The organism is Simplicispira sp. GW247-4R2A, from assembly GCF_059424465.1.
Window position 1 is genome coordinate 56,600 of record NZ_JBWKZM010000009.1, and the last position, 54,741, is coordinate 111,340.

Annotated in this window: 52 protein-coding genes and 1 tRNA gene (2 of these 53 only partly in view); 27 read left to right on the forward strand and 26 right to left on the reverse strand. The window is 63.7% G+C overall.

What is annotated here, in order from left to right; all coding sequences use genetic code 11:
• From AC07ZH_RS08245 to AC07ZH_RS08260, 4 genes are all read right to left on the reverse strand, one after another.
• A protein-coding gene (locus tag AC07ZH_RS08245; RefSeq protein ID WP_495199325.1) for a hypothetical protein crosses the window boundary here: on the reverse strand, window positions 1-294 show its 5' portion. It extends 198 nt beyond the left edge of the window; the window shows 294 of its 492 coding nt (coding positions 1-294); its start codon is at window positions 292-294; its stop codon lies beyond the left edge, outside the window.
• A 144-nt stretch (window positions 295-438) separates the two neighbouring features.
• Window positions 439-942 carry a signal peptidase II gene (lspA, locus tag AC07ZH_RS08250; protein WP_495199326.1) on the reverse strand — a complete coding sequence of 168 codons (504 nt, stop codon included), beginning with the start codon at window positions 940-942 and terminating at the stop codon, window positions 439-441.
• Complete coding sequence (ileS, locus tag AC07ZH_RS08255; protein ID WP_495199327.1) at window positions 942-3,824, reverse strand: isoleucine--tRNA ligase; 2,883 nt, start codon at window positions 3,822-3,824, stop codon at window positions 942-944. Before ileS ends, lspA begins: the two co-directional genes overlap by 1 nt.
• Window positions 3,825-3,929: 105 nt before the next feature.
• Window positions 3,930-4,994, reverse strand: a complete 1,065-nt coding sequence (locus tag AC07ZH_RS08260; RefSeq protein WP_495199328.1) for a bifunctional riboflavin kinase/FAD synthetase — start codon at window positions 4,992-4,994, stop codon at window positions 3,930-3,932.
• Between the two features lie 163 nt (window positions 4,995-5,157).
• On the opposite strand from AC07ZH_RS08260, the gene AC07ZH_RS08265 reads away from it, so the two are divergent.
• The gene (locus AC07ZH_RS08265; RefSeq protein WP_119108416.1) at window positions 5,158-5,715 is read left to right on the forward strand and encodes an HNH endonuclease; all 558 of its coding nucleotides are present in this window, start codon (window positions 5,158-5,160) and stop codon (window positions 5,713-5,715) included.
• A 165-nt stretch (window positions 5,716-5,880) separates the two neighbouring features.
• Here AC07ZH_RS08265 and AC07ZH_RS08270 read toward each other — a convergent pair whose 3' ends face one another.
• The 3 genes from AC07ZH_RS08270 to AC07ZH_RS08280 form a co-directional block, all read right to left on the reverse strand.
• Window positions 5,881-6,996, reverse strand: coding sequence for an acyl-CoA dehydrogenase family protein (locus AC07ZH_RS08270; protein ID WP_495199329.1), 1,116 nt, complete (start codon window positions 6,994-6,996; stop codon window positions 5,881-5,883).
• A 134-nt stretch (window positions 6,997-7,130) separates the two neighbouring features.
• A complete protein-coding gene (locus AC07ZH_RS08275) occupies window positions 7,131-8,312 on the reverse strand; it encodes an acyl-CoA dehydrogenase family protein (RefSeq protein WP_495199330.1) in 1,182 nt (393 codons plus the stop codon).
• A gap of 46 nt (window positions 8,313-8,358) precedes the next feature.
• Window positions 8,359-9,027: a YceH family protein gene (locus tag AC07ZH_RS08280; protein ID WP_495199331.1), complete on the reverse strand. Its 669-nt coding sequence runs from the start codon at window positions 9,025-9,027 to the stop codon at window positions 8,359-8,361.
• Between the two features lie 18 nt (window positions 9,028-9,045).
• Between AC07ZH_RS08280 and purN the strand changes: the two genes are divergently transcribed.
• Window positions 9,046-9,621 carry a phosphoribosylglycinamide formyltransferase gene (purN, locus tag AC07ZH_RS08285; RefSeq protein ID WP_495199332.1) on the forward strand — a complete coding sequence of 192 codons (576 nt, stop codon included), beginning with the start codon at window positions 9,046-9,048 and terminating at the stop codon, window positions 9,619-9,621.
• 25 nt (window positions 9,622-9,646) lie between these two features.
• Window positions 9,647-10,966 carry an RsmB/NOP family class I SAM-dependent RNA methyltransferase gene (locus AC07ZH_RS08290; RefSeq protein WP_495199333.1) on the forward strand — a complete coding sequence of 440 codons (1,320 nt, stop codon included), beginning with the start codon at window positions 9,647-9,649 and terminating at the stop codon, window positions 10,964-10,966.
• 66 nt (window positions 10,967-11,032) lie between these two features.
• On the opposite strand, the gene rpmG is transcribed toward AC07ZH_RS08290, so the two are convergent.
• From rpmG to trxB, 3 genes are all read right to left on the reverse strand, one after another.
• Window positions 11,033-11,203 carry a 50S ribosomal protein L33 gene (rpmG, locus tag AC07ZH_RS08295; protein WP_119108409.1) on the reverse strand — a complete coding sequence of 57 codons (171 nt, stop codon included), beginning with the start codon at window positions 11,201-11,203 and terminating at the stop codon, window positions 11,033-11,035.
• Window positions 11,204-11,214: 11 nt separating this feature from the next.
• Window positions 11,215-11,448 (reverse strand): 50S ribosomal protein L28, encoded by a 234-nt coding sequence (gene rpmB, locus AC07ZH_RS08300; protein WP_119108408.1) that lies wholly within the window; start codon window positions 11,446-11,448, stop codon window positions 11,215-11,217.
• A 185-nt stretch (window positions 11,449-11,633) separates the two neighbouring features.
• Window positions 11,634-12,593 carry a thioredoxin-disulfide reductase gene (gene trxB / locus AC07ZH_RS08305; RefSeq protein ID WP_495199334.1) on the reverse strand — a complete coding sequence of 320 codons (960 nt, stop codon included), beginning with the start codon at window positions 12,591-12,593 and terminating at the stop codon, window positions 11,634-11,636.
• Between the two features lie 169 nt (window positions 12,594-12,762).
• On the opposite strand from trxB, the gene AC07ZH_RS08310 reads away from it, so the two are divergent.
• The 3 genes from AC07ZH_RS08310 to lolA all read left to right on the forward strand — a co-directional run bounded on the left by AC07ZH_RS08310 (window position 12,763) and on the right by lolA (window position 16,794).
• Window positions 12,763-13,437: a Crp/Fnr family transcriptional regulator gene (locus tag AC07ZH_RS08310; RefSeq protein ID WP_495199335.1), complete on the forward strand. Its 675-nt coding sequence runs from the start codon at window positions 12,763-12,765 to the stop codon at window positions 13,435-13,437.
• A 197-nt stretch (window positions 13,438-13,634) separates the two neighbouring features.
• The gene (locus tag AC07ZH_RS08315) at window positions 13,635-15,971 is read left to right on the forward strand and encodes a DNA translocase FtsK (protein WP_119108405.1); all 2,337 of its coding nucleotides are present in this window, start codon (window positions 13,635-13,637) and stop codon (window positions 15,969-15,971) included.
• Window positions 15,972-16,161: 190 nt separating this feature from the next.
• On the forward strand, window positions 16,162-16,794 hold the full coding sequence (gene lolA / locus AC07ZH_RS08320) for an outer membrane lipoprotein periplasmic chaperone LolA (protein WP_495199336.1): 633 nt from the start codon (window positions 16,162-16,164) through the stop codon (window positions 16,792-16,794).
• 12 nt (window positions 16,795-16,806) lie between these two features.
• On the opposite strand, the gene AC07ZH_RS08325 is transcribed toward lolA, so the two are convergent.
• On the reverse strand, window positions 16,807-17,163 hold the full coding sequence (locus AC07ZH_RS08325; RefSeq protein WP_495199337.1) for a DUF1304 domain-containing protein: 357 nt from the start codon (window positions 17,161-17,163) through the stop codon (window positions 16,807-16,809).
• Window positions 17,164-17,274: 111 nt separating this feature from the next.
• Between AC07ZH_RS08325 and AC07ZH_RS08330 the strand changes: the two genes are divergently transcribed.
• The 8 genes from AC07ZH_RS08330 (at window position 17,275) to AC07ZH_RS08365 (ending at window position 24,751) form a co-directional block, all read left to right on the forward strand.
• A complete protein-coding gene (locus tag AC07ZH_RS08330) occupies window positions 17,275-18,609 on the forward strand; it encodes a replication-associated recombination protein A (protein ID WP_495199338.1) in 1,335 nt (444 codons plus the stop codon).
• A gap of 254 nt (window positions 18,610-18,863) precedes the next feature.
• The gene (locus AC07ZH_RS08335) at window positions 18,864-19,793 is read left to right on the forward strand and encodes a branched-chain amino acid ABC transporter permease (protein WP_495199339.1); all 930 of its coding nucleotides are present in this window, start codon (window positions 18,864-18,866) and stop codon (window positions 19,791-19,793) included.
• Window positions 19,794-19,803: 10 nt separating this feature from the next.
• On the forward strand, window positions 19,804-20,883 hold the full coding sequence (locus AC07ZH_RS08340; protein WP_495199340.1) for an ABC transporter permease subunit: 1,080 nt from the start codon (window positions 19,804-19,806) through the stop codon (window positions 20,881-20,883).
• Between the two features lie 20 nt (window positions 20,884-20,903).
• Window positions 20,904-21,686, forward strand: a complete 783-nt coding sequence (locus AC07ZH_RS08345) for an ABC transporter ATP-binding protein (protein WP_495199341.1) — start codon at window positions 20,904-20,906, stop codon at window positions 21,684-21,686.
• 2 nt (window positions 21,687-21,688) lie between these two features.
• A complete protein-coding gene (locus AC07ZH_RS08350) occupies window positions 21,689-22,417 on the forward strand; it encodes an ABC transporter ATP-binding protein (protein WP_119108399.1) in 729 nt (242 codons plus the stop codon).
• 162 nt (window positions 22,418-22,579) lie between these two features.
• On the forward strand, window positions 22,580-22,942 hold the full coding sequence (locus tag AC07ZH_RS08355; protein WP_495199342.1) for a DMT family protein: 363 nt from the start codon (window positions 22,580-22,582) through the stop codon (window positions 22,940-22,942).
• 131 nt (window positions 22,943-23,073) lie between these two features.
• On the forward strand, window positions 23,074-23,721 hold the full coding sequence (locus tag AC07ZH_RS08360) for a DUF47 domain-containing protein (RefSeq protein WP_119108397.1): 648 nt from the start codon (window positions 23,074-23,076) through the stop codon (window positions 23,719-23,721).
• Window positions 23,722-23,740: 19 nt separating this feature from the next.
• Window positions 23,741-24,751 (forward strand): inorganic phosphate transporter, encoded by a 1,011-nt coding sequence (locus tag AC07ZH_RS08365; protein ID WP_495199343.1) that lies wholly within the window; start codon window positions 23,741-23,743, stop codon window positions 24,749-24,751.
• Between the two features lie 81 nt (window positions 24,752-24,832).
• Here the strand turns inward: AC07ZH_RS08365 and AC07ZH_RS08370 are convergent, their stop codons facing one another.
• Both AC07ZH_RS08370 and AC07ZH_RS08375 read right to left on the reverse strand, forming a co-directional pair.
• On the reverse strand, window positions 24,833-25,279 hold the full coding sequence (locus tag AC07ZH_RS08370) for a TM2 domain-containing protein (RefSeq protein ID WP_495199344.1): 447 nt from the start codon (window positions 25,277-25,279) through the stop codon (window positions 24,833-24,835).
• Between the two features lie 9 nt (window positions 25,280-25,288).
• Window positions 25,289-25,810 carry a GNAT family N-acetyltransferase gene (locus tag AC07ZH_RS08375; RefSeq protein WP_495199345.1) on the reverse strand — a complete coding sequence of 174 codons (522 nt, stop codon included), beginning with the start codon at window positions 25,808-25,810 and terminating at the stop codon, window positions 25,289-25,291.
• Between the two features lie 135 nt (window positions 25,811-25,945).
• Here AC07ZH_RS08375 and rpsP point away from each other — a divergent pair, with 135 nt between their 5' ends.
• From rpsP to AC07ZH_RS08405, 6 genes are all read left to right on the forward strand, one after another.
• On the forward strand, window positions 25,946-26,197 hold the full coding sequence (gene rpsP / locus AC07ZH_RS08380; protein ID WP_119108393.1) for a 30S ribosomal protein S16: 252 nt from the start codon (window positions 25,946-25,948) through the stop codon (window positions 26,195-26,197).
• A gap of 80 nt (window positions 26,198-26,277) precedes the next feature.
• Window positions 26,278-26,850 (forward strand): ribosome maturation factor RimM, encoded by a 573-nt coding sequence (rimM, locus tag AC07ZH_RS08385; RefSeq protein WP_495199346.1) that lies wholly within the window; start codon window positions 26,278-26,280, stop codon window positions 26,848-26,850.
• Between the two features lie 38 nt (window positions 26,851-26,888).
• Window positions 26,889-27,659, forward strand: a complete 771-nt coding sequence (gene trmD, locus AC07ZH_RS08390) for a tRNA (guanosine(37)-N1)-methyltransferase TrmD (RefSeq protein WP_495199347.1) — start codon at window positions 26,889-26,891, stop codon at window positions 27,657-27,659.
• Window positions 27,660-27,771: 112 nt separating this feature from the next.
• Window positions 27,772-28,155 carry a 50S ribosomal protein L19 gene (rplS, locus tag AC07ZH_RS08395; RefSeq protein WP_119108390.1) on the forward strand — a complete coding sequence of 128 codons (384 nt, stop codon included), beginning with the start codon at window positions 27,772-27,774 and terminating at the stop codon, window positions 28,153-28,155.
• Between the two features lie 63 nt (window positions 28,156-28,218).
• Window positions 28,219-28,923, forward strand: a complete 705-nt coding sequence (locus AC07ZH_RS08400; protein ID WP_495199348.1) for a CoA pyrophosphatase — start codon at window positions 28,219-28,221, stop codon at window positions 28,921-28,923.
• Window positions 28,924-28,971: 48 nt separating this feature from the next.
• Window positions 28,972-29,958, forward strand: coding sequence for a CobD/CbiB family protein (locus AC07ZH_RS08405; protein WP_119108388.1), 987 nt, complete (start codon window positions 28,972-28,974; stop codon window positions 29,956-29,958).
• A 12-nt stretch (window positions 29,959-29,970) separates the two neighbouring features.
• Here the strand turns inward: AC07ZH_RS08405 and rsgA are convergent, their stop codons facing one another.
• From rsgA to AC07ZH_RS08420, 3 genes are read right to left on the reverse strand one after another with little or no spacing between them, the layout of a single operon-like run.
• Window positions 29,971-30,915, reverse strand: coding sequence for a ribosome small subunit-dependent GTPase A (rsgA, locus tag AC07ZH_RS08410; RefSeq protein ID WP_495199349.1), 945 nt, complete (start codon window positions 30,913-30,915; stop codon window positions 29,971-29,973).
• Between the two features lie 15 nt (window positions 30,916-30,930).
• The gene (locus AC07ZH_RS08415; RefSeq protein WP_495199350.1) at window positions 30,931-31,266 is read right to left on the reverse strand and encodes a 4a-hydroxytetrahydrobiopterin dehydratase; all 336 of its coding nucleotides are present in this window, start codon (window positions 31,264-31,266) and stop codon (window positions 30,931-30,933) included.
• Window positions 31,263-32,579 (reverse strand): M48 family metallopeptidase, encoded by a 1,317-nt coding sequence (locus AC07ZH_RS08420; protein WP_495199351.1) that lies wholly within the window; start codon window positions 32,577-32,579, stop codon window positions 31,263-31,265. Before AC07ZH_RS08420 ends, AC07ZH_RS08415 begins: the two co-directional genes overlap by 4 nt.
• A gap of 230 nt (window positions 32,580-32,809) precedes the next feature.
• Here AC07ZH_RS08420 and orn point away from each other — a divergent pair, with 230 nt between their 5' ends.
• From orn to AC07ZH_RS08435, 3 genes are all read left to right on the forward strand, one after another.
• Complete coding sequence (gene orn, locus AC07ZH_RS08425; RefSeq protein WP_495199352.1) at window positions 32,810-33,430, forward strand: oligoribonuclease; 621 nt, start codon at window positions 32,810-32,812, stop codon at window positions 33,428-33,430.
• A 221-nt stretch (window positions 33,431-33,651) separates the two neighbouring features.
• Window positions 33,652-35,433, forward strand: a complete 1,782-nt coding sequence (locus tag AC07ZH_RS08430) for a DEAD/DEAH box helicase (RefSeq protein WP_119108383.1) — start codon at window positions 33,652-33,654, stop codon at window positions 35,431-35,433.
• A gap of 155 nt (window positions 35,434-35,588) precedes the next feature.
• Entirely contained in the window at window positions 35,589-37,013 is a 1,425-nt protein-coding gene (locus tag AC07ZH_RS08435) for a sensor domain-containing diguanylate cyclase (protein WP_495199378.1), read from the forward strand.
• Window positions 37,014-37,018: 5 nt separating this feature from the next.
• Here AC07ZH_RS08435 and AC07ZH_RS08440 read toward each other — a convergent pair whose 3' ends face one another.
• From AC07ZH_RS08440 to AC07ZH_RS08460, 5 genes are all read right to left on the reverse strand, one after another.
• Window positions 37,019-38,251, reverse strand: coding sequence for a multidrug effflux MFS transporter (locus tag AC07ZH_RS08440; RefSeq protein WP_495199353.1), 1,233 nt, complete (start codon window positions 38,249-38,251; stop codon window positions 37,019-37,021).
• 161 nt (window positions 38,252-38,412) lie between these two features.
• Window positions 38,413-38,488: transfer RNA gene (locus AC07ZH_RS08445), tRNA-Lys, on the reverse strand.
• Window positions 38,489-38,566: 78 nt separating this feature from the next.
• Complete coding sequence (locus tag AC07ZH_RS08450; RefSeq protein ID WP_495199354.1) at window positions 38,567-39,454, reverse strand: NAD(P)-dependent oxidoreductase; 888 nt, start codon at window positions 39,452-39,454, stop codon at window positions 38,567-38,569.
• Window positions 39,455-39,581: 127 nt separating this feature from the next.
• Window positions 39,582-40,559: a GMP reductase gene (locus AC07ZH_RS08455; RefSeq protein WP_119108380.1), complete on the reverse strand. Its 978-nt coding sequence runs from the start codon at window positions 40,557-40,559 to the stop codon at window positions 39,582-39,584.
• Window positions 40,560-40,761: 202 nt separating this feature from the next.
• The gene (locus AC07ZH_RS08460) at window positions 40,762-41,484 is read right to left on the reverse strand and encodes a hypothetical protein (protein WP_495199355.1); all 723 of its coding nucleotides are present in this window, start codon (window positions 41,482-41,484) and stop codon (window positions 40,762-40,764) included.
• Between the two features lie 26 nt (window positions 41,485-41,510).
• Here AC07ZH_RS08460 and AC07ZH_RS08465 point away from each other — a divergent pair, with 26 nt between their 5' ends.
• The 3 genes from AC07ZH_RS08465 to AC07ZH_RS08475 all read left to right on the forward strand — a co-directional run bounded on the left by AC07ZH_RS08465 (window position 41,511) and on the right by AC07ZH_RS08475 (window position 45,878).
• Entirely contained in the window at window positions 41,511-43,985 is a 2,475-nt protein-coding gene (locus AC07ZH_RS08465; RefSeq protein WP_495199356.1) for a UvrD-helicase domain-containing protein, read from the forward strand.
• 92 nt (window positions 43,986-44,077) lie between these two features.
• Window positions 44,078-45,355, forward strand: a complete 1,278-nt coding sequence (locus tag AC07ZH_RS08470; protein WP_119108377.1) for an HD-GYP domain-containing protein — start codon at window positions 44,078-44,080, stop codon at window positions 45,353-45,355.
• A gap of 55 nt (window positions 45,356-45,410) precedes the next feature.
• Window positions 45,411-45,878, forward strand: a complete 468-nt coding sequence (locus AC07ZH_RS08475) for a GNAT family N-acetyltransferase (protein WP_119108376.1) — start codon at window positions 45,411-45,413, stop codon at window positions 45,876-45,878.
• 215 nt (window positions 45,879-46,093) lie between these two features.
• On the opposite strand, the gene AC07ZH_RS08480 is transcribed toward AC07ZH_RS08475, so the two are convergent.
• The 5 genes from AC07ZH_RS08480 to AC07ZH_RS08500 all read right to left on the reverse strand — a co-directional run bounded on the left by AC07ZH_RS08480 (window position 46,094) and on the right by AC07ZH_RS08500 (window position 51,846).
• Window positions 46,094-48,070: a PhoX family protein gene (locus AC07ZH_RS08480; RefSeq protein ID WP_495199357.1), complete on the reverse strand. Its 1,977-nt coding sequence runs from the start codon at window positions 48,068-48,070 to the stop codon at window positions 46,094-46,096.
• Between the two features lie 189 nt (window positions 48,071-48,259).
• Window positions 48,260-49,096, reverse strand: a complete 837-nt coding sequence (locus AC07ZH_RS08485) for a BPSS1780 family membrane protein (RefSeq protein ID WP_495199358.1) — start codon at window positions 49,094-49,096, stop codon at window positions 48,260-48,262.
• Complete coding sequence (locus AC07ZH_RS08490) at window positions 49,093-50,073, reverse strand: homoserine kinase (protein WP_495199359.1); 981 nt, start codon at window positions 50,071-50,073, stop codon at window positions 49,093-49,095. The genes AC07ZH_RS08485 and AC07ZH_RS08490 overlap by 4 nt, the downstream gene beginning before the upstream one ends.
• Window positions 50,074-50,162: 89 nt before the next feature.
• Window positions 50,163-50,540 carry a hypothetical protein gene (locus AC07ZH_RS08495; protein WP_495199360.1) on the reverse strand — a complete coding sequence of 126 codons (378 nt, stop codon included), beginning with the start codon at window positions 50,538-50,540 and terminating at the stop codon, window positions 50,163-50,165.
• Between the two features lie 94 nt (window positions 50,541-50,634).
• Window positions 50,635-51,846 carry a serine hydrolase domain-containing protein gene (locus tag AC07ZH_RS08500; RefSeq protein ID WP_495199361.1) on the reverse strand — a complete coding sequence of 404 codons (1,212 nt, stop codon included), beginning with the start codon at window positions 51,844-51,846 and terminating at the stop codon, window positions 50,635-50,637.
• 146 nt (window positions 51,847-51,992) lie between these two features.
• On the opposite strand from AC07ZH_RS08500, the gene polA reads away from it, so the two are divergent.
• Window positions 51,993-54,741, forward strand: partial view of a DNA polymerase I gene (gene polA / locus AC07ZH_RS08505; protein ID WP_495199379.1) — the 5' portion only. The gene runs 44 nt beyond the window's last position; only the first 2,749 of its 2,793 coding nucleotides appear in the window; its start codon is at window positions 51,993-51,995; its stop codon lies off the right edge, out of view.

A 54,741-nucleotide genomic window follows, 5' to 3' on the forward strand; every position in this document is an offset into this window, starting at 1 on the left:
GCTCTGAACCGAGGCAATGGACTGCTCGCAGTTCAGTTTGGAGTTGACCGTGTAGTGCTGGCTGCCCAAGAGGGAGATACTGCAACCGTTGGCCAGCATGACCGTGGCCATGCCTTTGCTGGCGACCAGCACGGTGCTGCCTTCAGCCAGTGGCATGCCGTTCTTGGCGTGGGCCACGAAACCCTGGCCACCGACACTGACGGTGCCGACCACGTTGTCGAGCGTGCCGACGTTGGCTGCAGCTTGTGCCCCAAAGGCGCAGCAGGCAAGGGCAGCAATAGCAAGTTTTTTCATTTCTCTCTCTCCGGGTGACGGTTTGGTAAAGGTTATATCACATCGAAAAGGTGCGTGGCGAGAGGGTGCAGCGAAAAGTTTGCAGCCCGATGGCGTGCTAGCAACAGCGTTTGCCCCGCGTATGTTGACTTTGCCGCCGTCCGTTTACCGTGCCCGCCGCACTCTCAGCAGCTCATCCAGTACCAGGCAAATGGCGCCCAGCGTGATCGCCGAATCGGCAATGTTGAAGGCAGGAAAGTGCGAACCCGCCCAGTGGAAGTCCAAAAAATCGACCACGTAGCCGTGCAGCAACCGGTCCACCACGTTGCCAATGGCACCGCCGAGGATGCTGGAGAGCGCAAACGCAAACAGCCGCTGCCCTGGGTGGGCGCGCAGTTGCCAGACGATGAACAGCGCCGCCACCACGCCAAAGCCGGTAAACAGCCAGCGCTGCCAGCCACTCGCCTGCGCCAGAAACGAGAACGCCGCGCCGGTGTTGTGCGCCCGCACGATGCTGAAAAAGCTGGTGATGGGCGTGGCGTCGCCCAGGTGGTAGGCCCCGAGGATGAGCGTTTTGGTCAACTGGTCGATGATCAGGACGAACAGCGCCCAGCCGAGCCAGGGCCAGACGCTGCCGCCTGCGCGCGGGGCAAAGTTGCTGCGGGCCATCAGGCGTGCACCCGGGTTTCGCCGGTACCAAAGAGGTTGCTGGTGCAACGGCCGCACAGCGTGGGGTGCTCAGCGTCGTGGCCGATGTCGGCACGGTAATGCCAGCAGCGCTCGCATTTTTGGTCAGAACTGGCCTTAACGCTTATCTGTATTGCGCTACCAGCTACTAATTCAATAGCGGACGTGATGAACACGTACTTCAGATCGTCGCCCAGGCTGGCCAGCAGCGCGTGGTCTTCGGGGCCTACGGTGAGTTCCACCGTGGCCTGCAGCGATGCGCCCACGGTGCCGGCGGCGCGCAGTTGCTCGATCTCCTTGTTCACCAGGTCGCGGATCTCGCGAATGCGCGCCCATTTGGCCAGCAGCCCTTCGGCCGGTTCGCCCAAGGCGGTGTACTGCTGCATGAAGATCGATTCGCTGCCGCCGACGAATTTCCAGGCTTCCTCGGCGGTGAAGCTCAGGAACGGGGCCATCCAGCGCAGCATGGCCTGGGCGATTTGCCAGAGCGCCGTCTGCGCGCTGCGCCGCGCCAGGCTGGCGGGCGCGGTGGTGTAGAGCCGGTCTTTCAGGATGTCGAGGTAAAAGCCCCCCAGGTCTTCCGAGCAGTAGAGCTGCAGCTTGGCGACCACGGGGTGGAATTCGTAGACCTTGTAATGCGCCAGGATGTCGGCTTGCAACTGGGCGGCGCGGGACAGGGCGTAGCGGTCGATCTCCAGCAACTGCGCCTCGGGCACGGCATCGTGCACGGGGTCGAAGTCGCTGGTGTTGGCGAGCAGGAAGCGCAGCGTGTTGCGGATGCGGCGGTAGGCGTCCACCACGCGGGCGAGGATCTTCTCGTCGCCGGCGATGTCGCCCGAATAGTCGCTCGACGCCACCCAGAGGCGGATGATTTCGGCGCCGAGCTTCTTGTTGATGTCCTGCGGGTCGATGCCGTTGCCGAGCGACTTGCTCATCTTGCGGCCCTGTGCATCCACCGTGAAGCCATGCGTCAGCAGGCCCCGGTAGGGCGCGCGGCCCTCCAGCGCGCAGGCCAGCAGCAGCGAGCTGTGGAACCAGCCGCGGTGCTGGTCGTGGCCTTCCAGGTACAGGTCGGCCTCGGGGCCGCTGTCGTGGTGGGCGCCGGCGTGCGAGCCGCGCAGCACGTGCTGGAAGGTCGAGCCCGAGTCGAACCAGACTTCGAGGATGTCGGTGCTCTTGGTGTAGTGGGGCGCATCGTCGGCACCCAGTATGTCTTCGGCGGTGACGCGGCTCCAGGCTTCGATGCCGCCTTTTTGCACGATGTCAGCGGCCTGGTCCAGGATCTCCATGGTGCGCGGGTGCAGTTCGCCCGAATCCTTGTGCAGGAAGAAGGGAATGGGCACGCCCCAGCTGCGCTGGCGCGAGATGCACCAGTCGGGCCGGCCGGCAATCATGTCGTGCAGGCGCGCCTTGCCGTTCTCGGGGTAGAAGTGGGTTTGCTCGATGGCCTTGAGGGCCGTCTGGCGCAGGGTCTCCGGGGCTTTGTCCTTGGTGAAAACGCCTTCGCCCTCATCCATGCGGATGAACCACTGCGCCGCCGCGCGGTAGATCACCGGTGTTTTGTGGCGCCAGCAGTGCGGGTAGCTGTGGCTGATGGTTTCGGTCCCCAGCAGGCGGCCGGCGGCTTGCAGCGTGTCGATGACGACGGGGCAGGCCTTCCAGATGTTCTGGCCACCAAACAGCGCCAGCTCCGGCGCGTAGCTGCCGTTGCCCTGCACGGGGTTGAGGATGTCGTCCGTGGCCACGCCGTGCGCGACGCAGGAGTTGAAGTCTTCCACGCCGTAGGCGGGCGACGAATGCACGATGCCGGTGCCGTCGCTGGCGGTGGCGTAGTCGGCCAGGTACACGGGCGAGAGGCGCTGGTAGCCGTGGCTGCCGTCGTCGCTGGCCACGTCGTACAAGGGGTGCTCGAACTCCAGGCCGGCAAGCGCCTTGCCTGGTGCCAGGGCCAGCACCAGGCCTTCGAGGCCCCAGCGCGTCATGCAGCTTTCCACCAGCGATTCGGCGATGAGCAGCACACCGCGCGCCGTATCGACCAGCGCGTAGGTCAGTTCCGGGTTGAGGTTGAGCGCCTGGTTGGCCGGAATCGTCCAGGCGGTGGTGGTCCAGATGACGGCAAAAGCGTCTTTGCTGAGCGCGCTCAGGCCAAAGGCGGCGGCAAGCTGGGCCGGGTCGTGCGATTTGAAGGCGACGTCGAGCGTCTGGCTCTTTTTGTCCTGGTATTCGATCTCGAATTCGGCCAGCGATGAGCCGCAGTCAAAGCACCAGTACACGGGCTTGAGGCCCCGGTAGACGAAGCCGCGCTCGATCACGCGCTTGAAGGTGCGGATCTCTTCGGCCTCGTTTTCCGGGTCCATGGTCTTGTAGGGGTGGTCCCATTCGCCCAGCACGCCCAGACGCTGGAAGTCCGCCATCTGCTGCGCGATCTGCTCGGTGGCGTACGCCCGGCTTTTGGCCTGCATGTCGTCGCGCGAGAGCTTGCGGCCAAACTTCTTTTCGATGGCATTTTCGATCGGCAGGCCGTGGCAGTCCCAGCCGGGGACGTAAAGCGCATCAAAGCCTTCAAGCTGGCGCGCCTTGACGATCATGTCCTTGAGGATTTTGTTGACCGCGTGCCCCATGTGGATCTGCCCGTTGGCGTAGGGCGGGCCGTCGTGCAGGATGAATTTGGGCGCGCCGCAGCGGGCCGCGCGCAGGCGCTTGTACAGGCCCTCGTCGTTCCATTCCTTGACCCAGCCCGGCTCGCGCTTGGGCAGGTCGCCGCGCATCGGGAACGGCGTATCGGGCAGGTTCAGGGTTTTGCGGTAGTCCTGCGTGGGCGCAGGTGCAGGAGAGGTGGAAGCGCTGGGGGAGACGTCGGACATCGCGGATTCTCGTGAACGGTGGTGGCAGGCGGGGCGTGGTTGAGGGAGTGCCGGGGCGCCAGGAAAGAGGGGGCTTGGAGGCGCACAGCGCCGTGCGCGGGCGCCTCAAATTCGGTCGCGCGTGGTCTGGCGCCGGGTTTCTGCGTGGGCCGAAAACCAGGCCCGGGCGTCGGCGCAATCGTGGGCAATGCCGGCCGTCAGCGCACCCAGGCTGTCGTACCTGAGTTCGTCGTGCAGTTTGTGCATCAGTTCCACGCGGATGATTTTACCGTAGGCCCCCTCAGGCCCCAGGTGTGCTGGCCATTCGAGGCAGTGTGTCTCCAGCAGCACGCGCCCGCCGTTGGCGTCGCTCGGGTCCAGCGAGGGGCGGATGCCCAGGTTGGCCACGCCCGGCAGCGGCTGCGCGTCCAGGCCATGCACCCAGACGGCAAAAATACCGCTGGCGGCGGGCTTCCAATGGGCAAAGCGCAGGTTCAGCGTGCGAAAGCCATCCCCTGCGCCACGGCTGGCCTCGCCCAGCACCCGGCCCAGCTTGCGCCCGTGCACCACGTGGCCAGATATGGCGTAGGGGCGCCCCAGCAACTGCGCGGCGTCGTCCATGCGGCCAGCGGCCAGGGCGGCGCGCACTTCCGAGCTTGACACCCGCACCGGCTGGGCGCTGTCGCTGCTGGCCTGGGGGTAGGTGATTTCGTAGGAATTCATGCGCGCCACATCGAACCCCTGCGTCTGGCCGGCGCTGCTAAGCAGGGCGTAGTCGCCCGCGCGCTGGCGGCCGAAGCGGAAATCGTCGCCCACCAGCACATAGCGCACGCCCAGGCCGCGCACCAGCACGTCATTGATGAAGGTCGCAGGTGATTGCCCGGCCAGAGCAGCGTCAAAGCGCAGCACGATCGTTTGCTGCACACCAAAACGGGCCAGTTCAGAGAGCTTGTCGCGCAGCGTGCCGACGCGCGCCGGCGCGAGTTCAGGCTTGTGCAGCGCGGCGGCAAAGTAGTCGCGCGGGTGCGGCTCGAAGGTCAGCACGCAGCTGGGCACGCCGCGCTGCGTGGCTTCGGCATTGAGCAGCGCCAGCATGGCCTGGTGGCCGCGGTGCACGCCGTCGAAGTTGCCAATGGTGAGCGCGCAGGCCGGGGCGATGGCCGGGTGATGGAAGCCGCGAAGAACGAGCATGGGTCGATATGAATTTAATAGCGTTTAACGCACATGGGGCAAGCGCTGGACACCGATATGTCACGATTGGCGTATATTGTGACGCAGTGGCCTTGCTGCGCCCGTGTTGGCATTGAGGCGCCCGCTTGCCCCGTTTCCTGTGCATCTTTTAAGGAGGCTGCTCGTGAAAGTGTTGAAGCTCTCGGCCCAAGGTCTGCCCCAGTCGTGGATATCGCTGGAACAGGCCGCCACCCACTACGCTGCCGGCGACGTGCGCTGGGAGGTGGGGGGTGAGGTGGCGCGCTTTCGCGGTGGCAACAATGCGGTCACAGGCCAGCAGTCGGTGATTGCCATCAACAGCATCATCGGCACGCGCGGGATTCCGCGCACCAACCCTTTTGAGTGCCGCCCAGGCCTGACCAACGCCAAGCTTTTCGCGCGCGACCGCAACATCTGCGCCTATTGCGGCGGCGACTTCCACGAGAGCGAACTGACCCGCGAACATATCGTGCCCTTTGCCAGCCGGGGTGTTGACCACTGGATGAACGTCGTCACCGCCTGCCGCGCCTGCAACCACCGCAAAGGTCCGCGCACGCCCGAGCAGGCGCACATGCCGTTGCTCTACACGCCCTATGTACCGAGCCTGTGGGAGGATTTCATCCTGCGCAACCGGCGTATCCTGGCCGACCAGATGGAATTTCTGATGGCGCATGTGCCGCGAACGTCGCGCCTCGCGGCCTGAGCTCGGAAAATTTCGCTACGCAGCTTTGCTGGCACGTACCAGGTAAATTGGGGTCAGATTCCAATTAATTGGCCGTGACCGTCAGGCAGCAGCACAAGGCGCCAACAATAATTGGAATCTGACCCCAATTTCTACCCCAATTTCTATGGATGAACTACAAGCCTCTCAGGCGAACACACCCGCCGTGTCCTGCATGCGGCTGGAGACTTCGCCCAAGTGGTGCAGGGTGTCGCCAAACGTCATTTCCATCTGCGTGAGCTTCTTGAAGTAGTGGCTTCCGATGTATTCGTCGGTGACGCCGATGCCGCCGTGCAGTTGCACCATCTGCTGGCCCACGTAGCGCATGGATTGGCCCAGTTGCACCTTCGCTCGCGCCATGGCGGTGCGGCGTTCGCCTGCGGGCGCGGTGAGCTTGAGGCTGGCGTAGTAGCTCATGGAGCGGGCCAGTTCAAGCTGCATCTTCATGTCGGCGACGCGGTGGCGCAGCGCTTGGAAGCTGGCGATGGTGACGCCGAACTGCTTGCGCTGGTTCATGTAGTCCACTGTCAGCGCCACGGCTTTGTCCATCACGCCTACCGCTTCGGCGCACAGGGCGGCGATGCCGGTGTCCACGGCCAGCTCCAACGCGGCCAGGCCGTCTTGGGTGATGAGGGTGGCGGGCGCACTGGCGAACTGCACTTCGGCGGCGCGGCTACCGTCTTGCGTGACGTAGCCTTGGGCGCTGACGCCGCTGGCCGAGCGTTCCACGAGGAAGAGGGCGATCTGGCCATCGAGTTGCGCGGGCACGAGGTACGCGTCGGCTTGGTCGCCCGCAGGAACTATGCTTTTGGTAGCTGCTAGCGCATATCCAGATTGCGCTGGAGCCGCTTTTGCATCACATTTTTGGAGCGCGTAGCGCGCTTTGCGCTCTTGCTGTGTCAGCACCACCAGGGCTTCGCCGCTGGCAATGCGCGGCAACCAGGCTGCTTGCAACTCGGCCGGTGCGTACTGCGTGAGTACGCTGCTTGCGATAAAGGCGTGCGCCAGGGGTTCGAGCACCATGCCGCGGCCCAATTCTTCCATTGCCACCATCACGTCGATGGCGCCCTGGCCCAGGCCGTCGTGCGCCTCGGGAACGGTCAGGGCGGTCAAGCCCAGTTCGGCCAGTTCGCCGTAAGCGGCGCGGTCAAAGCCGCCGGCCGCCACGATGCCGCGGCGGCGCTCGAACGTGTAGCCCTTGTCCACCCAGCGGCGCACGGCGTCGCGCAGGGATTGCTGGTCGTCAGAAAAATCAAAATCCATGTTCTCTACTCCTGATGCTGACTTGCTGTGGCGCTTGGGCGCCGTTCACATTCAGCGAAGTTCTTGCTGGAATCCCCTCCCGGAGGGGGCACGGGGAGCAGTCCTGTCGCGCACCGCGTGGACTGCCCGAGGCTTTAGCCGAGGACAGTCTGGGCCACGATGTTGCGTTGCACTTCGTTGCTGCCGCCGTAAATGGTGGTTTTGCGCAGATTGAAGTAGGTGGATGCCAGCGGCGCATTGGCTACCTCGCCGCCAGGGAAGTCGCCTTGCCAGCCGGCCTGCATGGCTTCCTCGATGAAAGGTAAGGCAAACGGCCCGGCCGCCAGCATCATCAGTTCGGCGTAGCGCTGCTGGATTTCACTGCCCTTGATTTTGAGCAGGCCGGCAATGTCGAGCGAGTTCTTGCCCGATTTTTCGGCCGAGAGCACGCGCAGCACCAGCATCTCCAGCGCCACGATGTCTACTTCAAGCAGCGCAATCTGGTCGCGAAAGCGTTGCTCGTCCCACACGCCTTCGCGCTTGGCGATGCGCTTCAAACGTTCCAGTTCGCGCTTGCTGCGGTTCACGTCAGCGATGTTGGTGCGCTCGTGGCTGAGCAGGTGCTTGGCGTAGGTCCAGCCCTTGTTTTCTTCGCCGATCAGGTTCTCGGCCGGCACTTCGACGTTGTCGAAGAACACCTCGTTGACTTCGCATTCGCCGTCGAGCAGCTTGATGGGGCGCACCGTGACGCCGGGCGACTTCATGTCCAGCAGCAGAAAGCTGATGCCGGTCTGCGGCTTGCCTTCCGTGCTGGTGCGCACGAGGTTGAACATCCAATCGCCGTACTGGCCCAGCGTGGTCCAGGTCTTCTGGCCGTTGACGATGTACTTGTTGCCCACGCGCTCGGCGCGGGTCTTGACGCTGGCCAGGTCCGAGCCTGAGCCCGGTTCGCTATAGCCCTGGCTCCACCACACTTCGCCGCTGGCGATGCCGGGCAGGAAGCGCTTTTGCTGCTCGGCATTTCCAAATGCCATGATGACGGGCGCCACCATCACCGGGCCAAACGGGACGATGCGCGGCGCGCCAGCCAGCGCGCATTCTTCTTCAAACAGGTGCTTTTGCACGGCCGTCCAGCCGGGACCGCCAAATTCCTTGGGCCAGCCAAAGGCCAGCCAGCCTTTTTTGCCAAGAATCTTGGCCCAGCCCTGCATGTCGCTGCGCGTCAGGCGCAGGGCGTGGTGCACCTTGTGGGCGATGTCCTTGGGCAGATTGGCCTGCACCCAGGTGCGGACTTCTTCGCGGAAGCTTTGTTCTTCGGGGGTAAATGCGAGATCCATAGGGCTTGTCTCCTGTGAGGCTGCATTTGTAGCACGGTCGTTCGTTTTAAGCCTGTCCGGGCGGCGACATGGGCAGCCCCAGTTCGCTGCACAGCCGCTCCACCGTGGCTTGCAACTGCGCGACCTGGGCTTCGAGCTGCGCCACGCGTTCGCCCAGCGCGCTCGCTTGTGGTGCGGCAGCGGGCTGCGACAAGTCCACCGGGCCGCACAGCAGGTGCATCCAGCGCGACTCGCGGGCGCCGGGCGCGCGCGGCAGCAGCACGGTCAGCGGCCCGCCTTTGTCTTCGGAGCGTTCCTGCAATTCTTCCAGGAACGCTTCGACGGAGGACACATCGGCAAAGCGGTACCAGCGCTCGGCATTGGTGCGCAACTCGGCTGCCGTCTGCGGGCCGCGCAGCATCAAGAGGCCCAGCAGCACGGCGGACTGCTCGGGCACGCCAATGCCGCGCTGAAAGTTGTGCTCGTAGCGCGTGGTGCGCGAGCCGCTGCTCTCGAACACGAGACTGTGGCTGCGCAATGGCTCCAGCGCCGCCAGCACCTCGGCGTCGCTCAATTGCATGACCGGTTCGCGCGTGGTCTTCTGGTTGCAGCCCGCCACCAGGCTGGTGAGCGAGAGCGGGTAGCTGTCGGGCACGGTGCGGGCCTTTTCCATGAGCGTGGCAAGCACGCGGGCTTCGATGTCGGTCAGTGGCTGGGCCTGGGCGTCAAAACGCATGGCGAGATAATCTGGGAGATGAAGAACATCGTGATTCTGATCTCTGGCGGCGGCTCCAACATGGCGGCCATCGTGCGCGCTGCTGAGCGGGAAGACTGGGAACGCAAGCTGGGCGTGCGCGTCGCAGCGGTGCTGAGCAACCGGGCGGACGCGGGCGGCCTGGCCTTTGCGCAGGCGCGTGGCATTGCGACGCAGGTGCTGGAGCACAAGGGCTTTGGTTCGCGGGAAGCCTTTGATGCGGAGCTGATGCGGTGCATTGATGCCTATGCGCCTGCTCTGGTGGTGCTCGCCGGTTTCATGCGCATCTTGAGCGCTGGTTTCGTCGACCACTACCTTGGGCGTTTGCTCAATATCCACCCCTCGTTGCTGCCGGCCTTCCCCGGCCTGCACACGCATGAGCGGGCGCTGGCGGCTGGCTGCCGTTTTGTCGGTGCGACGGTGCACCAGGTGACCAGCGAGCTCGACGACGGCCCGATTCTGGAGCAGGCTGCGGTGCCGGTACTCGACGGCGACACCGCACAGGCGCTGGCCGCGCGCGTGCTGACGCAAGAGCACCTGATCTACCCGCGTGCGGTGCGGCGATTTTTCAAATAGCACACGCGAATGGGACAATCGGGGCATGCATCCCAACGCCCTGATAGAAGCCTGCGCGCAACTCGTGCGCCAGGCCCTTACCTTCGAGCACCCGGCCGACGCCGTGGTCTCGCGTTTCTTTCGCGACAACCGTGGCCTGGGCCAGCGCGAGCGCGCCGCCCTGGCCGAAACGGTCTACACCGTGCTGCGCAAGAAGCTGCTGTTCGACCACATGGCCCCTTCGGGCTCCGGCCCGCGCGAGCGGCGTTTGGCGATCCTGGGCTATGCGCATTGGCAGGACGAGGAAGCCCGCCGCGCCAACCCCCAGGCCAGGCACGGCCCGCGTGACTTCTTGCAGGGCGCGCTCAATGACCGCGAACGCCAGTGGCTGGCGCAGTGCGATGCGGTGGATGAGGCAGATTTGCTGGAGCGCCACCGCCACAACCTGCCCGAATGGCTGGTGGCGCCGCTCAAGGCGCAGTTGGGCGACGAGTTTTGGCCAGAAGTCACCGCTCTGTCGCAAAGCGCACCGCTCGATCTGCGCGTTAACATTTTTAAGGAAAAACGGCAGCTAGCGCAGGAGGAGCTTGCGAAAGCAGCTATCAAAACAGAAGTAACACCGTATTCCCCCTGGGGCCTGCGCGCGGTCGGCAAGCCCCAGCTTGCCAAACTGCCGGCTTTCGTGCGCGGCGCCATCGAGGTGCAGGACGAAGGTTCGCAGCTGCTGGCGCTGCTGGTGGACGCCAAGCGCGGCGAGATGGTGGTGGACTTTTGCGCTGGCGCTGGCGGCAAAACCCTGGCACTGGGCGCCAGCATGCGCAGCACCGGGCGGTTGTACGCCTTTGATGTTTCCGCCCACAGGCTCGACGCGCTCAAGCCGCGCCTGGCGCGCAGCGGGCTCTCGAACGTGCACCCGGCCGCTATCGCCCATGAGCGCGACGACCGCATCAAGCGCCTGGCCGGCAAGATCGACCGGGTGCTGGTCGACGCGCCATGTTCGGGCTTGGGCACGCTGCGGCGCAACCCCGACCTGAAATGGCGCCAGAGCCCCAAGACGATTGAGGAGCTGGTGGTCAAGCAGGCCGCTATCCTGGACAGCGCCGCGCGCCTGCTCAAGCCCGGCGGCCGGCTGGTGTACGCCACCTGCAGCGTGCTGCCGCAGGAAAACGAGGAGATCGCCGAGGCGTTTTCAGCAGCGCATCCGGAGTTTGTTCCTCTGGAAGTGGGGGAGGTGCTGGCGCAACTCAAGGTGCCGGATGCCGCGTCTCTGTGCAGCGGCGGAGAAGCTGGCACGCGCTACCTGCGCCTGTGGCCGCACCGGCACAAAACCGACGGCTTTTTTGCCGCGGTGTGGCAGCGCAAATAGCGTTTCTAAAGACAAAAAAACCGCCGGGCTCGCGCCGGGCGGTTTTTTTACGTGGAATGGGCCGAGTTACTTCAGCTTCATTTCCTTGTACTCGACGTGCTTGCGAGCCTTGGGATCAAATTTCATGATCAGCAGCTTCTCGGGCATCGTCTTCTTGTTCTTGGTGGTGGTGTAGAAGTGGCCGGTACCCGCAGTGGATTCCAGCTTGATCTTGTCGCGTCCGCCTTTGCTTGCCATGGTGGTTCTCCTTAAGCCTGGCCACGTGCGCGCAGGTCTGCGAGCACCGAATCAATACCGTTTTTGTCGATCAGACGCAAACCGGCGTTGGAAATGCGCAGGCGCACCCAGCGGTTTTCGCTCTCGACCCAGAAACGGCGGTATTGCAGGTTTGGCAGAAACCGGCGCTTGGTTCTGTTGTTGGCGTGGGAAACGTTGTTCCCGACCATGGGCTTCTTGCCCGTGACTTCGCAGACGCGTGCCATGTGGACACTCCGATACTTTTTAACGGCCGCCTGCTGGCGCCTTCGAACTATTTTCGAAAGCCCGCCGGCGGCCTCACCTCGCCAGAAAGGGTGGCGGTAACCCGATTTGCCTGTAGCCCAAAGGGCCTCGAAAGAGCGCCACAAAGAGGCGCGTGATTTGGCAAAGCCGCAGATTATAGCGCGTGTCAGGTCAGCGACTGCTGCTCCAGGTAGCGCTGTGCGTCGAGTGCCGCCATGCAGCCCGTGCCGGCGCTGGTAATGGCCTGGCGGTAGACATGGTCTTGTACGTCGCCCGCGGCAAAGACGCCTGGTACCGAGGTCTGCGTGGCAAAGCCCTGCATCCCGCCTTGCGTGACGATGTAGCCGTTCTCCATCGTCAACTGGCCCTTGAAGATGTCGGTGTTGGGTGCGTGGCCGATGGCGATGAAACAGCCTTGCAGGGCGATGTCCTCGGTGTGGCCATCCTGCGTGCTCTTGATGCGCACGCCGGTGACGCCGGTAACGTCGCCCAGCACTTCGTCCAGGGTGAAGAAAGTCTTGAGCACGATTTTGCCGGCGGCGACCTTTTCCATCAGTTTGTCCACCAGAATCGGCTCGGCCTTGAATTTGTCGCGGCGGTGGATCAGTGTCACCTTGCTGGCGATGTTCGAGAGGTACAGGGCCTCTTCCACGGCGGTGTTGCCGCCGCCGATCACGCAGACTTCCTGCTCGCGGTAGAAGAAGCCGTCGCAGGTGGCGCAACCCGATACGCCCTTGCCCATGAAGGCTTCTTCCGTGGGCAGGCCCAGGTATTTGGCCGAGGCGCCTGTGGCGATGATGAGCGCATCACAGGTGTAGCTGCCGGTGTCGCCCGAAAGGGTGAAGGGGCGCTTGCTGAAATCGACCTGGCTGATGTGGTCGAAGATGATTTGCGTCTTGAAGCGCTCGGCGTGCTCCAGGAAGCGCTGCATCAGCTCGGGGCCCTGCACGCCTTGCACGTCGGCCGGCCAGTTGTCCACCTCCGTGGTGGTGGTGAGCTGGCCGCCTTGGGCCATGCCGGTGATGAGCACGGGCTTGAGGTTGGCGCGGGCGGCGTAAATGGCGGCGGTGTAGCCGGCGGGGCCGGAACCTAGGATGAGGACTTGCGCGTGCTGGGGTGTAGGCATGGTAAAAGCTCGGGTTTTGCCGCCCGGCAGGCCTGCCAGCGAGGCAGATGCGGGGCGCGAGGGACAAGCCCCAAGTATCGGCCAAAGTCGCATCGACCGGTGCTGCCGTGTGCTCTGGCCTTGCCCTGAGTCAGGGTTCGCGGACAGATTCATCCAATGAGAGGCAAGCATGTCCATCGTGACCAATCTCGATCTTCTGCGGCGTGTGCCGCTGTTTTCGCGCTTGACGGCGTCCCAGGCGGAAGCGCTCGGGGGCGCCGTGAACAAGCGCCGCTTCAAGCGCGGCGAGCCGCTGGTGCTGCAGGGCCAGAAATCGGATGCCTTGTACCTGCTGCTGACGGGCCGCGCGCGCGTGAGCGCCGCCGATGCGCGTGGTCGCGAGGTGATTTTGGCCACGCTGGTGCCGGGCGACTACCTGGGGGAGATGAGCCTTATCGACAATGAGCCGCATTCGGCCTCGGTTCATGCGCTGGTGCAGACCGATGTGCTGGAGCTTGGCCGTGCCGAGTTCGTGCGCTGCCTGGCGGAGAACGCGAGCATGTCGCTGGTGGTGATGCGCGGCCTCGTAAAGCGCTTGCGCCATGCCGACCGCAAAATCGAATCGCTGGCGCTTCTGGACGTGTACGGGCGCGTGGCGCATGCCTTGCTCGATCTGGCCGAGACGGATGCCAATGGGCAGACGCTGATCCGGGAAAAAATTTCGCGCCAGGAAATGGCCAAAACCATTGGCGCTTCGCGCGAAATGGTCAGCCGCGTGATGAAAGATCTGGAGACGCGCGGCTTTATTGAAACCCTGCCCAGCGGCGCCACGGCGCTGCGCAGCCGCCTGCAGTCGCTGGGCTAGTGCCGTGAGTTGAAAGTTCGTTTCAGAAAGCTGCCGAGAATCGCCGCCATGCCGCGTTGCAAATCCTCGCGATAGCTCCGGCTATCGCTGTGGTTTTCGCCTTGCCTGACGACGATTTCGACACCTTTTACTTCTTCAACGTACTTTCAACTCGCGACACTTGTCGAATGCCGCTGCGGTAAGCTTCCCATGCACTTATGACGTATTCGCTCAATACCCTGAACGCCTCTTCTCCTGGGAAGAGCCTTCCGCGCAGCGTGGGCGCGCGTGTAGGCCATGAACTGCTTGTGCTGGCCGGGCTGTTTGCCTGTCTGGTGTGGTTGCTCGCCCTGTGGAGCTACGCGCCGCAGGACCCGGCCTGGTCCACCTCGGGAGCCTCTGCGAGCGGCGTGGTGCACAACCGCATGGGCTTGGCAGGCGCCTGGCTTGCAGACGTGAGCTATTTCGTTTTTGGTTTTTCCGTCTGGTGGTGCCTGGCGGCCGCCATAGGCGCGTGGGCGGCGTCCCTGACGCGCCTGCTGCGCGGTGGCGCAGCGGCAGAAGAGGGCACTTCGCCCAGGCGCCCGGCAACGCTGCGCATCTTGTTCTGGGGGGGGCTGGCCTTGCTGCTGGCGGCGAGTTGTGCTCTGGAATGGACGCGCATGTACCGTTTTGAAGCCTTGTTGCCCGGCCATGCGGGGGGCGTTCTGGGCTATGTGCTGGGGCCCCTGGCCATGCGCTGGCTGGGGTTTACGGGCTCCGGCCTGGTCGGCATCGTGCTGGTGGTGCTGGGCTCGGCACTGGTGTTCCGCTTCTCCTGGAGCCGGGTGGCCGAAGGCCTGGGCGCACGCATCGACACGCTCTTGCAGTCCACCCGCGCGCGGCGCGAAGTGGCGATCGACTTGGCGGAAGGCCGGCGCGCTGCCCGCGCCCGCGAGAAGGTGGTGAGCGGCGAGCGCACCGACATCGAGACGCACCACCCGATGCCGATCCAGATCATCGAGCCGGTACTGGTCGACGTGCCGCAAAGCACCCGCGTGGTGAAAGAGCGGCAAAAGCCCTTGTTCACCGATCTGCCCGACAGCCGGCTGCCGCAGGTTGATTTGCTGGACCCGGCGCAGCAGCAGCGCGAGAGCGTATCGCCCGAGACGCTGGAGATGACCAGCCGCATGATCGAGAAGAAGCTCAAGGACTTCGGCGTCGAGGTGCGGGTGGTGGCGGCCATGCCCGGCCCAGTCATTACGCGCTACGAGATCGAACCCGCCACGGGCGTGAAAGGCTCGCAGATCGTCGGCCTGGCGAAAGACCTGGCGCGTTCGCTCAGCCTGGTGTCGATTCGCGTGGTCGAGACGATTCCCGGCAAGAACTACATGGCCCTCGAATTGCCCAATGCGCGCCGCCAGACCATCAAGCTGAGCGAAATCCTGGGTTCGCAGATTTACCACGAGGGCAAAAGCCTGCTCACCATGGGCCTGGGCAAGGACATCGTCGGCAACCCGGTGGTGGCCGACTTGGCCAAGATGCCGCACGTGCTGGTGGCCGGCACCACGGGTTCGGGCAAGTCGGTCGGTATCAACGCCATGATTTTGAGCCTGCTCTACAAGGCCGAAGCGCGCGACGTGCGCCTGTTGATGATCGACCCCAAGATGCTGGAAATGTCGGTCTACGAAGGCATTCCGCACCTGCTGGCGCCTGTCGTCACCGACATGAAGCAGGCGGCGCACGGGTTGAACTGGTGCGTGGGCGAGATGGAGCGGCGCTACAAGCTGATGAGCAAACTCGGTGTGCGCAACCTTGCCGGCTACAACGTGAAGATTGACGAGGCCAAGGCGCGCGGCGAGTCCATTCCCAACCCCTTCAGCCTGACGCCCGAGGAGCCGGAGCCGCTGGAGCGCCTGCCGCACATCGTCGTCATCATCGACGAGCTGGCCGACCTGATGATGGTCGTGGGCAAGAAGATCGAAGAACTCATCGCCCGCCTGGCGCAGAAGGCGCGCGCAGCCGGTATTCACCTCATTTTGGCCACCCAGCGCCCGAGCGTGGACGTGATTACCGGGCTCATCAAGGCCAATATCCCCACCCGCATCGCCTTCTCGGTGGGCTCCAAGATCGACAGCCGCACCATCCTGGATCAGATGGGCGCTGAAGCCCTGCTGGGCATGGGCGACATGCTCTATATGGCCAGTGGTTCCGGCTTGCCGGTGCGCGTGCACGGCGCTTTCGTTTCCGATGAAGAAGTGCACCGCGTTGTCAGCTACCTCAAGACCCAGGGCGAGCCCGACTACATCGAGGGCGTGCTGGAGGGCGGAACTGTGGACGGCGAGGGCGATCTGTCTCTGGATGGTGATGCTGGCGGCGAGAAGGACCCGATGTACGACCAGGCGGTCGAGATCGTGCTCAAGGACCGCAAGGCCAGCATCAGCTATGTGCAGCGCAAGCTCCGCATCGGCTACAACCGCTCGGCGCGTCTGTTGGAAGACATGGAAAAAGCGGGCCTGGTCAGCGGCCTGACCACCAGCGGGCAGCGCGAGGTGCTGGTGCCGGCGAGGGAGTAGAGGCATCCCCCTGAGCGGCTGCGCCGCTTCCCCCTTCTCTCGAATCGCTGCGCGATTCGGGAAGGGGGACGACACCGGCGCGGCGGGGCGGCCCTTGCGCGGTGTCCGCTGGTAGAGGAAGCGCCCTTATTCCTACGTCGGTGTTGGCTCCCGCGGCGATAGAACAGAAGCCGACTTTGAAGGTATTTGAATGAAGAAAACGATTGCTGCGATTTTCATAGCTGCTTGCGCAAGCGCAGCAAGCGCTGACGGCCTAAAAAGCCTTGAAACTTTTATGCAGAACACGCACTCGGCGCAGGCAGAGTTCACGCAGGAGGTGACGGCGCCCTCCAAGAACGGGCAGGCGCCGCGCGTCAAAACGTCGAGTGGCAGCTTTGCCTTTGAGCGCCCAGGGCAATTTCGCTTTGATTACAGGAAGCCGTTCGTGCAGACCATCGTTGCCGATGGCAAGACGCTGTGGCTCTATGACGCTGACCTGAACCAGGTGACCGAGCGCGCACAGGCCAAAGCGCTGGGCAGCACGCCCGCTGCGCTGCTGGCCTCGGCGCCCAATTTGCAGGCGCTGACGAAAGATTTCACGCTGGAATCCGCCCCCGAGCAGGATGGTTTGCAGTGGGTGCACGCCACGCCGAAAGCCAAAGATGGGCAGTTGCAGAGCGTGCGCGTCGGCCTGCGCGGCGAGCAGTTGGCGGCGCTGGAAATCTTGGACAGTTTCGGTCAGCGCTCCATGATCCGTTTCGACAAGGTGCAGGCCAATGCGGCTTTGCCGGCTTCCACGTTCGACTTCAAGGTGCCGCAGGGGGCCGATGTGCTCAAACAGTAATGCGGCCCACAGTCAGGCCAGCAGCAACAGCGCCAGACCGAGGGCAGCCGGAACGGTCTGGATGAACAGGATCTTGCGGCTCGCGGTCGCAGCGCCGAACAGCCCCGCCACGGCCACGCACAGCAGGAAGAACACTTTTACCGCCAGCCCCGCGTCGCCCAGCCACAGGCCCCAGAACAGCCCCGCGGCCAGAAACCCGTTGTACAGCCCCTGGTTGGCGCCCAGGACCTTGGTGGCCGTCGCCAGTTCCTGGTTTAGGCCAAAGGCGCGCAGCCCGGCGGGCTTGTCCCACAAAAACATCTCCAGCACCAGGATATACACATGGAGCAGGGCGATGGCGGCGACGACGATGTTGGCGGCGAGCAGCATGGCGGACGGGTGTGCAGGGTGAGAAGTCCCGCAGCATAGCGGCCTTGGCGTTACTGTGTTGGTGAGGGTCGCTGTAAAACCGTTGTAATAGCGCTATGCACCACGCCCACTTTGCCCCGTAACGTGCCCGCCGCCAAACTCTCCTCCCACCAGCCTCTGGCCGAGCGTCTGCGCCCACGCCGACTCGCCGACGTGGTCGGCCAGCAAAAGATACTCGGCCCGGGCATGCCGCTGCGCCTCGCGTTTGAGTCCGGGCGCCCGCACAGTTGCATCCTGTGGGGCCCACCGGGCGTGGGCAAGACGACGATTGCGCGGCTGATGGCCGATGCCTTCGATGCCCAGTTCATCAGCATCAGCGCGGTTCTTGGTGGGGTCAAGGACATTCGCGAGGCGGTCGAGCGGGCGCAGGCGGTGCAATCGGGCCTGCACCCGCAGCCGACGCTGGTCTTCGTCGATGAGGTGCACCGCTTCAACAAGAGCCAGCAAGACGCCTTTCTGCCGCACGTTGAGAGCGGGCTGTTCACCTTCATCGGCGCCACCACGGAAAATCCTTCGTTCGAGGTGAATTCGGCGCTGCTCTCGCGCGCCACGGTTTATGTGCTGGAGCCGCTCACCGCCGAAGATTTAAAGAAAATAGTGGTCCTGGCGCAGGCGCAGCAAGGGGTTCCAGCTATTGAACAAATAGCAATCGAGCGTTTGGTGGCGTATGCCGATGGCGATGCGCGCCGCCTGCTCAACACGCTGGAGACGCTCACCATGGCGGCTGCGCAGGAGCAACTGCAAGCAATCACCGACGCCTGGGTGCTCAGCGTGCTGGGCGAGCGCATGCGCCGCTACGACAAAGGCGGTGAGCAGTTCTACGACACCATCAGCGCGCTGCACAAGTCGGTGCGCGGCTCGGACCCAGACGCCGCGCTGTACTGGCTGGTGCGCATGCTCGACGGCGGCGCCGACCCGCGCTACATGGCGCGGCGCATGGTGCGCATGGCGAGCGAAGACATCGGCCTGGCCGACCCGCGTGCGCTGCGCCTGGCGCTGGACGCCGCCGAGGTGTATGAGCGCCTGGGCAGCCCCGAGGGCGAGCTGGCGCTGGCGCAGTGCGTGGTCTATCTGGCCGTGGCGCCCAAATCCAATGCGGTCTACAAGGCCTACAACGCTGCCCGTGCCTTGATCAAACAGGACGGCACGCGCCCCGTGCCCATGCACTTGCGCAATGCGCCCACCCAATTGATGAAGCAGCTCGACTATGGCAAGGGCTACCGCTACGCGCACGACGAAGAGGGCGGTTTTGCCGCGGGCGAAAGCTATTGGCCGGAGGGCATGCAGGCGCCAGATTTTTACCGGCCGGTCCGCAGGGGGCTGGAGATACGCATTGCCGAGCGGCTGGACGAGCTGCGGGCACGCAACGCGCAGGCGCAGGATGGCAAAGCGGAAGATGGCCGATAAGAGCGTGCACCTTGGATGTGCATGAAAAGTAGCTAATCTTATGTTTTACGCACACCTCTGATGCGTCCCGAATCCAAGGGAAAACCCCTCCAGTGCCGCAGTGGTGCTGGGTATGCATCTCGCTACAATTCCGCCTTCAAACCCGCACGGCAGCTTTCCTGGCGGGTTTTTTGCTAGATGGCAGACAGGCCCAAAAAGCCGCACCGTATTCCCGGTGCCTGACCCTGAGCCCGTCACACACGAAGGACTTTTTTATGGACATCTTGCTGCAGCAGATCATCAACGGTCTGGTTCTCGGCAGCATGTACGCCTTGATAGCCTTGGGCTACACCATGGTGTACGGCATTATTCAATTGATCAACTTTGCCCACGGCGAGGTGCTGATGGTGGGGGCACTCACCAGTTGGAGCTGCATCGGCATGATGCAATCGTCCATGCCCTGGGCGCCTGGGTGGCTGATCTTGCTGCTGGCAACCATCATTGCCTGCATCGTCGCCGCGGCGCTCAATTTCACGATTGAGAAGGTGGCCTACCGGCCCCTGCGCAACGCCTCGCGTCTGGCTCCCCTGATCACCGCGCTGGGCATGTCCATCTTGCTGCAGACGCTGGCCATGATCATCTGGAAGCCCAACTACAAGCCCTACCCGACGCTGCTGCCCGCCGCGCCGTTCGAGGTCGCAGGCGCGGTGATTACATCCACGCAGATTCTGATTCTGGGCGTCACGGCGATCTCGCTGGCGGTGCTGACCTGGCTGGTGGGCTACACCAACCTGGGCCGCGCCATGCGGGCCACGGCAGAGAACCCGCGTGTGGCCGCTTTAATGGGCGTCAAGCCCGATATGGTGATCTCGGCCACCTTCATCATCGGCGCCATTCTGGCGGCCATTGCCGGCATCATGTACGCCTCGAACTACGGCACGGCGCAGCACACCATGGGCTTTTTGCCTGGCCTGAAGGCGTTCACGGCAGCCGTGTTTGGCGGTATCGGGAACCTGACCGGTGCGGTGGTTGGTGGCATTCTGCTGGGGCTTATTGAAGCCATTGGCTCGGGCTACATCGGCACGCTCACAGGCGGCATTCTCGGGAGCAACTACGCAGATATTTTTGCGTTCATCGTGCTCATCATCATCCTGACGCTGCGCCCATCCGGTTTGTTCGGCGAACGTGTGGCCGACCGGGCCTGAGGACACCACCATGAACCAAAAGAACCTTGCCAAATGGGTCGCTGGCGCCATCGCGCTGCTGGTGCTACCCCTGATCCTGCAGTCCTTCGGCAACGCCTGGGTGCGCATTGCCGACCTGTCCCTGCTGTACGTCATGCTGGCCCTTGGCCTGAACATCGTCGTGGGCTACGCCGGTCTGCTGGACCTGGGTTACGTCGCGTTCTACGCCGTGGGGGCTTACCTGTTCGGGCTGCTGGCCTCGCCCCAGCTGACGGACAACTTCGCCAACATTGCGGCGATGTTTCCTGAAGGCCTGCATATTTCGATGTGGCTGGTGATTCCGCTGGCGCTGGTCGCGGCCGCCACAGCAGGGGTGATTCTGGGTCTTCCGGTGCTGAAATTGCGCGGCGACTACCTGGCCATCGTCACGCTGGGGTTCGGGGAAATCATCCGCATTTTCATGAACAACCTGGACCACCCGGTGAACATCACCAACGGCCCCAAAGGGATAGGGCAGATCGATTCGGTGTCTGTTTTGGGTTTGAATCTGGGCAAAACACACCAGCTTTTTGGTTACGACATCAACTCGGTGACGCTGTACTACTACATGTTCCTGGTCTTGGTGCTGGTGACGGTTCTGGTCTGTTACCGCCTGCAGGACTCGCGCATTGGCCGTGCCTGGATGGCCATCCGCGAAGACGAAATCGCCGCCAAGGCCATGGGCATCAACACGCGCAACATGAAGCTGCTAGCGTTCGGCATGGGGGCTTCGTTTGGCGGCGTCTCGGGCGTCATGTTCGGTGCCTTCCAGGGCTTCGTCTCGCCGGAATCCTTCAGCCTGATGGAGTCGGTGATGATCGTTGCCATGGTGGTGCTCGGTGGGATTGGCCACATTCCTGGGGTGATCCTGGGCGCGGTGCTGCTTTCGGCACTGCCCGAGGTGCTGCGCTATGTCGCAGGGCCGTTGCAGGCCATGACAGAGGGCCGGCTTGACTCGGCCATCCTGCGCCAGCTGCTGATCGCGCTGGCCATGATCATCGTGATGCTGATACGTCCCCGTGGCCTGTGGCCCGCGCCTGACCACGGCAAGAGCCTGGTGCAGAAGACTTGAACACCGCAGAAGGACACAATATGGCAGAGAATTCCAATGCGCCGGTGCTCAACGTATCCGGTATTTCCAAGCGATTTGGCGGCTTGCAGGCCCTCTCGGATGTCGGCATCACCATCAAACGCGGTCAGGTCTATGGCCTGATCGGCCCCAACGGCGCCGGCAAGACGACTTTTTTCAACGTTATCACCGGTCTCTACACGCCCGACAGCGGCACGTTTGAGCTGGCAGGCAAGCCCTATGCACCCAAAGCGGTGCACCTGGTGGCCAAGGCGGGCATTGCCCGCACCTTCCAGAACATTCGCTTGTTCAGCGAAATGACGGCGTTGGAAAACGTCATGGTGGGGCGGCATATCCGTACCCATTCGGGGCTTTTTGGTGCCGTGTTCCGCTCCAAGGGCTTCAAAAAGGAAGAATTAGAAATTGCCAAGCGCGCCCAGGAGTTGCTGGACTACGTCGGCATTGGCAGCTACGCCGATTACAAGGCGCGCACGCTGTCTTACGGCGATCAGCGGCGCTTGGAGATCGCCCGCGCGCTGGCGACCGACCCACAGCTGATAGCGCTTGATGAGCCGGCTGCCGGCATGAACGCCACCGAGAAGGTGATGCTGCGCGAACTGATCGACCGCATCCGCAAGGACAACCGCACCATTTTGCTGATCGAGCACGATGTCAAGCTTGTCATGGGCTTGTGCGATCGCGTCACCGTGCTCGACTACGGCAAGCAGATTGCCGAGGGAACGCCGGCTGACGTGCAGAAGAACGAAAAAGTGATCGAGGCCTATCTGGGCGCCGGAGGACATTGAGCATGGCCGAACAGAACAACAATATTCTTCTGCAAATCAGTGGCCTGAAGGTGGGCTACGGCGGAATCCAGGCGGTCAAAGGCATCGATTTTGACGTGCGCTCGGGCGAGCTGGTGTCGCTCATCGGCTCCAACGGTGCTGGCAAAACCACGACCATGAAGGCCATCACGGGCACCTTGGGGCTGACGGACGGCGATATCCGCTACCAGGGGCAGAGCATCCGTGGGCAGGGCGCCTGGGACTTGGTGAAGAAGGGCCTGGTCATGGTGCCCGAAGGCCGCGGCGTGTTTGCGCGCATGACGATTATCGAAAACCTGCAGATGGGCGCCTTCGTGCGGCGCGACAAGGCCGGCATCGCAGCCGATATGGAGCGCATGTTTGCGCTGTTTCCTCGTCTCAAGGAGCGCCGTGATCAGCTCGCGGGCACCATGTCCGGCGGCGAGCAGCAGATGCTGGCCATGGCCCGCGCATTGATGAGCCAGCCCAAATTGCTTTTGCTGGACGAGCCGTCCATGGGGCTGTCGCCCATCATGGTGGACAAGATTTTCGAGGTGGTGCGCGACGTGTACGCCCAGGGCGTTACCGTGCTGCTGGTCGAGCAGAACGCCAGCCGCGCGCTGGCGATTGCGAACCGCGGTTATGTGATGGAGTCGGGTCTCATCACCATGTCTGGGCCGGGCAAGGAACTCCTCAGCGACCCCAAGGTGCGCGCCGCCTATCTGGGCGAGTGACGCAGCGGTCCCCAAAAAACCGGCTCCATGCCGGTTTTTTTTTTGCTAATTTTTTTCTAGCAATGAGTGGCCGAATACCAGGCGCCGAGGCCAGTTTTGCCTACCCATCAGTGCCGGTCTTTTCTCTCTCACCTGCGGGCCGCCGCGATATTCTCACGCCCCATGAATGCTTTTCAGTCTCTGCCAATTCCCGTACAAACCGTGCTGCTGCTGCTCGCCAGCAATGTGTTCATGACCTTTGCCTGGTACGGGCACCTGAAGAACCTCTCCAGCGCGCCCTGGTACGTTGCCGCTCTGGTCAGTTGGTGCGTGGCACTGTTCGAGTACCTGTTTCAGGTGCCCGCCAACCGCATCGGCTTTACCCAGATGAGCATCGGCCAGCTAAAGATTCTCCAGGAAGTCATCACGATGTCGGTGTTCGTGCCCTTTGCTGTGTTCTACCTGGGCCAGCCCCTCAAGTGGGATTACCTGTGGGCTGGGTTGTGCATGCTGGGTGCGGTGTACTTCGTATTCCGCGGCGCTTGATCTCGGTCATCGGCGTTGTCAGCGTTGGCGCAGGCTCATGGCCTGCGCCTCGTTAAACTCGCGCCATTGCGAAACCCTGGCGTTTCGTCCCCTCTGTCGTACCTCTTCCTGTTTTTTCCCTGGAGTTCCACATGCTGTTTGGCAAGCTCTTGCCGCGCGAAGGCAACTTTTTTGAAATGTTCAACCAGCATGCCGAGCGCATCGTGGAGGCTGCACAGGCCTTTGCGCAGATGGTTGCGCACTACAACGAGCCGCACCTGCGCGAGCGCTACGCCCAGGACGTGGACAACGCGGAGCGCGCGGCAGACCGCATTACGCACGAAGTCAACAAGGCCGTGCACAAAACCTTCATCACCCCAATTGATCGCGAGCAGATCCACACGCTGATCAACACCATGGACGACGTGGCCGACCTGATCCAGGATTCTGCAGAAACCATGAGCCTCTACGACATCCGCGAGATGACGGAAGAGATCACCCGCCTGACCGATCTGAGCGTCAAATCTGTCGAGCGCATGCGCGATGCGGTCAAGCTGCTGAACAAGCTGGCGGATGCGGCGACCGCCGAGGCGGCACTGAAAACCTGCGAAGAGATCGATCGGCTTGAGAGCGACGCCGACCGCGTGCTGCGCAGTGCCATGAGCAAATTGTTCCGTGAGGAGCCCGACGTGCGTGAGCTCATCAAGCTCAAGGCGATCTACGAACTGCTGGAAACCATCACCGACAAGTGCGAAGACGTGGCCAACCTGATCGAGGGCATCGTCCTCGAAAACTCCTGACGTTGCGGGCAGCTGACCGATGCAAACCGTACAGACCACTTTTTGGGTTGTCGCGCTGCTCATCGCGATGGCCGTCGTGTTCGACTTTATGAACGGCTTTCACGACGCCGCCAACTCTATTGCCACGGTGGTCTCCACCGGCGTGCTCAAGCCTGGGCAGGCGGTGGTATTTGCTGCTTTTTTCAATATCGTTGCCATCTTCGTCTTTCACCTGAGCGTGGCGGCCACCATTGGCAAGGGGATTGTCGAGCCGGGAGTGGTCGATACCCATGTGGTGTTCGGGGCGTTGATGGGCGCCATCACTTGGAACCTGATCACCTGGTACTACGGCATCCCCAGCAGTTCGTCGCACGCGCTGATTGGCGGCATCGTCGGCGCCGTGATGGCGAAAACGGGTGCCGGCGCACTCATCGCTTCGGGCATTCTCAAGACCGTGATCTTCATCTTTCTCTCGCCGCTACTGGGTTTCGTTTTCGGCTCGCTGATGATGGTGGCCGTGAGCTGGGTCTTCCGCCGTGCGCGGCCAAGCCGCATCGACAAGTGGTTTCGCCGTTTGCAGATACTCTCCGCCGGAGCCTACAGCCTGGGCCACGGCGGCAACGATGCGCAAAAAACCATCGGCATCATCTGGCTGTTGCTGATTGCCGCTGGCTACGCGGCTCCAGACAGCGCTTCACCGCCGCTGTGGGTCATCGTCTGCTGCTACACGGCGATCGGTCTGGGCACCATGTTCGGAGGCTGGCGCATCGTCAAGACCATGGGGCAGAAGATCACCAAGCTCAAGCCCGTGGGCGGTTTTTGTGCCGAGACCGGCGGTGCGATCACCCTGTTCATGGCCACGCTGCTGGGCATTCCTGTCTCGACCACGCACACCATCACCGGCGCCATCGTTGGCGTGGGATCGGCGCAGCGCGCTAGCGCCGTGCGCTGGGGTGTGGCGGGCAATATCGTGTGGGCCTGGATTCTGACCATCCCGGCCAGCGCATTCGTGGCGGCCATCGCCTACTGGATCAGCCTGCAGCTCTATTGAGTGCGCTGATTACTACTATTTTCATAGCTCAAAGTGCTGGCTCGATAAGCGAAAGTCACTATTTTCTTATCGAGTTTCTCGCTAATCCGAAATCTTGTGCGCTTCGTCGACCTGGTATTCGAAATAGCGCTGAAAGCTGAACGCCAGGCTGGCCATCAGTACCGCGGTTCCCACCAGCAGTGAGGTCGCCAGGGCCATTACGGTGAACCAGTTGGTGCGGCCGGGTAGAGCGTCCGACGCTGCGCCCGGGTTGTAGCGGGCGTTCCACTTCTCGGGTGAAGACAGCCCATAGACGATGGCGGTCAGCGAGCAGCCGGCAATGGTGAACCCCACCATGGGAATCAAGATCCAGCTGAGCGCATCGTCCTGGCCTAAATTCAGTACGCGCCGAATGCCATAGATGCCCAGCGCAGTGGGCACCATCAAAAGCCAGCCGAGCGGGTCGGCCAAGCCTCGCAGATAAAAACGGTGCAGGCCCACAGGGCCGCCCAGAAAGGCCAGCCAGGCGGCCACAGTTTTATTTTTCATGGGGTGGGATTATTCGGGTGATTGGCTATCGCCGTTACCGAGGGGCCTTTGCATCAGCACGATGTCGCGCCAGGCGCCGTGCTTCCAGCCGACCGAGCGCATGAGCCCGGTCTGTTCAAAACCCAGGGAGCGGTGCAGGCCGATGGAGCCGGCATTGGCCGAATCGCCCACCACGGCCATCAACTGGCGCACGCCGGCAGCCTCGGCCTGCGCGATCAGGGCGGTGAGCAGCGCGCGACCCACGCCGCCGCCGCGCGCCGAATCGGCGACGTAGATCGAATCCTCGGCAGAAAAGCGGTATGCGGGCCTGGGTTTGAACCAGTTGGCGTAGGCAAAACCCACGATTTCACCACTGCGCTCGGCGACCAGCCAGGGAAGATTGCGCGCCAGGACTTCAGCGCGGCGTGCCGCCATGTCGGCCCGCGATGGGGGGTCGATTTCGAAGGTTCCGGTGCCGTGCAGCACATGGTGGGCGTAGATGGCGGTGATGGCGTCGAGGTCGCTGTCCAGGCTGGGTCGAATGGTGGGCATAGGAAAAAGTAAAGAAAGATATAATTGCAGGCTTTGCAGCGTGTCGCTGGCCGGGTGGCCATGTCGCGTGTCTCTACGTTGTAAATCTGGGGCTTCGGTTGCTAACGCGCCGGCCCACCACCCGAAGGATAAATCATGGTCGTCATTCGACTCTCCCGCGGCGGTTCCAAAGGCCGTCCTTTCTTTAACATCGTCGTTGCCGACAAGCGCGTGCGCCGCGACGGCCGTTTCATCGAACGTCTGGGGTTCTACAACCCCACGGCCAAGGAAGGCGAAGAAGGTCTGCGCATTGCGCAAGACCGCCTGACCTACTGGAAGAGCGTGGGCGCCCAGTCTTCGCCTACAGTGGACCGCCTGGTCAAACAGGCTGCCCAAACGGCAGCCTGAACCCGGCGTCTGACCGGACGGGGCGGATGGCGTCAGCTACTGACGCGATCCGCCCTTTTTCTTTTTTTGTGCCCGCTGCCATGACCTCTGAACTTGCGCTCCCCGCTGCTGAACTGCCGCCCGACGCCGTGGAAATCGGCCGCATCACCGACGCCTGGGGTGTCAAGGGCTGGTTCAAGGTGCTGCCCCATAGCAGCGAACCTGCGGCCCTGCTCTCTGACAAGCGCTGGTACCTGCAACCCACCGAGCGCGGCCCTCGCAGCTTCTCTGGCACCGTGGGCCTCGACCTGCGCCAGGTGCGCGAGCACGCCGGCGGCATCGTCGCCTGGGCGCAAGGCATTGACGAGCGCAGCGTCGCCGAAGCCCTGCGCGGTTCGCGCATTTTTGTACCGCGCTCTGGTTTCCCCCAAACGGAAGATGGTGAGTACTACTGGGTAGACCTCATTGGCTTGGCCGTGGAAAACCGCGAAGGCGTGGCATTGGGCACCGTGCGCGACCTGCTGACCACCGGCCCGCAGACCGTTCTGGTGCTGGACGGCGAAGTCGTGGAGGGCAAGCCCGTGGAGCGCATGATTCCCTTTGTCGGCGCATTCATTGACCAGGTCGATCTGGCGGGGCGGCGCATCGTGGCTGACTGGCAGCCTGACTACTGACCCTCGCTGGTAAAACGGCTGCCGCAGCCCCGCCGCGTATGCGCTTTGACGTCATCACCCTGTTTCCCGAGCTGTTTGCGCCGTTTCTGGCCAGCGGCGTAACGCGGCGTGCCTACGCCTCGGGCCAGGTGGCGGTGCAGCTGTGGAACCCCCGCGATTTCGCCGAGGGCAATTACCGCCGCGTGGATGACAGGCCTTTTGGCGGCGGCCCTGGCATGGTGATGTTGGCTGAGCCGCTCGCGCTGTGCCTCGCGGCCATTCGCGCGGCGCGCGCAGAGAACGAAGGCGTCCAGGCGCCGCTGGTGCTGTTCTCGCCGATCGGCCAGCGGCTGGACCACGCGGGCGTCGAGCAATGGGGGCAGGGCGCAGGCGCCGTGCTGCTGTGCGGCCGCTACGAGGGCATTGACCAGCGGTTTATCGACCGCTTTGTCGATGCGCAGATCAGCCTGGGTGATTTTGTGCTTTCGGGCGGCGAGATTGCCGCCATGGCGCTGCTGGACGCCGTTGCAAGGTTGCAGCCCGGCGTGCTGCACGATGCGGGCAGCCATGCCCTGGACAGCTTTAACCCGGCACTCGATGGCCTGCTGGACTGCCCGCACTACACGCGGCCCGACGTCTGGCAGGGCGAGGGTGTGCCGGCCGAGTTGCTCTCGGGGCACCACGCGCAGATCGAGCAGTGGCGCCGTAGCCAGCGGGTGCTGTTCACGGCGCGCCACCGACCAGACCTGATTGCTGCCGCACGTGCCGCCGGGCGCTTGAGCCCCGCCGACGAGGCGCAGTTGCGTGCTCCGCAAGACAGCAGGCTATAATGGCAGACTTTTCGATCCTCTGCCCGGCCGGCCCGCACTCCTTGGTGCTTGGGCACACCCGTCAATCCCGACACTGCCAATCTTGGCGCGGACACGATCGCAGGATGCCTTTATGAACCTGATCCAGACCCTTGAAGCGGAAGAAATTGCCCGCCTCGACAAAACCATTCCTGAATTTGCTCCTGGCGATACCGTCATCGTCAGCGTCAACGTGGTCGAAGGCACACGCAAGCGGATGCAGGCCTACGAAGGCGTGGTGATCGCCAAGCGCAACCGCGGTATCAACAGCGCCTTCATCGTGCGCAAGATCTCCAGCGGCGAAGGCGTGGAGCGCACCTTCCAGACCTACAGCCCGCTGATCGCCAAGATCGAAGTCAAGCGCCGTGGCGATGTGCGCCGCGCCAAGCTGTACTACCTGCGCGAGCGCAGCGGCAAGTCGGCACGTATCAAGGAAAAGCTCCCCTCGCGCGCCAAGACGGCAGCAGTGGTCGCCTGACCCACCGCCGCTACCTGCGCAAAAGCCGCTGCAGCTTCTGTCTGCCGCGGCTTTTTTATGGCCATGCCGGCTCCCCCTTCCTTCGCAGTGCCCACGCCGCTGCCCGATTTCGATCCACGTACCGTGCCTGTGTCCGGTATCGACACCGACCTGTCCGCCGTGCCGCGGGCGCGTACCACGGCCCAGGCCTTGCGCGCACGTTTTGCGGCGCCGCCGGTCTGGCAACCAGAGATTGCCTCTGAACCGCGTTTTTCTGCCCGTGCACCGGCGCGCGCCGCCGTCCTGATCCCCATCATCCAGCGCGCTGAGCCTACGGTGCTGCTCACCGAGCGCACGGCACATCTCTCCACGCACTCCAGCCAGGTGGCTTTTCCAGGGGGTCGGGCTGATCCTGGCGACGCCAACGCCGCCGCAACGGCTTTGCGCGAAGCCCATGAGGAAGTCGGCCTGGAGGCCGGCTCTGCCCAGGTGCTGGGCGAGCTACCGGTCTATGTCACGGGTTCTTCGTTTATCGTCTCGCCCGTGGTGGCGCTGGTGCAGGCCGATTGCGTGCTGCGCCCCAACCCTTATGAAGTGGCGCGTATCTTCGAGGTGCCGTTGGCCTTCCTGCTCGACCCGGCGCACCACCGCCGCCACGTTTTTGAGTACGCCGGACAGCGGCGCGAGTGGTATTCCATGCCGTACCGCGATGCTGAGGGCTATGAGCATTTCATCTGGGGCGCCACGGCAGGCATGCTGCGCAATTTTTACCGGTTTCTCTCCGCTTGAACGCCCGGTGCGGCGCGCCACCGGGGAGCGCCGCTATCATTGCCCGCCATGAGTTTCATCGCCATCCTGCTGGCCCTGCTGATTGAGCAGGCCCGCCCCCTCGCACGCAGCAACCCGGTGCATGCCGGGTTGCGCGCCTGGGCGCTCTCGGTCAGTCGCAATTTTGACGCAGGCAAGGCCCACCATGCCTGGGTGGCCTGGAGCCTTGCCGTGCTGCTGCCAGCGGGGCTGGTGGCGGGGGCGTACCTGCTGCTGATGCAATGGGTAGGCTGGCCGCTGGGCGTTGCGTGGGATGTCGCGGTGCTCTACATCACCCTGGGCTTTCGCCAGTTCAGCCACCATTTCACCCGCATCCGCGACGCGCTTGACCTGGGCGACGAGCGTTCGGCACGTGAAGGGCTGGCCCGCTGGCAGGGCGTGAATGTGGGCGAGTTGCCGCGCAGCGAGCTGGTGCGCCACGTGCTCGAATATTCCGTGATCGCGGCGCATCGCCATGTGTTCGGCGTGCTGGCCTGGTATTCGGTGCTTGCCGCGCTGGGCCTGGGGCCGGCGGGGGCCGTGCTCTACCGCATGGCCGAATTCGTCGCCCGCTATTGGAGCCGCCCCGGCACGGACGGCGCACCCCGCGCCAGCGAGGCCCTCAGGCAAGCCAGCGCGGCGGCCTGGACGGCGCTCGATTGGTTGCCCACGCGCATGACCGCGCTGTGCTTTGCCGTGGTGGGCAGCTTCGAAGAGGCCATCGACGGCTGGCGGTTTTATGCCCAGCGGTTTCCCAACGACAACGTGGGCGTTCTGCTGGCGGCGACTTCTGGCGCCATCAATGTGCGCCTGGGCGGCGAGGCGCTCAAGCCCAACGCAGGCGACCCCACCGCGACGGGGTTGGGCGATGACACCGACTTGGCAGACAGCGACAGCACCCCCGGCCGTGAGCCCGAGCTGGCACATTTGCGCAGCGTGGTGGGCCTAGTCTGGCGCTCGGTGGTGGTGTGGATGCTGCTCCTCGCGCTGCTGACGCTGGCGCGCCTGCTCGGCTAACGCAGTCGCAGATCAGTAGCGCGTCTGCCCAAGCTCTTTGAATAATTCGCTATAGATTGAATAGCGGATGGCGCTTATGCCTTCAGCGTCAGAGCCGCTTTTGACGGCTGAAATCACACCGCAGCCAGGTTCGTGCAAATGCGTGCAGTTGTAAAAACGGCACGCCGTGGCGTGCGCTGCAATGTCGGGCATGCAGCGGGCCAGGTCGGTTGGCGCAATGTGGTGCAGGCCAAACTCCTGAAAGCCTGGCGAGTCGATGAGCGCCGTGCTGTGGGCGGCATCCATCCAGTACAAGGCCGTGCTGGTGGTGGTATGGCGGCCGGAATTGAGTGCCTGTGAGATTTCGGCGGTGAGCACGGCCGCGCCGGGCACCAGCAGGTTCACGAGCGTGCTCTTGCCAACCCCAGACGGCCCCAGCACCAGCGTTGTCTTGCCGGCAAGCAGCGGCATCAGCATGTCTTTGGCGGCGTCCGGCGCCTGCCCCAGCGAAAGAGGCAGCACCGGGCAGGGTGAGGGCGAGGGCCCGGCCATGCTCCGGTAGGGTGCAAGCCGCTCCCAGGCGCGCTCGAAAGCTTGGGCCAGGTCGCTTTTGTTGAGCGCAATCAGCGGCGCAATGCCCGCTGCTTCGGCGGCAATCAAGGCCCGCGCGAGCTGCATTTCCGAAAACACCGGCTCGCTGGCAATGAGAATCAGGATCTGGTCGAGATTGGCGGCAAACGATTTGGTGCGGATTTCGTCCTGGCGGTAGAACAGGTTGCGGCGCTCCTGTACCTTCTCGACGGTGCCTTCCTCGCCCTGGCCGGTGGGTGGCGGCTGCCACAGCACCCGGTCGCCCACGACAACCTGGCTGCGCTTGCCTCGCGGGTGGCAGATGCGCCGCTCGCCGTCCGCCGTTTCCACGACGCAGTGCCTGCCATGGCTGGCCACTACCAGGCCTTGGCGCTGGGCTTCAGCCATGGCGCGGGTACCGGCTCATGTGAGCAGCGCGTCGAAGCGGCTGGCGCAATCGAAGTCGGTGCTGGAGATGCCGCCCACATCGTGCGTATTCAGGCGCACGACGCAACGGTCGTAGTGCACCGAGAGGTCGGGGTGGTGGTCCTGCGCGTGGGCGATGAAGGCCAGGGCATTCACGAAGGCCATGGTCTGGTAGTAGTTGGCGAATCGGTAGGTTTTCTCGATGGCCACGTCGGCGCCGTCGCCTTGCAAACACCAGCCCTCCAGTTGCGCCAATGCTGCTACTATTTCCGTAGCTTTGAGGGCGCGCCGCGTCTGCGTGGACCAGTTTTTTTGCTTCAAATCGTTTGTCATGCGGGGGCTCCGGCTTGCATGCGCGCCAGCCGCTCTACGGCCGGCGGGTGCGAGTAATAGAACTTGACGTAGAGCGGGTCCGGCGTCAGCGTGGCGGCATTGTCTTCGTACAGTTTGAGCAGTGCCGACGCGAGGTCGCCGCCATGGGTCTGGCGGGCGGCGTAGGCGTCGGCTTCGAACTCATGCTTGCGCGAGAGCTGGGCAAACAGCGGCGAGAAAAATACCGTGAACACCGGCACCACCAGCACGAACAGCAGCAAGGCCAGTGCGTCGCTCGGGGCGTGGGCGATGCCCGGCAGCAGCGCGGTGAGGTTGGGTTGCACGCCCAGACCGGTATAGAACCAGGGTTGGCTTGAGAGCCAGCCCAGCAGTGCAAAGCCAGCCAGGCTGAGTACGAACATGGTCGCCATGCGCTTGGCGACATGGCGGTGGTGAAAGTGCCCGAGTTCGTGCGCCAATACGGCTTCCACTTCGGCGGGCGCCAACTGGCGCAGCAGGGTGTCGAAAAACACCACCCGCTTGGACGTCCCAAAACCCGTGAAATAGGCGTTGGCGTGGGCGCTGCGGCGGCTGCCATCCATGACGAAAAATCCCTTGGCAGAAAAGCCGCAACGCTGCATCAGCGCCGTGACGCGCGCGGTCAGTGTCTCGTCTGCCAGGGGCTCGAACTTGTTGAAGAAGGGCGCGATGAAGGCTGGGTAGGCCCACATAAACAGCAGGTTGAGCCCGGTCCACAGCCCCCAGGCCCAGATCCACCACAGGCCGCCGGCTGACCCCATCAACCAAAGGATGGCCGCGGCAACGGGCAACCCGATCAAGGCGCTGAGCAGCGTGGATTTCGCCAGGTCGCTCAGCCACAAGCGCAGCGTAGTCTGGTTGAAACCAAACCGCTGCTCCAGCACAAAGGTCTGGTACAGCGTGCCAGGCAGGTCGATCAGGCCGCTGATCAGTACAAAACCCACCAGCAGGGCCAGTTGTTGCAGCATGCCGCCACCGAGCAGCGCGAGCAGCGCCCGGTTCAGGGCATCAAGCCCACCCAGCAGTGTCCAGCCCAGCAGTATGGCGGCGCCCAGTGCCGCTTCTAGCGTGCCAAAACGCAGTTTCGCCAGGGTGTAGTCCGCAGCCTTCTGGTGCGCTGCCAGAGAAATGCGGCTGGCAAACGAGCCCGGCACGGCAGCACGGCCGCGCGCTACATGGCGCAGCTGCCGGCTCGCAAGCCACAATTTGAGGAGAAAGCCCCCGCCAAGCGCAATGACGAAGGCGATGGTCAGCGCCAGGGAGGGCGGCAGAAAGGACGGGGTGGAAACAGGCATGTTGCGCGAGTTTAGGGCAATGCTGAACAAGTCTCTCACGCGCCGCGCAGCCGTACCTCGGGCGGTCTGCCGCGTTGCAAATCCTCGCCATCGCTGCGGCTATGGCTGCGGTTTGCGCCTTGTATCCCATCCCGATGCACGGCGCGCGCCATCGCGGTGACTTGTTCAGCATCGCCTTGGGGCAAGGAGCACGCGGCTGTCGCCAGACTGGGTGCGCGACAATCTGCGGTATGTCTGTACCTTCCGCCTCCCTTTCCCCTGCAACGCCTGCGCTGGGCCGCTCCGATCAAAACCTGATCTGGCTCGATTGCGAAATGACGGGCCTGGACCCGGAGAAAGAACGCATCATCGAAATTGCCGTGGTCGTCACCGGCCCGCAGCTCACGCCCCGCGTTGAGGGCCCGGTGCTGGTGGTGCACCAGAGCGACGAATTGCTGGCGGCCATGGATGCCTGGAACAAGGGCACGCACGGCCGCAGCGGCTTGATCGACAAAGTGCGCGCCTCCACGCTGACCGAGGCAGAAGCAGAAGCGCAGGTGCTGGAATTCGTCAAGCGCTACGCCCCCAAGGGCGCGGTGCCTTTGTGCGGCAACAGCATCGGGCAGGACCGGCGTTTTCTGGCCCGCTACATGCCCAAGCTGGAAGCCTTTCTGCACTACCGCAATGTGGACGTCAGCACGCTCAAGGAACTGGCCAAGCGCTGGAAGCCCGCCGCCTACAGCAGCTTCAAAAAGGCGCAGAAACACACGGCGCTGGCCGATGTGTATGAGTCGATTGACGAGCTGGCGCACTACCGCGCACAGCTCTTCGCAGCTGAGGCACTTGCGGGAAAACCCGAATCCGTGGCATAATTGCCGACTTGCACCGCATAGCGCTGCAAGTTTGTGCATCTCCCTTCACACACCGGGTCCGCAACGAGTCTGGCCGATTTCAGGCCCAGGCAGCCCTTGCGATGAATACCCAGCCGCAGTAGCGCGACGCCGCTGCAGGTTTCGTTTGATGGTTGATGTTTTTTAACCATCAGAGAGACCGCCCGGAGCTTTCGCTTCCGGTCGCTTTCGTGAGAAAAAATATGACCGACACTTTTGAAGTGCAGGGCGACTTTGCGCCTGCCGAATCCTTTTCCATGCCCGCCGAGCACGGCGCAAGCCACACCGCTTCCAATATCGAAGCCTCTCCCGACACTGCGCCCGAACCCAACGGTTTTGTCGAACTGGGCCTGGCTTCCGAGCTTGTTCAGGCGGTTGCCGATCTGGGCTACACCCAGCCCACGGCCGTGCAGCTCAAGTGCATTCCGCTGGCTATGGGCGCGGAAGCCAAGGGTGGCCGCTACATCGACCTGATGGTCTCCAGCCAGACGGGCAGCGGCAAGACGGCAGCATTTCTGCTGCCGGTGCTGAATACCTTGCTGCGCCAGCAGGCCGAAGCCGCTGAGCAGGCCCGTGCTGCATACGAACAGGCCTGTGCCGAAGCCGCCGCCCGCGGCGAAGCTGCGCCTAAGCGTGCCAAGCGCAAAGACCCCACCAACAACCGCAATTTCAAGCCGGCCGTGCCTGGTGCACTGATTGTTTGCCCAACGCGCGAGCTGGCCCAACAGGTGGCGCACGACGCCATCGACCTTGTCAAGCATTCCCGCGGCCTGCGCGTCGCCAACGTCGTTGGCGGCATGCCCTACCAACTGCAAATTGCCAAGCTGCAGAATGCTGACCTGGTGGTCGCCACGCCGGGCCGTCTGCTCGACTTGCAGCGCTCGATGCAGATCAAGCTCGATCAGGTGCAGTTCCTGGTCGTGGACGAAGCCGACCGTATGCTGGACCTCGGCTTTTCGGATGATCTGGCCGAGATCAACCAGCTCACCAGCCAGCGCAAGCAAACCATGATGTTCAGCGCCACGTTTGCGCCGCGCATCCAGCAGCTCGCCATGCGCGTCATGCATGATGGTGGTTCCTCGGTGCAGAAGATCCAGATCGATTCGCCGCAGGAAAAGCACAGCAACATCAAGCAGATCCTGTACTGGGCCGACAACCTGCAGCACAAGCGCAAGATGCTCGATCACTGGCTGCGCGACACCACCATCAACCAGGCCATCGTGTTTGCCAGCACCCAGATCGAGTGCGATGGCCTGGCCGCCGACCTGCAGCAGGAAGGCTTCAGCGCCGTGGCCCTGCATGGCGCATTGAGCCAGGGCCTGCGCAACCGCCGCCTGATGGCGCTGCGCCAGGGCCAGGTGCAGATTCTGGTGGCCACCGACGTGGCGGCGCGCGGCATTGACGTGCCCACTGTTACCCACGTATTCAACTTCGGTCTGCCCATGAAGGCCGAGGACTACACGCACCGCATTGGCCGTACCGGCCGTGCCGGGCGCGATGGCCTAGCCATCACCTTCGCCGAATTCCGCGATCGCCGCAAGATTTTTGATATCGAAGGCTATACGCACCAGCAAATCAAGAACGAAGTCATCCCAGGCCTGGAGCCCACGCAACGCTTTCCGTCTACCCGTCCGCCCCAGGGCAATTTCGGTGCACGGGGTGGTCGTGAGCAGCCTTCGCGTGATCGCGGTTACGCAGGTGCGTCGCGCAGCGAAGGCCGTAGTGGTTTCAACGACCGTCCACGGGTGCAAGGCGCGCCGGAAGGCCGCTCCTTCGCGCCCCGTCGTGATGGTGATGGCTATGGCCGCAAGCCCGGTTTTGGTGACGCTGGTCGTGGCAGCTATGGCGCGCCACGCGGTGATGCGGGCGCCCCACGCGGCGATTTCGCCCCGCGCAGGCCCGCGTTTGCCAAGCCGGGGGCTCCGGCCGGCAAGTCCTTCACACCGCACGATGCACGCAAGCGCCCAGCGCGTCCTGCACGCTAATCGCGGTCCTCATCGAATCTGAAGGCCGGCTCCGCAAGGAGCCGGCCTTTTTGCTGTTCTGAGACGCTAAAGCGCTCTTGAACGCGTCAATAATGCGCATGAGAGGAGCCTTTGCCGTGCCGTCCACCCCCACTACAGACACTGATTTCGAGCACATGTTCGAGCTGGCGCCGGTGTCGCTCTGGCTGGAGGATTACAGCGCCCTCAAGCAATTGTTCGAGCGCTGGCGGGCCGAAGGCGTCACCGATATCCGTGCACATTTCGATGAAAACCCGGCCCGGCTGCGCGAGTGCACGGCAAGCCTCAAGGTGTTGCGCGTCAACCAGCGTACGCTGGGCCTGTTTGCCGCTGGCAGTGCCGACGAACTGTTTGCGCGCCTAGACAGCGTTTTTCGAGACGACATGCACGATCGGGTGGCCTACGAGATGGCCGAACTGTGGTCGGGGGCACAAGGTTTCGACAACCAGACGGTGAACTACGCCCTCGATGGTCGGCGGCTGGACGTGGTGGTGCACGCCCGCATCCTGCCTGGCCACGAGACCACCTGGAGCCGGGTCCTGGTGTCCTTGGAAGACGTGACCGCACAGGCACAGGCCACGCAGCGGCTGCAGCGCAGCGAGCGCTACGCCCGCGATCTTTTCGAGCATTCGCCCGTTTCCCTCTGGGTGGAAGACTTCAGTGCCGTCAAGCGTTTGCTGGATGACGTGCGCGCCCAGGGCATACGGGATTTCAAGACCTTCCTCAAAGTGCACCCAGAGTTCGTCTCGCGCTGCATGCAGGAAATTCGCGTCATCGACGTCAACCAGCAGACATTGCAGATGTTGGGTGCTGCGAGCAAAGAGGCCTTGCTCAACAACCTTCCCCGCATCTTCCGCGATGAAATGGAAGAATCCTTTGCCGAGCAACTGCAGGATTTGTGGGACGGTAAGCTGGTTCAGCAGCGTGAGGTGCTGAACTACGCCCTGTCCGGCGACGCCGTCCATATCCACATGCAATTCTCGGTGCTTGACGGCCACCGCGACGATTGGGGCCTGGTTCTGGTGTCGCTGGTGGACATCACGGCGCGCAAGAAGGCCGAGGCCTACCTCGAATACCTGGGCAAACACGATGTGCTGACGCAACTGCGCAACCGTGCGTTCTACGTGGAAGAGCTCAATCGCATCACACGCAAGGGACCGTGGCCGCTCAGCGTTGTCACCATCGATCTCAATGGCCTCAAGCGCGTCAATGACGACGAAGGCCATGCGGCAGGCGACGCCTTGCTGCGCCGTGCGGGAGAGGTGCTGGCCAAAGCGGTGGATGCCTCGTCCTGCGCGGCGCGCATCGGGGGCGATGAATTCATCATTCTGCTGCCGGGGACGGACGAGCATGGCGCACTTGCCTTGACCGAGCGCATCGTCTCACTGGTGGAAATGAACAACCAGTTCTATGTCGGCCAGTCGCTCAGTCTGGCCATTGGCGTGGCCAGTTGCAGCAGCGGGGACCAGGTAGAGGCTGCGCTGCACCGCGCCGACAAGGCCATGTACGCCGAAAAGGCGCGGTATTACGAAGAGATCCCCGCTGATCGGCGGCGCCGCTAAAGGGCTTAGGCCCGTGCGGTGTTGGCGCCGATTTCCGGCCAGCGATGGTGCAGGTAAATCCAGGCAGCAAGGCCGATGCCCATCATCAGTAGCGAAGACAAGGCCATCAAGGTGGTCGAATGCATCACCAGCGGCACCAGCACGCCAGCGACGGTGCCGTTGGCAACCGAACCGATGAAGGCCTGGAGCGACGACGCCATGCCGCGCCGCGCCGGATAAAGATCAAGCACCAGCAGTGTCACGACGGGCACCATCAGCGCCCAGCCGAAGGCGAATACGGCGATGGGCAGCAGCGCCCAGGAGACATGCACAGGGAAAAAGAGGTTGGCCAGCAAGTTGAGCAGCGACGTCACCAGCATGATGACGAAACCATGGCAAATCTGCCGCTTGGGAGCGATCTTGCCGGCCAGCCGACCGCTCAGCCAGGCGCCGGACATGATGCCGGAGATGGTCAGCAAGAAAAACCAGAAGAATTGGGTGGGCGCCAGGCCCAGGTGCTGGCCCAGAAAGGCAGGCGCACCCAGCACGTAAAGGAACATGCCGTTGAACGGTACGCCGCTGGCCAGTGCCAGCAAAAGAAAGCGTGGGCTTGCCCCCAGTTCCCAGTAGCCGCGCATCAGGTGGCGCACATTGAATGGCTGGCGGTGGTCTGTATGCAGCGTCTCAGGCAACAGGCGGTAGTTGGCCAGCCACAGCGCCACGCCCACCAGGGTCAGAAACCAGAAAATGCTGTGCCAGCCGGTGTGCACCAGCAGCCAGCCACCGACGATGGGCGCGATGGCCGGGGCCGCGCCGAAATAAATGGTGACCTGGCTCATCACCTTCTGCGCCTGTTCTGGCGCGAACATGTCGCGAATCACGGCGCGCGAGACGACGATGCCAGCCCCCGTCGACAAGCCTTGCAGGGCGCGGAAAAACACCAGTTGCCCAATGGTTTGCGACAAGGCGCAACCCGCCGATGCCAGGGTAAAGATGGCAATGCCCCGCAACACCACCGGACGCCGCCCAAAGCTGTCCGCCAGCGCGCCATGAAACAGATTCATGAACGCAAAGCCAAAGAGATAGGCCGACAGCGTTTGCTGCATCTCCACCGGCGTCGCGCCCAAGGCGGTGGCAATGCCCGAAAAGGCGGGCAGGTAGGTATCGATCGAAAACGGTCCCAGCATGCCCAGCAAAGCCAGCAAGACGGCCAGGGCCCAGCGCGGAGCACGCCACAATTCGTTGGCTTGCGGATTCATGGGAAAAGCAGTTCTCTGAAAGGAAGCCGTGCGGGCGTCGCCGGCACGATGCGAACGATTATGGAAGGGCCGGTGAAACGGCGCTTGCGTGCCCAGGAGCGCGTCCCGTGCCAGACCAAAACGAAAAAGGGAACTGGCGCATGGCCAGCTCCCTTTGTAAGTGGTGGGTCCTGAGTGGCTCGAACACTCGACCTACGGATTAAGAGTCCGCTGCTCTACCAACTGAGCTAAGAACCCACTTTGAAACCTTGTCTGCCTCGCAGCAGAGAGCGAAATTATATACAGAAAAGCGGGCCGTCTCGCAAAAAATCGTATCTATTGCATCGCATTGCGGCTGGCGAGCTCGACGAACAAGCCGCTGTGGTCGAGCTCGCCCAGTCCGTGCTCGACTCCTTGCGTGTAGAGCGTTTCAAAGAGCGCCGTCACGGGCGCGTCGAAGCCAATTTCTCGCGCCGTGGCGAGCACATTGTGCAAATCCTTGAGCTGGGTTTTCATGCTGCCGCGCGGGGCGAAATCGCGCTGAACCATGCGTTCGCCATGCAGTTGCAGGATACGGCTGTCGGCAAAGCCGCCGCCAATGGCTTCGCGTACCTTGGCCATGTCGGCGCCGCCCTTGGCGGCAAACAGCAGGGCCTCGGCGACGGCGCCTATGGTGATGCCAACGATCATCTGGTTGGCCAGCTTGGTCAGTTGGCCGGCGCCGTGCGGGCCGACCAGGGTGGCTCGGCCGAGCACTTCGAACACCTCGCGTGCGCGTTCGTAGTCTGCCGGTTTGCCGCCGACCATGATGGCCAGCGTGCCGGCTTCAGCGCCTACCGTGCCGCCCGAGACGGGGGCGTCGAGGTGGGCGACGCCCACTTCACCGAGGCGCGCTGCATGGTCGCGTGCCTCGCGTGGCTGGATGGACGCCATGTCGATGAACAGGCTGCCGCGTGCCATACCCTGCGCCGCGCCCTGGGAAAACAGCACATCGCCCACCACCGGGCCGTTTTCCAGGAAGCTGATGGTGATGTCGGCCTGCGCCGTGGCTTCGGCTGGGGTTTTGCAGAAGGTGGCGCCATCGGCAGCCAGCAATTGGGCCTTGGCGGGGGTACGGTTCCAGGCAAGTACCGGGTAGCCTGCCTGCAGCAGCCGCCGGCCAGCGCGCAGGCCCATGAGGCCAACGCCCAGCAGGGCGATACGGGAGCGCGAAGTGTGGGGCATGGGCATCCTCCGGGTAGGGGCTGGGAAAGCCCCATCATGGTGTGCATTTCCCGCCCTTGGCTGTCATCTGGCTTGCAGCGAGCGCGCGCCAGCGTTCAAGCAGTTGTGTGTGAATACCGCGCAATCGTCACATCAGCAGGTGCTCGCCCGCGTTGTCGCCGCCCAGGATGACGTAGTTGACCTTGCGGATGTCCATCAGCCGCGTACCGCCCGAATAGCTGATGGAGCTTTGCACATCCTGCTCCATCTCGACCAGCGTGTCGGCCAGCGTGCCCTTGATGGGCTCGAGAATGCGCTTGCCCTCGACGTGCCGGTATTCGCCCTTGTTGAAGTCGCTGGCCGAGCCGTAGTACTCCTTGAACAGCTGACCATCCACTTCCACCGTCTTGCCGGGGGATTCCTCGTGGCCGGCAAAGAGCGAGCCGATCATCACCATGCTGGCGCCAAAGCGCACGCTCTTGGCAATGTCGCCATGGCTGCGGATGCCGCCGTCGGCAATGATGGGTTTGGTCGCCACGCGCGCGCACCACTTGAGCGCCGAGAGCTGCCAGCCGCCCGTGCCAAAACCCGTTTTCAGCTTGGTGATGCAGACCTTGCCCGGGCCCACGCCCACCTTGGTGGCGTCTGCGCCCCAGTTTTCCAGGTCGATTACCGCTTCGGGCGTACCCACGTTGCCGGCGATCACAAAGGAGCGCGGAAGCTTTTCCTTCAGGTGCGTGATCATCGCGTGCACCGTGTCGGCGTGGCCGTGTGCGATATCGATGGTGATGTAGTCGGGCGACAGGCCCTCGGCCACCAGGCGCGCCACGGTGTCGTAATCGGGCTGTTTGACGCCGAGCGAGATGGAGGTGAACACGCCGCGCTCGGTCATGTCGCGCACGAACTGCACATTGTCGAGGTCGAAACGGTGCATGACGTAGAAGTAGCCGCTTCTGGCCATCCATTCGCAGATGGCCTCGTTCACCACGGTTTTCATGTTTGCCGGCACCACGGGCAGGCGAAAGCGCCGCCCGCCCAGCTCTACGCTGGCATCGCACTCGGCGCGGCTTTGCACGTGGCACTTGCGCGGCAGCAGCAGCACGTTGTCGTAGTCGAAGATTTCCATACAGTGTCCAAGCTCCGTAGAAGGCCGCAGAGGCAAATGCTGTTCTGCGGTGGGCGCTTGGCCTGGCGCCGGTTTTTGCGGGGCGCCTGCAGCGAGGTGGCCCGAACCCCTGCTTGCGCAGGCACAAAAAACCGGGCGTCAAGAAACTTGGGCCCGGTGGTTGATTGTACCGACGTGGCGCTGGGCGCGCTGGCGCACAGGTTCAGGGTTTGGCTGCGGCGCACTCTGCGCGTGCGGTTGCCACCACCTGGCCTTTGGAATTCTCCATCCAGCCAATGAGCGCCAGGCGCTCAGGGTTGGTGCCGGGCGCCAGGTACATCGCGGGGCGCTCGATCCAGCGGGTCGTGCGCGGCAAGTTGAAAAGCTCTTTTTTTGATAGCTGATCGTGCATGCTCCATGTGCGCTGGAACAGGTTTCTAACCAAATTTCTGTGCACCGGCGTGCCCTCCACACCCGCCGGAATCTGCTCCACCAGCGCCAGCCACAGGGTCCACCCCTCGCTGGCGCCGCCCGGCAGAGCGCCGAGGTAGCTGGCCGAGGTGCCCACGTAGTCGTTCACCGCCGGCCCGAAGGAGACGCGCAGCCGCCCCGGAAGGCGCTGCGCTACGGGGGCGATATGCACGTCCGTGCTCGTGGGCGGCTGGCGGCCAATGGCGTCCAGGCGGGTCAGGGCGTCGGTGCGGGCGGCGGCAGACAGCGGCGCCTCGTCGCCCGTGCGCCCAGGGGCGATCCAGTCGAGCACTGCCGCGCTTGCGCCGGGCGCGAAGCTGGGGTTGCGCCAGCACTCGGCGCAGTCGGCGCTAATAAAACGCTCGTACAGCGCCTGCGGCGCGGGGGCGCCGTCGCTGCTGCAGGCGTTCTGCGCAACGGCCAGCGGCAGATGCAGGGCCAGCAGCAGGGGCAGGGTGGCGGTGGAGCACTTCATGGGGCCTCGCTTTCTACAATCGGCGCATGTTCCCACAAGACCCGGTTTCGCGTGCGCCGCAGGACGACGCCTTCCCCGCGCAGAGCGTTGCGCCGCTCCAGCCCACTTCGCCATCCCCAGCGGCTTCGCCGCTTCTGGCGAACCTCAACCCCGAGCAGCTCGCTGCCGTCACGCTGCCGTCGGGCCATGCGCTCATCCTCGCTGGCGCCGGTTCGGGCAAGACGCGCGTGCTCACCACGCGCATCGCCTGGCTGCTGCAAAACGGGCTGGCCACGCCGGGTGGCATTCTGGCCGTCACCTTCACCAACAAGGCCGCCAAGGAGATGGTCGCGCGGCTGTCGGCCATGCTGCCGGTGAATGTGCGCGGCATGTGGATGGGCACCTTCCACGGCCTGTGCAACCGGCTGCTGCGCGCGCACCACAAGGCGGCGGGACTGCCCCAGGCGTTTCAGATTCTCGATACGCAAGACCAGCTCTCGGCCATCAAACGGCTGTGCAAGCAGTACAACGTGGACACCGAGCGCTTCGTCCCCAAGCAACTGCAATATTTCATTGCCGGCTGCAAGGAAGAAGGCCTGCGCCCCGGCGACGTACCCGCCAACGACAGCGACGCGCGCAAGAAGGTCGAAATTTACCAACTCTACGAAGAGCAATGCCAGCGCGAAGGCGTGGTCGATTTCGGTGAGCTGATGCTGCGCAGCTTCGAATTGCTGCGCGACAACGACCCGATTCGCGCGCATTACCAGCGCCGCTTTGCGCACATCCTGGTGGACGAATTCCAGGACACCAACAAGCTGCAGTACGCCTGGCTCAAGCAGCTTGCCGGCGATGAGGTGGCGGGCCATTTCGAGCCGCACGGCAGCGTGATGGCCGTGGGCGATGACGACCAGAGCATCTACGCCTTTCGCGGCGCGCGCGTCGGCAACATGCAGGACTTCGTGCGCGAATTCCATGTCGAGCGGCAAATCAAGCTGGAGCAGAACTACCGCAGCTACAGCAACATTCTGGACAGCGCCAACGCACTCATCAGCCACAACAGCAAGCGCCTGGGCAAGAACCTGCGCACCGAGCGTGGCCCCGGCGAGCCGGTGCGCGTGTACGAAGCATCGAGCGACCTGCAGGAAGCCCAGTGGATGGTCGATGAAATCCGCCAGCTCGTGCGAAACGACGGCGTGGCGCGGCAAGAGGTGGCCATCTTGTACCGCAGCAATGCGCAAAGCCGGGTCATTGAAACCGCGCTGTTCAACGCCGCCGTCCCTTACCGTGTCTATGGCGGCCTGCGCTTTTTCGAGCGCGCCGAAATCAAGCACGCGCTGGCCTATCTGCGCCTTTTGGAGAACCCGCAAGACGACACCAGCTTTTTGCGCGTGGTCAACTTCCCGCCGCGCGGCATCGGCGCGCGCAGCCTGGAGCTGCTGCAGGATGCCGCCAAGGGCGCTGGCTGCTCGCTGCACGACGCCGTCACCAGCATGACCGGCAAGGCGGGCAGCAACCTCACCGCCTTTGTCGCGCAGATCGACGTGCTGCGCGAGCAGACCCAGGGCCAGCCGCTGCGCGCCATCATCGAGCAGATGCTCGAATCCAGCGGCTTGCTGGCGCATTTCCGCGCCGAGCGCGACGGCCAGGATCGCATCGAGAACCTGGAAGAACTCGTCAACGCCGCCGAAAGCTTCGTCATGCTGGAGGGCTTCGGGCGCGACGCCGTGGCCTTGCCGCTGGACGAGCATGGCCAGCCGCTCACGCAAAGCCCCGCCAGCCAGGGGCTGGACCCGAATGCGCCACTCGTGGATGCGCCGCTTGCGGGCCCGCCGGGCGTAGACCAGGACACTGGCGAAACGCTCTCGCCGCTCGGCGCCTTCCTGACCCACGCCGCGCTCGAAGCCGGCGACAACCAGGCCCAGGCCGGGCAGGACGCCGTGCAGCTCATGACAGTGCACGCCAGCAAGGGCCTGGAGTTTGACGTGGTGTTCATCGGCGGCCTGGAAGAGGGCCTGTGCCCACATGAGAACGCGCTCTCAGAGCAGGGCGGCATCGAGGAAGAGCGCCGCCTGGTGTACGTGGCCATCACCCGTGCCCGAAAGCGTTTGTACCTGAGCCACTCGCAGACCCGCATGCTGCACGGCCAGACCCGCTACGCCATCAAGAGCCGCTTCTTCGACGAATTGCCCGAATCGGCGCTGAAGTGGATCACACCCAAGCAATCTGCCTTTGGCAAAACTGCTCCTTTTTCAGGAGCTGGTAGCGCTTATGGGACAAGCGCTAGAGGCCAATTTGGCTTGAATTCTGAGCGCTTCGCCAGCCCACCGGTGCCACCGCAGAAGCAGGCGCCCGCCCACGGCATCGCGGCCGGCAAGAACGTGTTTCACGCCAAGTTTGGCGAGGGCAAGGTGCTGGCCATCGAAGGCGCGGGCGACGACGCGCGTGCGCAGGTGAGTTTTGGCCGGCACGGCACGAAGTGGCTGGCGCTGGCGGTGGCGAAGTTGACGGTGGTGGAGGGTTGAATCATGGCGGGTAAAGGGGCTCTTCTGCTTAGCGTCTTGCGGTTGAGTTTCCTATCCGTCCTGGCTATTCTGATGTTTTGCGCAGTTGATCAATGAATTCTCCCGCCACGCTTACCATTTCTGTTGATCAATTATGTGTTGGTCTGTATGTGCATCTGGACATGAGTTGGCTGGATCATACGTTTGCCCGCAATAGTTTCATATTAAAGAATGCCGGGCAGATTGACGCCATCAAGCGGTTGGGTATCAAGCGGATTCGGGTGGAACCGGCGCGTAGTTCAACCCGCCCTTTGCCTTTGACCGCCCCAGTGCCGGCACCAGCGGAAGTTGTCGCCCCCAGTGCAGAAGAAAACGCCTTGATCAGTGAGAAAAAAGCGCGCATCGAAAGAATCCTTGCCGAGCGTGCTGCGATTTCAAAATGTGAAAAAGCCTTCGCCAAGGCGGGCAGCACTTTAAAGAATATCGAGCGCAATGTGTTTTCCAGGCCGCAAGACGCTTATGCCGATGCGGATCAATTGGTACAGCAGATGCTCGATGGCCTGCTGGCGGACAAGAGCATCGCTATCCACCTCATGAACGACAAAATTGCCGGTGAGGATGTGTATTTTCATTCGCTCAATGTGTCGGTGCTGGCGATGATGCTGGCGAAAGAGCTGGCGCTGCCAGCCGAGGATATCAAGGCCATTGGCATCGGTTGCCTGTTTCATGATATCGGCAAGGTGGAAATTCCCGCACGCATTGTGAATTCGACGCTCCCTCTCAACCGTGCAGAAAAGAACTTGCTGCAACTGCATTGCCAGTATGGCCTTAATGTGGTGAGAAAAATTGGCTTGCCGAAAGCGTCGCTAGATATCATCGAGCAGCACCATGAGCATATGGACGGCAGCGGCTACCCCAATCATTTGCGTGGGGAGGAAATCGCGTTTTTGGCCCGTATTGTCTGTGTGGTTAACACTTTCGATAACCATTGCAACCGCACCAACCCGGACGATTCTCTGACGCCTTTTGAAGCTTTGTCGATGATGTTCAAGCAGCAGCGCCACTTGTTTGACCCGGTGCCGCTGAATATGTTTATCCGCTGCATGGGAGTCTATCCCCCGGGCACGCTGGTGAAGTTATCGGATGAATCGTTGGGTATGGTGATTTCCATTAATTCTGGCAAACCATTGCGGCCCAGCGTCTTGATTCATGATCCGGGTGTGCCGAAAAATGAGGCAATCATTCTGGATCTAAGCCAAGAGACCGATATCGAGATCAGTGCCAGCTTAAAACCCAGCCAGCTTAGCCCGGAGGCCTACGACTACCTGAGCCCGCGCAAGCGGATGAGCTATTTTTTTGATACGCCGAAAGTGGAGACGAAGAAGTCTTAGAACTTATCGTGGACTGAAGTCTGATTTTCCCTGATTCGTCTCGCACCGGAAAAATATGAACACCCTTACCGTTCGCCAAGCTGTCCTGTCCGACCTCGATGCGCTGGTGGCGCTTTTTGACCGTTATCGCCAGTTCTATGGACGTGAGAGTGATGCCGGTGCGGCGAGGGCGTTTTTGTCGGCACGTTTCAATCATGGCGAGTCGGTTCTCTTTATTGCGTTGGAAGGCGACCGGCCAGTCGGTTTCACCCAGCTGTATCCGAGTTTTTCATCGGTGTCGCTGGCCCGCATTTTTGTGCTCAACGATCTCTTCGTGGAGGCATCGGCGCGCAGAAAAGGTGTGGCCGCGTGCCTGATGTCTGCAGCGGTTGCCTTTGCAAAGGCCGTGGGAGCGGTGCGCCTCTCGCTGTCAACCGCGGTGACCAACAAAACGGCGCAGGCGCTGTATGCGTCCGCCGGTTGGAAGTGCAATGAGCAATTCCTTGTCTATGAGCTTCCCATCCCGACACAAGCCGGTCTTTAAGCGCGGTTGAACGGTGGGCCCGGTTTGCAGGACGCAGAGGGGCGGGTGAAAATTGGCGCCCTGCGCGCAAGGCCCGCTGCTGTGATGCCGCCTCAAGGCTTGTTGCATCCGGCGCCTCAAAACCATCCCGAAAAGCAAGCCCAATCGAGGCCAAAGCACACCGCGCAAGCAAGCTTGCTTGCCGGCAGTCGGGCGTTCTTGCCTCGAACGAAGCCTCACCCCAACGTCATCTGCGTTGGCATTCCCGTCAAATAGCCGACCGCGGCGCCAAACTTATTTTTGTAGTTCGCCTTGATCAGCGGATCCAGCGTGTCTTTGACCACGCTGTGGATGCTGCCCCAGTCGCCCGCGTGCTGGAAATTGCTCATGATGTACATCCAGCCGTTGACTTCGTCCACCGCGTGCAGACCGGTGGATTCACCGCCTGCCGGCACCGACATCACGCGCGAGAGCATTTTGGTGTCGACGTTGTAGGCCCACAGGAAATTGTTCACGTGCTGGCTGCTGTCTTCTCCGATGAACAGGGTGCGCAGCTTTTCCGAGAATTTGAGGTTGTCGGGGTTGGCGACCTTGTTCGGGTTGGCCGTGTTGCCCAGCGCGTCGCCCTTGAGGGTCTTGCCATCGGTGTCCAGCAGATCCTCGCCGGCCAGCAGGGGCTTGGTGTCCGCAGGCATCCATTCGCTGTTGATGGCCGTGCCGCTGGTGTCCTTCTGGCCGCCCTTGAGGTTGAGCGCCATCACCACGCCGGCCACGAGTTGCTTGGGCACCGAGATGTTATTGCCCGGCACGTTGGCGGCGTTGCCGGCCACCATGGAGGCCTGCACATTCTGAAGCGCCGAGTAGGCGATCTTGTCCTTGATGTTGACGGTCGTGCCTTCCATCTTGCTGAAGCCCATGCTGGCACCCTTGAAGGCGGCGTAGCGGTGGGTTTCGAGGAAGGCGGCGGCCTTTTCCATCCCGGGGTTGATCTTGATCCACTCGGTCTTGCCGTTGGCGACGATCTTGGTGTATGCGGCATCGGCCGGGTCGGCCTTGACCACGGTCATGATGTCCGTGGGCTTGAGCGTGTTGGCCAGGGCTTCGATCTCGGCGCTGGTGGCCGAGCCGAGCTTGATCCAGGTCAGCGCGGCGGCCGTGCCCACGGCGGGGTCAATGGAGAAGCCCGTGCCCAGCTTGGCCGCGTACAGCGTGCCCGAGGATAGGTCCTTTTCCTTGTCGGCGACGAAGACGAAGTAGCCGCTGTTGGTGGCGTCGTCGCCCATGAAGGTCGTGCGGTTGTCGGGCATGACCTGCACCAGCTCGTGCGAGAGGCGGCCCATGCAGTAATGCTTCTGGATGCTGCCCGTGCCGTCGGGGTTCACGGTCACTTCGGGCATGTGGCCGTAGTGGTAGGGGTTGGCCGTGGCGGCATTGCCGTACAGGTTCTGGCTGTAGGCCTGGAACATGGTGTTGCTGGCAATTCCGAAGGCGTCGGGTTCATATTCCTCGCTCGACAGGTGCGTGCCCCAGGGCGAGAGGCTGGCGCCGCAGGTGATCCACAGGCCGTGCACCTTGGAGGTGTCGACGTTGTGGTACTTCACGAGGCTGAGCTTGCCGGTGGCCTGGTCCTGGTCGAGCGTGAGCACGGCGATCGGCGAGGGCAGCTTGCCGTACATGTCTGTCTTGCCGTCTTGCGCCCAGGTGGTGTATTCGAACTGCACCACGGCAAATACGGCCTTGCCCTTGATGCCGGTCACGGTGGGGTTGGCGACGGTCAGCAGCGAGGTGCCGTCGGGGGAGTCGGAGAAGTATTGGCGCTCTTTGCCCGGCACCGTGGCGTCGATGATGGGCTGGTTGTGGATGTCGTAGTAGCCGCCTGACAGGATCGTGCCACCCTTGCCATCAGAGACCATGTCGCCGGTCACGAAGAAGGGCTGGTAGGCCAGTTGGTAGGTCAGCACCGACTTGTCGCTCAGCGTGATGTTGAGCGCCGAGCCCACCGTGGTGGTGGCCATGGCGGCAGGGTTGGCCAGCGTGGGCGCGGCCATGGTGGTGAAGGCGGCAGACACGTAGCTGGCCTTCGGTGCGGGGTCACTGCCGCCGCCGCAGGCGGCCAGCATCGCGGCCGAGGCGCTGGCGCCCAGCGGCAGCAGGGGCACACCGGCCAAGAATTGCAGGGCTTTGCGGCGGGTGGGCGTCGTCGTGTGGGGCATGGTGGTTTCCAGAAAGGGGCGGTGAAAGGCGGGCGGCGCGCCCAGAAGGCAGGCCAGGTCCGCCGAGGTTTTGGAGCGGGCGGGTGGCCCGTTTCCTGCCCTGGAGACTAGAAACGCAATGTGACAGGCATTTGAAAAACAAAAAAACCGGCCAGGCCGGGTTTTTTGGGAGCGAGCGCGGTTCTGGCTCTATTCGGACGCGGTTTCTGCCAGTGCCGCAGGGGCTTCGGGGGCTTGCGTGGCGTCGGGCGGCTCAAAGCAATCGCGAAAGGTGAACACAATCGACGTAAAGCACATGGCGGCCAGCATCAGCGCCAATGCCACCATGGTGCCGCCGAGCACGGTGGGGGCGCTCACCAGGCCCATGGCGGCAAGCAGGCCGGAAATCAGGCTCATGGCGATGCCCCCGAGTGCGAACACGAACAGCCAGGCCAGGCCATAGACCGTGAACGCGCCCAGGTTGCGCACGCAGGCAACGAAGCTGAAGAACAGGCTTTTGACCGGTGGCACGCCGTGCCAGTGCACCAGGCCGGGCGCATGCCAGAACAGCAATGAGAGCGGCAGGTACAGCAGCATCGCAACCCACATGGCGAGCTGGAAGGCGCCGCTTTCGGCGACCTCTTGCGTCAGCGGCGCGCCGCCCAGGTACACCTGGGCAAACTGTCCGCCGTCAAACAGTGCCGAGACCCCAATGATGAGCAGAAAACCCGCCGCATACAGCGCGCCCAGCACCGCCATGGCACGCAGGCGCTGGCGCCCGGCGCGAAACGCGGTGAGCAGCACGGCAGGCGTGGGAGCGCGCCCCTGCATGGTTTCGGCCGAGGCGACCATCATGGCCAGCGTGGCCGACGGCAGCAGTGCCAGTGCCAGCACCGGGCCGACGAGCGGCAGCAGGGTCGCCACCGACATGGCGGCCATGGTCAGGAAGAACAGCGCTGACAGCGCCATGGGCTGGCGCCAGAAGACGCGAATGCCGCTTTTGACCCAGGTGATGCCGGTGCGGGCGGGGACGATGTGAAGTTTCATGCAGACAGGCAGGTGGAGGCGCAGGCAGAGGGCACAAGAGGGTGGGCGACGCGCTGGCGCAGCACGCGCTCGAAATGCCGCGGGTCGTGGGGCGTCAGCACCTCGGCTTCGCGCGGCAGATGCCAGTCCCACAGGCGTGAAATCCAGAAACGCAGCGCTCCGGCGCGCGCCATGGCGGGCAGCAGGCTGCGCTCGGCGGCGGTGAGCGGCCGCACGGCCTCGTACGCCCGCAAGAGCGCGCTGGCGCGCCCGGCGTCGTGCGCGCCGCTGGGCAGGTGCACGCACCAGTCGTTCATGCACACCGCCAGGTCGAACAAAAAGGTGTCGACACCGGCAAAGTAGAAGTCGAAGAAGCCGGTGAGCTGCTCGCCCTCGAACATCACGTTGTCGCGGAACAGGTCGGCGTGCACCGGGCCGCGTGGCAGCGCCGCATAGGCGGGGCTCTCGGCCACATGGTTCTGGTAGGCCAGCTCGGCCTGCAAGAGTGCGGCCTCATCCGCCGTCATTTTTGGCAGTATCAGGGGTGCCGTCTCGTTCCACCAGGCCAGGCCGCGCAGGTTGGGCTGCTGGCGTTCAAACCCGCGCCCCGCCAGGTGCATGCGCGCCAGCATGCCGCCGACGGCCGCGCAGTGCACCGGCTCCGGCGCGAGCTGGCTGTGGCCGGGCAGGCGGTTGACCAGGGCGGCGGGTTTGCCGCAGACGCTGTGCAGGATTTCGCCCTGCGCGTCGCCCTGCGGGTCGGGCACGGGAATGCCGGCGTGCGCCAGGTGCTTCATCAGGTGCAGGTAGAAGGGCAGTTGCTCGGCCGTGAGGCGCTCGAACAGCGTCAGCACGTACTCGCCCGCCGTGCAGGTGACGAAGTAATTGGTGTTCTCGATGCCGCCGGCAATGCCGCGCAACGCGACGAGCTCGCCGAGATCAAGCTTGTGCAGCAGCGCGCTGGCCGCTTCGGGGGAGACGGGGGTAAATACAGCCATGGCTCAGGGCACCACGAAAACGGGGCGTTCAAAAAAGGGCGGACGCGAGGCGGGCCGCGGGGCGAGGACAGGGCAGAGGGCGGCGCCGCTCAGAATTTCATCACATTCCACACGCGCGGGCCGGTGGTGGACTCGGCGCCATTTTGCGGGCGGTTGCGCACGCCGTCAGAGGGCAGCACCTCGTAGGAGGGCATGTTGCCGGCGGCGGGCTGCACCGTGATGCTGCGCGTCTGGCCGCCAATGCGCAACTCATCGACCGTGCTGCCCTGGTCTTGCAGGTGGATGCGTTCGGTGCGCTGCTCGATCCGCTTGTCTTTTTGCTCTGTATTCGAGAGCTGCTCGCGCTTGTCCTGTGTGCCCTGGAGGCCATTTTGGCTGGTATTCTGAGCGAAAGCAGGGGTGCTGACGAAAGCCAGCAGCACAAGAGAGGCAAGGGGGGAGGCAATCAATGGGGTTAGGGCGCGCATGGCGCGATTCTAGGCGTGCCGCGCCGCGCCGCTTCCGCGCCAGAGGCGCAGGGCCGGTGAACTGTACCGGCCTGGGCGCCAGCGCCCCATCGGGTCAGCGCGCTGGCGTGGCCGCCGCCTCGTCGTCCACCGCCTTCTGCACAGCGCGGTAGAACGCTTCGCGGGCGTCGCTGGTCGCGCGGTCGCTGGCGCCGGCGGCCCAGTCGGCGTTGGAGGCGATCACGAGCTTGCGCTTGGGGTCGATGAAGATGCCCTGGCCGAAGATGCCGCGCGCGGCAAAAGCGCCGGTGTCGTACGTCCACCACTGGTAGCCATAGCCCCGGCCGGGCTGGCCGGTGGCAGCCTGGCCGGAGGTGGCTTGAGCCAGCCAGCCGTCCGGCACGATACTTTGGCCGTTCACCTTGGCGCCCTCGAGGATGAACTGGCCGAAGCGGGCAAAGTCGCGTGTGGCGGCCTGGAGGCAGCAGCCGCTGATCTCGTTGCCCGTCTTGCTCAGCAGCCAGGTGGCCTGCTGCTCCATGCCCACGGGGTTCCAGACCTTCCCGTACAGATAGTCGGCCAGCGGCTTCTTGATGGCGTGCTCCAGCAGAACGCCCACCAGATTGGTTTCCCCCGTGCTGTAGTGCCAGCGCGTGCCGGCCGGCGCCTCGCGCGGGAGCTTGCGCATGTAGCTCACCAGCGCGTCCACCCCGGCCTCGGGCTTGTGGTTGTTGAACTGGGCCACGTCGGATTTGGGGTCGCCGTAATCCTCGTTCCAGCGCACGCCGGACGTCATGGTGAGCAACTGGCGCAGGCTTACGTCGTCGTAGGCCGAGCCTTTCATGTCCGGGAGGTAGTCGCTGACCTTGTCGTCCATGCTCTTGATGAGCCCATCGCGCAGCGCCGCGCCCACCAGCGTGGAGGTGAAGGATTTGGCGACTGAGAAGCTCGTCCAGCGCCCGTCCTTGTCAAAGCCCAGGCCGTAGCGCTCCAGCCGCAGCTTGCCGCCTTGCAGGATCACGATGGCGGCGCTGCGCTGGCTGGCCATGTAGGCGTCCAGGTCGATGGGGAGCTTGAGCGGCTCGCCCTGTGGCAGAGGCTTGGGCGCGCTGCTGGCCGGAATGACGTGCCATTTGGCCAGGAGCGAAATCCGGTCGAGTGCGCGAAAGGCCGCGTCGCGCTGCGGCACGCTCCAGAAGAGCAGGTCGCGGTTGGTCGGCACGGTCTTGAGCAGGGCGCGCGTCTCCTTGTCCAGGCTGAACCAGCCGGCGGTGCCGGCAACGACGAGCGCGGCAAGCGCTCCCAGGGCGATTTTCTTGAGCTTCAATGCAGTCCTCCCACGTGGGTAGTGCCAAACCAAATGGCGACCGGCGACATTCAACACGAAGCGCTGCCATGGCGCCAGAGGGCAAGCCCCTTGGCGATGTCCTGGCGGCCACCGCCAGCGCCCGCTTCCTGTGCACAATCTGGCGCATGAGCGACAAAAAAACCCTGCTGCTGGTCGATGGCTCCAGCTACCTCTACCGCGCCTTCCACGCCATGCCCGACCTGCGCGCCGTGCCGGGCGACCCGGCCAGTGCCGCCACGGGTGCCATTCGCGGCATGGTCAACATGGTGCAGGCGCTGCGCAAGGAGGTGCGCGCCGACTACGCCGCCTGCGTGTTCGACGCCAAGGGGCCTACCTTCCGCGACGAGATATACCCCGAATACAAGCAGCACCGCAGCCCCATGCCCGACGACCTGCGCGCGCAGATTCCGCCCATCCACGAGGTGGTGCGCCTGCTGGGCTGGCCGGTGCTGGACGTGCCCGGGGTCGAGGCCGATGACGTGATCGGCACCCTGGCCGTGACGGCCGCGCGCCAGGGCATCGAGGTGATCGTCAGCAGCGGCGACAAGGACCTGGCGCAGTTGGTGGACGAGCACATCACCATCATCGACACCATGAACGGCAAGCGCCGCGACCTGGCCGGCGTGGAGGCCGAGTTCGGCGTGCCACCACGGCTGATGGTGGACTACCAGACGCTGGTGGGCGATGCCATCGACAACGTGCCCGGCGTGGAGAAGGTGGGCCCCAAGACGGCCGCCAAGTGGCTGCAGGAATACGGCTCGCTCGACGCATTGGTGCAAAGCGCCGACAAGATCAAGGGCGTGGCCGGCGAAAACCTGCGCAAGGCGCTGGCCTGGCTGCCCACGGGGCGCCAGCTTCTCACCATCAAGACCGACTGCGATCTGGATGCATGGATCGCCGGCCTGCCCCGGCTCGACGCCATCGCCATCGGTGCGCCCGACGTGCCCCGGCTCAAGGACTTCTACGAGCAGTACGGCTTCAAGAGCCTGGCCCGCTCGCTGGAAACCGCGTCCCCAGCCGCCACCAACGCTCCCGATGTCGCCATGCCCGGCCAGAGTGGCGACCTGTTCGCCGACCACTCCGCCAGCCCCGTGGCCGAGGCCGCGCAGCACCGCAGCGTGGTGTACGACACCGTCCTGAACTGGACCGACTTCGACCACTGGCTGCAGCGCCTGATGAAAGCCGAACTGGTGGCACTGGACACCGAAACCACCTCGCTCGACGAGATGCGCGCCGAAATCGTCGGCATCAGTTTCAGCGTGCAGGCGGGCGAGGCGGCCTACATCCCCCTGGCCCACGCCGGGCCGGATGCGCCCGAGCAACTGCCGCTCGCCGACGTGCTGGCACGCCTCAGGCCCTGGCTGGAAGACGGGAAGCGCCACAAGCTCGGCCAGCACATCAAGTACGACCGCCACGTGTTTGCCAACCACGGCATCGAAGTGCAGGGCTACGCGCACGACACCATGCTGCAAAGCTACGTGCTGGAAGTGCACAAGCCGCACAACCTCAGCAGCCTGGCGCTGCGCCACACGGGCCGCAGCGGCATCAGCTACGAAGACCTGTGTGGCAAGGGCGCGCACCAGATTCCTTTTGCCCAGGTGCCGGTCGACAAAGCCGCGGCCTATTCCTGCGAAGACTCGGACCAGACGCTGGACGTGCACAACGCCCTGTGGCCGCTGTTGCAGGCCGACGACAAGCTGCGTTTCATCTACGAGCTGGAGATCGCCAGCAGCGAGACGCTCTACCGCATTGAGCGCAACGGCGTGCTGATCGACGCGCCCACGCTGGCCGCGCAAAGCCACGCGCTGGGCCAGCGCATCGTGCAGTTGGAGACCGAGGCGTATGAAATCGCCGGCCAGCCCTTCAACCTGTCCAGCCCCAAGCAGCTCGGCGAAATCTTCTTCGACAAACTCGGCATGCCGGTGGTCAAGAAGACCGCCACCGGCGCGCGCAGCACCGACGAGGAGGTGCTGGAAAAGCTGGCCGAGGACTACCCCCTGCCCGCCAAGCTGCTGGAGCACCGCAGCCTCTCCAAGCTCAAAGGCACCTACACCGACAAGCTCGCGCAGCTCGCCAACCCGCGCACCGGCCGCGTGCACACGCACTACGCGCAGGCCGTGGCCGTCACCGGGCGCCTGTCCAGCAACGACCCGAACCTGCAGAACATTCCCATCCGCACGCCCGAAGGCCGGCGTATCCGCGAAGCCTTCGTCGCACCGCCCGGCCGCGTCATCGCCAGCGCCGACTACAGCCAGATCGAGCTGCGCATCATGGCGCACCTCAGCGGCGACCAGGCCTTGCTCCATGCCTTTCAGCACGGGCTGGATGTGCACCGCGCCACCGCCGCCGAGGTGTTTGGCGTGGCGGTGGACCAAGTGACCAGCGAGCAGCGCCGCTACGCCAAGGTCATCAACTTCGGCCTCATCTACGGCATGAGCAGCTTTGGCCTGGCCAAGAACCTGGGCATAGAGACCAAGGCCGCCGCCGCCTACATCGACCGCTACTTCCAGCGCTACCCCGGCGTCAAGCAGTACATGGACGAGACGAAGGCGTCGGCCAAATCCATGGGCTACGTGGAGACCGTGTTTGGCCGCCGCCTGTACCTGCCCGAAATCAACAGCCCCAACGGCCCGCGCCGCGCCGGCGCCGAGCGCGCCGCCATCAACGCGCCCATGCAGGGCACGGCGGCCGACCTCATCAAGCTGGCCATGGTGGCCGTGCAGAAAGAGCTGGACGCGCACAAGCCGGCCATCAAAATGATCATGCAGGTGCACGACGAACTGGTGTTCGAGCTGCCCGAGGCCGATGTGGACTGGGTGCGCCACGACATCCCCCGCCTGATGGCCGGTGTCGCCGCGCTCAAAGTGCCGCTGC

What these genes read in the sequence shown, in the direction of transcription:
- lspA (WP_495199326.1), bottom strand. Translation starts at nt 942, where the DNA reads ATGGCCCGCAGCAACTTTGCCCCGCGCGCAGGCGGCAGCGTCTGGCCC.
- ileS (WP_495199327.1), bottom strand. Translation starts at nt 3,824, where the DNA reads ATGTCCGACGTCTCCCCCAGCGCTTCCACCTCTCCTGCACCTGCGCCC.
- AC07ZH_RS08260 (WP_495199328.1), bottom strand. Translation starts at nt 4,994, where the DNA reads ATGCTCGTTCTTCGCGGCTTCCATCACCCGGCCATCGCCCCGGCCTGC.
- AC07ZH_RS08270 (WP_495199329.1), bottom strand. Translation starts at nt 6,996, where the DNA reads ATGGATTTTGATTTTTCTGACGACCAGCAATCCCTGCGCGACGCCGTG.
- AC07ZH_RS08275 (WP_495199330.1), bottom strand. Translation starts at nt 8,312, where the DNA reads ATGGATCTCGCATTTACCCCCGAAGAACAAAGCTTCCGCGAAGAAGTC.
- AC07ZH_RS08280 (WP_495199331.1), bottom strand. Translation starts at nt 9,027, where the DNA reads ATGCGTTTTGACGCCCAGGCCCAGCCACTGACCGACATCGAAGCCCGC.
- purN (WP_495199332.1), top strand. Translation starts at nt 9,046, where the DNA reads ATGAAGAACATCGTGATTCTGATCTCTGGCGGCGGCTCCAACATGGCG.
- AC07ZH_RS08290 (WP_495199333.1), top strand. Translation starts at nt 9,647, where the DNA reads ATGCATCCCAACGCCCTGATAGAAGCCTGCGCGCAACTCGTGCGCCAG.
- rpmG (WP_119108409.1), bottom strand. Translation starts at nt 11,203, where the DNA reads ATGGCAAGCAAAGGCGGACGCGACAAGATCAAGCTGGAATCCACTGCG.
- rpmB (WP_119108408.1), bottom strand. Translation starts at nt 11,448, where the DNA reads ATGGCACGCGTCTGCGAAGTCACGGGCAAGAAGCCCATGGTCGGGAAC.
- trxB (WP_495199334.1), bottom strand. Translation starts at nt 12,593, where the DNA reads ATGCCTACACCCCAGCACGCGCAAGTCCTCATCCTAGGTTCCGGCCCC.
- AC07ZH_RS08310 (WP_495199335.1), top strand. Translation starts at nt 12,763, where the DNA reads ATGTCCATCGTGACCAATCTCGATCTTCTGCGGCGTGTGCCGCTGTTT.
- AC07ZH_RS08315 (WP_119108405.1), top strand. Translation starts at nt 13,635, where the DNA reads ATGACGTATTCGCTCAATACCCTGAACGCCTCTTCTCCTGGGAAGAGC.
- lolA (WP_495199336.1), top strand. Translation starts at nt 16,162, where the DNA reads ATGAAGAAAACGATTGCTGCGATTTTCATAGCTGCTTGCGCAAGCGCA.
- AC07ZH_RS08325 (WP_495199337.1), bottom strand. Translation starts at nt 17,163, where the DNA reads ATGCTGCTCGCCGCCAACATCGTCGTCGCCGCCATCGCCCTGCTCCAT.
- AC07ZH_RS08335 (WP_495199339.1), top strand. Translation starts at nt 18,864, where the DNA reads ATGGACATCTTGCTGCAGCAGATCATCAACGGTCTGGTTCTCGGCAGC.
- AC07ZH_RS08340 (WP_495199340.1), top strand. Translation starts at nt 19,804, where the DNA reads ATGAACCAAAAGAACCTTGCCAAATGGGTCGCTGGCGCCATCGCGCTG.
- AC07ZH_RS08345 (WP_495199341.1), top strand. Translation starts at nt 20,904, where the DNA reads ATGGCAGAGAATTCCAATGCGCCGGTGCTCAACGTATCCGGTATTTCC.
- AC07ZH_RS08350 (WP_119108399.1), top strand. Translation starts at nt 21,689, where the DNA reads ATGGCCGAACAGAACAACAATATTCTTCTGCAAATCAGTGGCCTGAAG.
- AC07ZH_RS08355 (WP_495199342.1), top strand. Translation starts at nt 22,580, where the DNA reads ATGAATGCTTTTCAGTCTCTGCCAATTCCCGTACAAACCGTGCTGCTG.
- AC07ZH_RS08360 (WP_119108397.1), top strand. Translation starts at nt 23,074, where the DNA reads ATGCTGTTTGGCAAGCTCTTGCCGCGCGAAGGCAACTTTTTTGAAATG.
- AC07ZH_RS08365 (WP_495199343.1), top strand. Translation starts at nt 23,741, where the DNA reads ATGCAAACCGTACAGACCACTTTTTGGGTTGTCGCGCTGCTCATCGCG.
- AC07ZH_RS08370 (WP_495199344.1), bottom strand. Translation starts at nt 25,279, where the DNA reads ATGAAAAATAAAACTGTGGCCGCCTGGCTGGCCTTTCTGGGCGGCCCT.
- AC07ZH_RS08375 (WP_495199345.1), bottom strand. Translation starts at nt 25,810, where the DNA reads ATGCCCACCATTCGACCCAGCCTGGACAGCGACCTCGACGCCATCACC.
- rpsP (WP_119108393.1), top strand. Translation starts at nt 25,946, where the DNA reads ATGGTCGTCATTCGACTCTCCCGCGGCGGTTCCAAAGGCCGTCCTTTC.
- rimM (WP_495199346.1), top strand. Translation starts at nt 26,278, where the DNA reads ATGACCTCTGAACTTGCGCTCCCCGCTGCTGAACTGCCGCCCGACGCC.
- trmD (WP_495199347.1), top strand. Translation starts at nt 26,889, where the DNA reads ATGCGCTTTGACGTCATCACCCTGTTTCCCGAGCTGTTTGCGCCGTTT.
- rplS (WP_119108390.1), top strand. Translation starts at nt 27,772, where the DNA reads ATGAACCTGATCCAGACCCTTGAAGCGGAAGAAATTGCCCGCCTCGAC.
- AC07ZH_RS08400 (WP_495199348.1), top strand. Translation starts at nt 28,219, where the DNA reads ATGCCGGCTCCCCCTTCCTTCGCAGTGCCCACGCCGCTGCCCGATTTC.
- AC07ZH_RS08405 (WP_119108388.1), top strand. Translation starts at nt 28,972, where the DNA reads ATGAGTTTCATCGCCATCCTGCTGGCCCTGCTGATTGAGCAGGCCCGC.
- rsgA (WP_495199349.1), bottom strand. Translation starts at nt 30,915, where the DNA reads ATGGCTGAAGCCCAGCGCCAAGGCCTGGTAGTGGCCAGCCATGGCAGG.
- AC07ZH_RS08415 (WP_495199350.1), bottom strand. Translation starts at nt 31,266, where the DNA reads ATGACAAACGATTTGAAGCAAAAAAACTGGTCCACGCAGACGCGGCGC.
- AC07ZH_RS08420 (WP_495199351.1), bottom strand. Translation starts at nt 32,579, where the DNA reads ATGCCTGTTTCCACCCCGTCCTTTCTGCCGCCCTCCCTGGCGCTGACC.
- orn (WP_495199352.1), top strand. Translation starts at nt 32,810, where the DNA reads ATGTCTGTACCTTCCGCCTCCCTTTCCCCTGCAACGCCTGCGCTGGGC.
- AC07ZH_RS08430 (WP_119108383.1), top strand. Translation starts at nt 33,652, where the DNA reads ATGACCGACACTTTTGAAGTGCAGGGCGACTTTGCGCCTGCCGAATCC.
- AC07ZH_RS08435 (WP_495199378.1), top strand. Translation starts at nt 35,589, where the DNA reads ATGTTCGAGCTGGCGCCGGTGTCGCTCTGGCTGGAGGATTACAGCGCC.
- AC07ZH_RS08440 (WP_495199353.1), bottom strand. Translation starts at nt 38,251, where the DNA reads ATGAATCCGCAAGCCAACGAATTGTGGCGTGCTCCGCGCTGGGCCCTG.
- AC07ZH_RS08450 (WP_495199354.1), bottom strand. Translation starts at nt 39,454, where the DNA reads ATGCCCCACACTTCGCGCTCCCGTATCGCCCTGCTGGGCGTTGGCCTC.
- AC07ZH_RS08455 (WP_119108380.1), bottom strand. Translation starts at nt 40,559, where the DNA reads ATGGAAATCTTCGACTACGACAACGTGCTGCTGCTGCCGCGCAAGTGC.
- AC07ZH_RS08460 (WP_495199355.1), bottom strand. Translation starts at nt 41,484, where the DNA reads ATGAAGTGCTCCACCGCCACCCTGCCCCTGCTGCTGGCCCTGCATCTG.
- AC07ZH_RS08465 (WP_495199356.1), top strand. Translation starts at nt 41,511, where the DNA reads ATGTTCCCACAAGACCCGGTTTCGCGTGCGCCGCAGGACGACGCCTTC.
- AC07ZH_RS08470 (WP_119108377.1), top strand. Translation starts at nt 44,078, where the DNA reads ATGAATTCTCCCGCCACGCTTACCATTTCTGTTGATCAATTATGTGTT.
- AC07ZH_RS08475 (WP_119108376.1), top strand. Translation starts at nt 45,411, where the DNA reads ATGAACACCCTTACCGTTCGCCAAGCTGTCCTGTCCGACCTCGATGCG.
- AC07ZH_RS08480 (WP_495199357.1), bottom strand. Translation starts at nt 48,070, where the DNA reads ATGCCCCACACGACGACGCCCACCCGCCGCAAAGCCCTGCAATTCTTG.
- AC07ZH_RS08485 (WP_495199358.1), bottom strand. Translation starts at nt 49,096, where the DNA reads ATGAAACTTCACATCGTCCCCGCCCGCACCGGCATCACCTGGGTCAAA.
- AC07ZH_RS08490 (WP_495199359.1), bottom strand. Translation starts at nt 50,073, where the DNA reads ATGGCTGTATTTACCCCCGTCTCCCCCGAAGCGGCCAGCGCGCTGCTG.
- AC07ZH_RS08495 (WP_495199360.1), bottom strand. Translation starts at nt 50,540, where the DNA reads ATGCGCGCCCTAACCCCATTGATTGCCTCCCCCCTTGCCTCTCTTGTG.